At 43.1% G+C, this 57,514-nt stretch carries 61 protein-coding genes and 1 pseudogene (2 of these 62 cut by a window edge); 10 read left to right on the top strand and 52 right to left on the bottom strand.

The features are described from left to right. On the top strand, positions 1–1,457 hold the 3' portion of the coding sequence (locus tag MKX60_RS16780) for a CotH kinase family protein (RefSeq protein WP_341060475.1). The gene continues 433 nt to the left of window position 1, outside the view; only the last 1,457 of its 1,890 coding nucleotides appear in the window; its start codon lies beyond the left edge, outside the window; it ends in the stop codon at positions 1,455–1,457. Positions 1,458–1,671: 214 nt separating this feature from the next. Here MKX60_RS16780 and MKX60_RS16775 read toward each other — a convergent pair whose 3' ends face one another. From MKX60_RS16775 to MKX60_RS16730, 10 genes are all read right to left on the bottom strand, one after another. After that, positions 1,672–2,319, bottom strand: a complete 648-nt coding sequence (locus tag MKX60_RS16775; RefSeq protein ID WP_052404250.1) for a DUF1775 domain-containing protein — start codon at positions 2,317–2,319, stop codon at positions 1,672–1,674. Between the two features lie 50 nt (positions 2,320–2,369). Then, positions 2,370–3,035 carry a response regulator gene (locus tag MKX60_RS16770; protein ID WP_042187189.1) on the bottom strand — a complete coding sequence of 222 codons (666 nt, stop codon included), beginning with the start codon at positions 3,033–3,035 and terminating at the stop codon, positions 2,370–2,372. Further along, entirely contained in the window at positions 3,032–3,850 is an 819-nt protein-coding gene (locus MKX60_RS16765) for a sensor histidine kinase (RefSeq protein ID WP_042187187.1), read from the bottom strand. The genes MKX60_RS16770 and MKX60_RS16765 overlap by 4 nt, the downstream gene beginning before the upstream one ends. Positions 3,851–4,095: 245 nt before the next feature. Then, positions 4,096–5,055, bottom strand: a complete 960-nt coding sequence (locus tag MKX60_RS16760) for a hypothetical protein (RefSeq protein ID WP_341060472.1) — start codon at positions 5,053–5,055, stop codon at positions 4,096–4,098. Between the two features lie 20 nt (positions 5,056–5,075). After that, positions 5,076–5,996: a cysteine synthase A gene (gene cysK, locus MKX60_RS16755; protein ID WP_076283009.1), complete on the bottom strand. Its 921-nt coding sequence runs from the start codon at positions 5,994–5,996 to the stop codon at positions 5,076–5,078. Between the two features lie 154 nt (positions 5,997–6,150). Further along, positions 6,151–10,065, bottom strand: a complete 3,915-nt coding sequence (locus tag MKX60_RS16750; protein WP_341060470.1) for a discoidin domain-containing protein — start codon at positions 10,063–10,065, stop codon at positions 6,151–6,153. Between the two features lie 361 nt (positions 10,066–10,426). Continuing rightward, positions 10,427–12,121, bottom strand: coding sequence for a methyl-accepting chemotaxis protein (locus MKX60_RS16745; protein ID WP_341060469.1), 1,695 nt, complete (start codon positions 12,119–12,121; stop codon positions 10,427–10,429). Between the two features lie 164 nt (positions 12,122–12,285). Continuing rightward, positions 12,286–12,984, bottom strand: coding sequence for a Crp/Fnr family transcriptional regulator (locus MKX60_RS16740; RefSeq protein ID WP_341060467.1), 699 nt, complete (start codon positions 12,982–12,984; stop codon positions 12,286–12,288). A 200-nt stretch (positions 12,985–13,184) separates the two neighbouring features. Then, positions 13,185–13,709, bottom strand: a complete 525-nt coding sequence (locus tag MKX60_RS16735; RefSeq protein WP_076283012.1) for a hypothetical protein — start codon at positions 13,707–13,709, stop codon at positions 13,185–13,187. Positions 13,710–13,733: 24 nt separating this feature from the next. Further along, the gene (locus MKX60_RS16730; protein ID WP_341060465.1) at positions 13,734–15,233 is read right to left on the bottom strand and encodes a DUF4153 domain-containing protein; all 1,500 of its coding nucleotides are present in this window, start codon (positions 15,231–15,233) and stop codon (positions 13,734–13,736) included. 112 nt (positions 15,234–15,345) lie between these two features. Here MKX60_RS16730 and MKX60_RS16725 point away from each other — a divergent pair, with 112 nt between their 5' ends. Then, on the top strand, positions 15,346–17,040 hold the full coding sequence (locus MKX60_RS16725; protein WP_341060463.1) for an ABC transporter substrate-binding protein: 1,695 nt from the start codon (positions 15,346–15,348) through the stop codon (positions 17,038–17,040). A gap of 28 nt (positions 17,041–17,068) precedes the next feature. Here the strand turns inward: MKX60_RS16725 and MKX60_RS16720 are convergent, their stop codons facing one another. From MKX60_RS16720 to MKX60_RS16695, 6 genes are all read right to left on the bottom strand, one after another. Beyond that, the gene (locus MKX60_RS16720) at positions 17,069–17,539 is read right to left on the bottom strand and encodes a DinB family protein (RefSeq protein WP_341061124.1); all 471 of its coding nucleotides are present in this window, start codon (positions 17,537–17,539) and stop codon (positions 17,069–17,071) included. A 14-nt stretch (positions 17,540–17,553) separates the two neighbouring features. Then, positions 17,554–17,997 carry a GNAT family N-acetyltransferase gene (locus tag MKX60_RS16715; RefSeq protein ID WP_076298429.1) on the bottom strand — a complete coding sequence of 148 codons (444 nt, stop codon included), beginning with the start codon at positions 17,995–17,997 and terminating at the stop codon, positions 17,554–17,556. A gap of 52 nt (positions 17,998–18,049) precedes the next feature. After that, positions 18,050–18,496, bottom strand: a complete 447-nt coding sequence (locus MKX60_RS16710) for a hypothetical protein (RefSeq protein WP_341060461.1) — start codon at positions 18,494–18,496, stop codon at positions 18,050–18,052. Further along, complete coding sequence (locus tag MKX60_RS16705) at positions 18,489–19,718, bottom strand: HAMP domain-containing sensor histidine kinase (RefSeq protein ID WP_341060459.1); 1,230 nt, start codon at positions 19,716–19,718, stop codon at positions 18,489–18,491. Before MKX60_RS16705 ends, MKX60_RS16710 begins: the two co-directional genes overlap by 8 nt. A gap of 249 nt (positions 19,719–19,967) precedes the next feature. Further along, complete coding sequence (locus tag MKX60_RS16700; RefSeq protein ID WP_341060457.1) at positions 19,968–21,386, bottom strand: NAD-dependent malic enzyme; 1,419 nt, start codon at positions 21,384–21,386, stop codon at positions 19,968–19,970. A gap of 84 nt (positions 21,387–21,470) precedes the next feature. Then, positions 21,471–21,971, bottom strand: coding sequence for a GNAT family N-acetyltransferase (locus MKX60_RS16695; RefSeq protein WP_341060456.1), 501 nt, complete (start codon positions 21,969–21,971; stop codon positions 21,471–21,473). A gap of 226 nt (positions 21,972–22,197) precedes the next feature. On the opposite strand from MKX60_RS16695, the gene MKX60_RS16690 reads away from it, so the two are divergent. After that, on the top strand, positions 22,198–23,193 hold the full coding sequence (locus MKX60_RS16690; protein ID WP_341060454.1) for an acrylyl-CoA reductase family protein: 996 nt from the start codon (positions 22,198–22,200) through the stop codon (positions 23,191–23,193). 52 nt (positions 23,194–23,245) lie between these two features. On the opposite strand, the gene MKX60_RS16685 is transcribed toward MKX60_RS16690, so the two are convergent. Next, complete coding sequence (locus tag MKX60_RS16685; RefSeq protein ID WP_339802739.1) at positions 23,246–24,064, bottom strand: cupin domain-containing protein; 819 nt, start codon at positions 24,062–24,064, stop codon at positions 23,246–23,248. A 184-nt stretch (positions 24,065–24,248) separates the two neighbouring features. Between MKX60_RS16685 and MKX60_RS16680 the strand changes: the two genes are divergently transcribed. Next, a complete protein-coding gene (locus tag MKX60_RS16680; protein ID WP_052404246.1) occupies positions 24,249–25,106 on the top strand; it encodes an alpha/beta hydrolase in 858 nt (285 codons plus the stop codon). A gap of 101 nt (positions 25,107–25,207) precedes the next feature. On the opposite strand, the gene MKX60_RS16675 is transcribed toward MKX60_RS16680, so the two are convergent. After that, a complete protein-coding gene (locus MKX60_RS16675) occupies positions 25,208–25,702 on the bottom strand; it encodes a hypothetical protein (RefSeq protein ID WP_341060452.1) in 495 nt (164 codons plus the stop codon). A gap of 82 nt (positions 25,703–25,784) precedes the next feature. Here MKX60_RS16675 and MKX60_RS31710 point away from each other — a divergent pair. Continuing rightward, positions 25,785–25,832 (top strand): annotated as a pseudogene (locus MKX60_RS31710) (excalibur calcium-binding domain-containing protein); the annotation flags it as partial. Between the two features lie 7 nt (positions 25,833–25,839). Here MKX60_RS31710 and MKX60_RS16670 read toward each other — a convergent pair. The 6 genes from MKX60_RS16670 to MKX60_RS16645 form a co-directional block, all read right to left on the bottom strand. Next, on the bottom strand, positions 25,840–26,598 hold the full coding sequence (locus tag MKX60_RS16670) for an ABC transporter permease (RefSeq protein ID WP_042187159.1): 759 nt from the start codon (positions 26,596–26,598) through the stop codon (positions 25,840–25,842). Continuing rightward, positions 26,595–27,344: an ABC transporter ATP-binding protein gene (locus MKX60_RS16665; protein WP_341060450.1), complete on the bottom strand. Its 750-nt coding sequence runs from the start codon at positions 27,342–27,344 to the stop codon at positions 26,595–26,597. Before MKX60_RS16665 ends, MKX60_RS16670 begins: the two co-directional genes overlap by 4 nt. A 124-nt stretch (positions 27,345–27,468) precedes the next feature. Continuing rightward, positions 27,469–29,094: a glycoside hydrolase family 9 protein gene (locus MKX60_RS16660; protein WP_341060448.1), complete on the bottom strand. Its 1,626-nt coding sequence runs from the start codon at positions 29,092–29,094 to the stop codon at positions 27,469–27,471. Between the two features lie 155 nt (positions 29,095–29,249). Then, positions 29,250–29,999 (bottom strand): GTP pyrophosphokinase, encoded by a 750-nt coding sequence (locus tag MKX60_RS16655; protein ID WP_042187155.1) that lies wholly within the window; start codon positions 29,997–29,999, stop codon positions 29,250–29,252. Between the two features lie 86 nt (positions 30,000–30,085). Then, complete coding sequence (locus tag MKX60_RS16650; RefSeq protein WP_339802728.1) at positions 30,086–30,469, bottom strand: hypothetical protein; 384 nt, start codon at positions 30,467–30,469, stop codon at positions 30,086–30,088. Positions 30,470–30,572: 103 nt separating this feature from the next. Continuing rightward, a complete protein-coding gene (locus tag MKX60_RS16645; protein WP_339247212.1) occupies positions 30,573–31,151 on the bottom strand; it encodes an LOG family protein in 579 nt (192 codons plus the stop codon). Positions 31,152–31,248: 97 nt separating this feature from the next. On the opposite strand from MKX60_RS16645, the gene MKX60_RS16640 reads away from it, so the two are divergent. Next, entirely contained in the window at positions 31,249–31,566 is a 318-nt protein-coding gene (locus tag MKX60_RS16640; RefSeq protein WP_042187151.1) for a MazG nucleotide pyrophosphohydrolase domain-containing protein, read from the top strand. A 73-nt stretch (positions 31,567–31,639) separates the two neighbouring features. On the opposite strand, the gene MKX60_RS16635 is transcribed toward MKX60_RS16640, so the two are convergent. From MKX60_RS16635 to lepB, 3 genes are all read right to left on the bottom strand, one after another. Next, on the bottom strand, positions 31,640–32,500 hold the full coding sequence (locus tag MKX60_RS16635; protein ID WP_341060446.1) for an alpha/beta fold hydrolase: 861 nt from the start codon (positions 32,498–32,500) through the stop codon (positions 31,640–31,642). Positions 32,501–32,764: 264 nt separating this feature from the next. Beyond that, positions 32,765–33,802 carry an HD-GYP domain-containing protein gene (locus MKX60_RS16630; protein WP_042187147.1) on the bottom strand — a complete coding sequence of 346 codons (1,038 nt, stop codon included), beginning with the start codon at positions 33,800–33,802 and terminating at the stop codon, positions 32,765–32,767. A gap of 126 nt (positions 33,803–33,928) precedes the next feature. Beyond that, entirely contained in the window at positions 33,929–34,426 is a 498-nt protein-coding gene (gene lepB / locus MKX60_RS16625) for a signal peptidase I (RefSeq protein WP_341060444.1), read from the bottom strand. A gap of 208 nt (positions 34,427–34,634) precedes the next feature. Between lepB and MKX60_RS16620 the strand changes: the two genes are divergently transcribed. Then, positions 34,635–35,573 carry an alpha/beta hydrolase gene (locus MKX60_RS16620; RefSeq protein WP_341061122.1) on the top strand — a complete coding sequence of 313 codons (939 nt, stop codon included), beginning with the start codon at positions 34,635–34,637 and terminating at the stop codon, positions 35,571–35,573. Positions 35,574–35,713: 140 nt separating this feature from the next. On the opposite strand, the gene MKX60_RS16615 is transcribed toward MKX60_RS16620, so the two are convergent. Then, complete coding sequence (locus MKX60_RS16615; RefSeq protein WP_076298441.1) at positions 35,714–36,109, bottom strand: DUF4265 domain-containing protein; 396 nt, start codon at positions 36,107–36,109, stop codon at positions 35,714–35,716. 368 nt (positions 36,110–36,477) lie between these two features. Next, on the bottom strand, positions 36,478–37,335 hold the full coding sequence (locus MKX60_RS16610; protein ID WP_076298443.1) for an SDR family oxidoreductase: 858 nt from the start codon (positions 37,333–37,335) through the stop codon (positions 36,478–36,480). A 197-nt stretch (positions 37,336–37,532) separates the two neighbouring features. Here MKX60_RS16610 and MKX60_RS16605 point away from each other — a divergent pair, with 197 nt between their 5' ends. After that, on the top strand, positions 37,533–38,309 hold the full coding sequence (locus MKX60_RS16605) for a hypothetical protein (RefSeq protein WP_076298444.1): 777 nt from the start codon (positions 37,533–37,535) through the stop codon (positions 38,307–38,309). A gap of 18 nt (positions 38,310–38,327) precedes the next feature. Here the strand turns inward: MKX60_RS16605 and MKX60_RS16600 are convergent, their stop codons facing one another. From MKX60_RS16600 to MKX60_RS16540, 13 genes are all read right to left on the bottom strand, one after another. Beyond that, positions 38,328–39,119: a lipid II flippase Amj family protein gene (locus tag MKX60_RS16600; protein ID WP_042187128.1), complete on the bottom strand. Its 792-nt coding sequence runs from the start codon at positions 39,117–39,119 to the stop codon at positions 38,328–38,330. Positions 39,120–39,143: 24 nt separating this feature from the next. Then, on the bottom strand, positions 39,144–39,554 hold the full coding sequence (locus MKX60_RS16595; RefSeq protein ID WP_341060442.1) for a ribosomal maturation YjgA family protein: 411 nt from the start codon (positions 39,552–39,554) through the stop codon (positions 39,144–39,146). Between the two features lie 9 nt (positions 39,555–39,563). Continuing rightward, positions 39,564–39,800, bottom strand: coding sequence for a hypothetical protein (locus MKX60_RS16590; RefSeq protein ID WP_341060441.1), 237 nt, complete (start codon positions 39,798–39,800; stop codon positions 39,564–39,566). Continuing rightward, positions 39,775–40,392, bottom strand: coding sequence for a histidine phosphatase family protein (locus tag MKX60_RS16585; protein ID WP_076298446.1), 618 nt, complete (start codon positions 40,390–40,392; stop codon positions 39,775–39,777). The genes MKX60_RS16590 and MKX60_RS16585 overlap by 26 nt, the downstream gene beginning before the upstream one ends. An 18-nt stretch (positions 40,393–40,410) precedes the next feature. Continuing rightward, on the bottom strand, positions 40,411–40,884 hold the full coding sequence (locus tag MKX60_RS16580) for an NUDIX domain-containing protein (protein ID WP_076298606.1): 474 nt from the start codon (positions 40,882–40,884) through the stop codon (positions 40,411–40,413). A gap of 210 nt (positions 40,885–41,094) precedes the next feature. Continuing rightward, entirely contained in the window at positions 41,095–41,241 is a 147-nt protein-coding gene (locus MKX60_RS16575) for a hypothetical protein (RefSeq protein ID WP_156113097.1), read from the bottom strand. A gap of 61 nt (positions 41,242–41,302) precedes the next feature. Next, a complete protein-coding gene (locus tag MKX60_RS16570) occupies positions 41,303–41,767 on the bottom strand; it encodes a DUF523 domain-containing protein (protein WP_076298447.1) in 465 nt (154 codons plus the stop codon). A gap of 145 nt (positions 41,768–41,912) precedes the next feature. Then, positions 41,913–42,479: a putative ABC transporter permease gene (locus tag MKX60_RS16565; RefSeq protein WP_256716217.1), complete on the bottom strand. Its 567-nt coding sequence runs from the start codon at positions 42,477–42,479 to the stop codon at positions 41,913–41,915. Positions 42,480–42,642: 163 nt separating this feature from the next. Next, on the bottom strand, positions 42,643–42,831 hold the full coding sequence (locus MKX60_RS16560; protein ID WP_076283037.1) for a hypothetical protein: 189 nt from the start codon (positions 42,829–42,831) through the stop codon (positions 42,643–42,645). Positions 42,832–43,007: 176 nt separating this feature from the next. Next, on the bottom strand, positions 43,008–43,187 hold the full coding sequence (locus MKX60_RS16555) for a hypothetical protein (protein WP_042126589.1): 180 nt from the start codon (positions 43,185–43,187) through the stop codon (positions 43,008–43,010). 91 nt (positions 43,188–43,278) lie between these two features. Further along, the gene (locus tag MKX60_RS16550) at positions 43,279–43,965 is read right to left on the bottom strand and encodes an LrgB family protein (RefSeq protein WP_042187114.1); all 687 of its coding nucleotides are present in this window, start codon (positions 43,963–43,965) and stop codon (positions 43,279–43,281) included. Continuing rightward, a complete protein-coding gene (locus MKX60_RS16545) occupies positions 43,965–44,375 on the bottom strand; it encodes a CidA/LrgA family holin-like protein (protein WP_076283039.1) in 411 nt (136 codons plus the stop codon). Before MKX60_RS16545 ends, MKX60_RS16550 begins: the two co-directional genes overlap by 1 nt. A gap of 210 nt (positions 44,376–44,585) precedes the next feature. Next, positions 44,586–45,260 (bottom strand): NAD(P)H-dependent oxidoreductase, encoded by a 675-nt coding sequence (locus tag MKX60_RS16540; protein ID WP_149644076.1) that lies wholly within the window; start codon positions 45,258–45,260, stop codon positions 44,586–44,588. Between the two features lie 151 nt (positions 45,261–45,411). Between MKX60_RS16540 and MKX60_RS16535 the strand changes: the two genes are divergently transcribed. Continuing rightward, positions 45,412–45,804 (top strand): winged helix-turn-helix transcriptional regulator, encoded by a 393-nt coding sequence (locus tag MKX60_RS16535; RefSeq protein WP_060622450.1) that lies wholly within the window; start codon positions 45,412–45,414, stop codon positions 45,802–45,804. 16 nt (positions 45,805–45,820) lie between these two features. On the opposite strand, the gene MKX60_RS16530 is transcribed toward MKX60_RS16535, so the two are convergent. From MKX60_RS16530 to MKX60_RS16485, 10 genes are all read right to left on the bottom strand, one after another. Further along, positions 45,821–46,192, bottom strand: coding sequence for a YkvA family protein (locus tag MKX60_RS16530; RefSeq protein ID WP_042187107.1), 372 nt, complete (start codon positions 46,190–46,192; stop codon positions 45,821–45,823). Positions 46,193–46,303: 111 nt separating this feature from the next. Further along, the gene (locus MKX60_RS16525; RefSeq protein WP_341060440.1) at positions 46,304–46,942 is read right to left on the bottom strand and encodes a Vat family streptogramin A O-acetyltransferase; all 639 of its coding nucleotides are present in this window, start codon (positions 46,940–46,942) and stop codon (positions 46,304–46,306) included. 117 nt (positions 46,943–47,059) lie between these two features. Next, a complete protein-coding gene (gene rhaA / locus MKX60_RS16520) occupies positions 47,060–48,334 on the bottom strand; it encodes an L-rhamnose isomerase (RefSeq protein WP_341060439.1) in 1,275 nt (424 codons plus the stop codon). A gap of 415 nt (positions 48,335–48,749) precedes the next feature. Next, positions 48,750–50,237 (bottom strand): rhamnulokinase, encoded by a 1,488-nt coding sequence (rhaB, locus tag MKX60_RS16515; RefSeq protein WP_341060438.1) that lies wholly within the window; start codon positions 50,235–50,237, stop codon positions 48,750–48,752. Positions 50,238–50,264: 27 nt separating this feature from the next. Beyond that, complete coding sequence (locus MKX60_RS16510) at positions 50,265–50,993, bottom strand: LutC/YkgG family protein (protein ID WP_341060437.1); 729 nt, start codon at positions 50,991–50,993, stop codon at positions 50,265–50,267. After that, positions 50,986–52,539 carry a LutB/LldF family L-lactate oxidation iron-sulfur protein gene (locus tag MKX60_RS16505; protein ID WP_341060436.1) on the bottom strand — a complete coding sequence of 518 codons (1,554 nt, stop codon included), beginning with the start codon at positions 52,537–52,539 and terminating at the stop codon, positions 50,986–50,988. Before MKX60_RS16505 ends, MKX60_RS16510 begins: the two co-directional genes overlap by 8 nt. Beyond that, positions 52,536–53,264 carry a (Fe-S)-binding protein gene (locus MKX60_RS16500; protein WP_042187093.1) on the bottom strand — a complete coding sequence of 243 codons (729 nt, stop codon included), beginning with the start codon at positions 53,262–53,264 and terminating at the stop codon, positions 52,536–52,538. Before MKX60_RS16500 ends, MKX60_RS16505 begins: the two co-directional genes overlap by 4 nt. A gap of 26 nt (positions 53,265–53,290) precedes the next feature. Continuing rightward, on the bottom strand, positions 53,291–54,049 hold the full coding sequence (locus MKX60_RS16495; protein ID WP_339802682.1) for a DeoR/GlpR family DNA-binding transcription regulator: 759 nt from the start codon (positions 54,047–54,049) through the stop codon (positions 53,291–53,293). A gap of 40 nt (positions 54,050–54,089) precedes the next feature. After that, positions 54,090–56,159, bottom strand: a complete 2,070-nt coding sequence (locus tag MKX60_RS16490) for a bifunctional aldolase/short-chain dehydrogenase (protein ID WP_341060434.1) — start codon at positions 56,157–56,159, stop codon at positions 54,090–54,092. Positions 56,160–56,386: 227 nt separating this feature from the next. After that, a complete protein-coding gene (locus MKX60_RS16485; protein WP_341060433.1) occupies positions 56,387–56,890 on the bottom strand; it encodes a GNAT family N-acetyltransferase in 504 nt (167 codons plus the stop codon). A gap of 376 nt (positions 56,891–57,266) precedes the next feature. On the opposite strand from MKX60_RS16485, the gene MKX60_RS16480 reads away from it, so the two are divergent. Continuing rightward, on the top strand, positions 57,267–57,514 hold the 5' end (the start) of the coding sequence (locus MKX60_RS16480) for an alpha/beta fold hydrolase (protein ID WP_341060431.1). It continues 661 nt past the right edge of the window; the window shows 248 of its 909 coding nt (coding positions 1–248); it begins with the start codon at positions 57,267–57,269; its stop codon lies off the right edge, out of view.

Raw genomic sequence — 57,514 nt, 5'->3', positions numbered from 1 at the left:
ATAACAATTACAGCGATGCTTCTTATATGCGTGAATTTCTGACCTACGAGCTCGCTGAAAGTGTCGGACTTCCGACGCCGAAATATTCCTTCGTCAATGTATACGTCAACGATGAGCTAAAGGGCTTCTACCTCGCGGTAGAACAGATCGGCGACGCATATTTGGAACGCAATTTCGGGAACTCTTACGGCGCACTTTATAAAGGGGAAATGACCGGTCAGGGTAGTGACTTGACTTGGCTTGGTGACGACCCTTCCCTCTATACCGGATTAGTAATGAAGTCGGATAAATCTAACGATGATATTCTGATCGATATGCTGAATGAGCTTAATAACGGCACCGATTTTGAAAAATACATCGACGTAGAGGAATCGCTGAAGTATATCGCTCTAAATGCGGTCACGGCAAATATGGACAGTTATTTAGGTGGTAATAAACAAAATTATTACTTATATGAAGACGAAGGCGTCTTCTCGATCCTGCCGTGGGATTATAATATGGCTTTTGGCGGCATGGGCAGCGCAGACGTACTGATTGACGAGCCTACACAAGGCGCGCTGGCTGAACGTCCTCTGGTTGCGAAGCTACTTGCTAACGACGAATACAAAGCGAAATATCACGAGATCGTCAGTGAAATGCTTAATGGCTATCTAGCTGATGATACGTTCCAAACTAGAATGGATCAGCTGGACATGATGATTTCCAGCTATGTCAAAGCAGATCCTTCTGCTTTCTACACCTTCGAGCAATATGAAGAAGGGATTAAGTCTGTTAAGACCTTCATGTCGAACATGGCTAAAAATATCCAGCAGCAGCTCGACGGAACCATCCCTTCCTCCGGTGACGGATCAGGAAGCGGTATGGGTGGTGGCATGGGCGGCGGCTTTGGTGGTGGTGCTAGGAATGGCGCTGGTGCTTCTGGTGCTGGACAAGGCACGAACGGCGCGGGTAACGAGCAGACTGGCGCGGGGGCGGAACAGAGCGCGGGTGGTGCTGCACCGAACGCCGAAAGCGGGCAAGCTACCACGGATGGGCAGGCTCCTCAGGGCGGCGCAGGCGGTGAGCCCGGTGCCATGGGCGGACCGGCTATCCCTGATGCCGGCGCGGGTCCCGGCAGTAACACGCAAGCAACAGCTGGCGGGCAAGTTGCTCAAGGTGGTCAAACCAACACCGACGAGCAAGCCGCTCAGGGTGCGCAGACCAACACCGACGGGCAAGCCGCTCAAGGTGGATTCACTGGAGGGCCTGGCGGTGCACCAGGTGCTATGGGTGGCCCTACTATCCCTGAAGGCGGGAACGGACCTGGCGGTGCTGGCATGGGTGGTAACTTTGGCGGCGGCGCTGGCGCTATGCAGCAAAAAGGCAGCACGAGTGAAGCCATCACTACTGGGGTCGCGATACTTCTCTTACTGCTGACTGCAGTCTTTGTGACCTTCTATAAGCGGAAACGGCTGTAGACAAGTAAAAGTAATTCACAACATAAAAACATAAAAGAAGCTCCCGTCGTTTATCGGCTGGGGCTTCTTTCATGTCCTAAAGATCATATTGCCAAATTTCCACAAAAAAACTGTGAACAGTCTCAAACTTCACTCGAGACTGTTCACAGTTATAAATTCAAACTTTTTTCTTATCAAGTATCCAACTCAGATCAAGGAATATAATGCTCCCCTATTACTCTTTTCGCCCGCGCAATATACTTATAGCCGCTATTAAAAAGGCAAGTAAAGATATCCCGACTGCGATGTAGACCATTGGATTGACACTGTTTGATTTTTCCTCATCTTTCATAATAGCATTATGCTCTTCCATGCTCATGGAATCGCTCTTCACATTGGAACCGTGAGAATGTTCATCCCCACCGGAAGCTTGTACAATTGTAGTAATGGAATGCGGATTCTCTGTTCCAGCCTCACCGGACCATTGCACCAAGCTTCCATCTGCATAGTGCTGATAAGCATCCCATGCAATGTCGCCAGCGGCATCAGGGTTCTTGGCCGTAAAGTAGAAGCGTTGGAATTGCCCCTTCTGAATGCCCTCACCATTAGCTATCCAGCTAACCTTATTCCCCTCAATGGTAACATCCCATCCGGGTGTAGCCTCATATTGTTTAAACTCGGCACCTGCTGGAACTCGTAGATCAACTTGTACAGTTGCCACGTCTTTTTCCGAAGGAACCTTTAATGTATAAGTCTCCCATGCCCCCGTGCTAGATTGTGCTGGTGCCACGGTTACGTGCGCGCTAGCCACTGCTGCGAACAATAACAGTGTTGCTGCAGCTGGTGCGAATAACGTCATTATTTTGCGAGATAATCTGTTCATAGTTAGCCTCTTCTCATCAATAATTATATATCTTCGTCCTTAACTTCCTGCTATACATCTTTCGAAAAATCTCGTTTACGCGAAGCAAGCCCTTGCTCCAAGGCATAACGCGTCAGCTGCGTTCGGTTTTGGAGTTGCAGCTTTTGGAGGATGTTCTTCAAATGGTTTTTTACGGTATGCTCCGAAATCCCCAAGCTCACTGCAATCTCCTTGTTTTTTGATCCAGAAGATACACAGCTTAAAATTTCTTTCTCTCTAGCCGTCAACGACTCCCCTTCATCCGTAACAGAGGGGACGGTGAACTCCTTCAAGATTTGAAAAGCCAGCTCCCGACTAAGCGGTGCTTCTTCATTAACAATGGCCTGCAAATATTGAATCCAGGTGGAAGGTGCCAGATTCTTTAGCAAATACCCCTGTGCTCCTTGCTTTAGCGCTTCGAGGAGGTGGGAAATTTCGTCCGATACGGTAACGATAACGATTTTGACATAAGGATATTCCTGCTTGATCCGGCGAGTAGTCTCCAGCCCGTCCATTTCCGGCATCTGAATATCGATTAGGATGAGATCAGGCATCCACTGGGCTGTGAAAGCGATCGCTTCAGCACCACTCTCCACTACTCCAATGACCTCAAAACTATCATCCATGGACAAAATCTCGCACATCGCCTCACGTGCATGCGCATGGTCATCTACAACTAAAACCCGGTATCGGCTCATGGACTGACTTCCCCTTTCGTAATTTCAACCTGGGTGCCTGTGTCACCAGAAGTCAGCCTAAGCTTCCAGCCCATCCCCTCGACACGTTCCTTCATGATCTGAAGTCCGTAGCTGCCACTCACTTCAAATGGATCATACTGAAATCCTTCTCCATTGTCTGTAACAACTACCCTCCAGTTCTTCTCATCGCCAGCGCCAGTAATTGAAACCAGTCCAGCTCGTGTATGCTTACGAACATTAATGATCGCTTCGCGAATACAGGATAACAATTCTGATTTTTCCGAAGGGGAGAGCGCATCATCTTGCAGGCTCCATTCGAGAGAGGCTTCGATCATAATCTCGTTCGCCATCTGGGCTAGCTGATCTTTTACCGACTGTTCCAATGAAAAAGAACTCTGCTCTGAGACCGGAATCTTCAGATTGGCAATGGCCTGCCGCACATAACGGTTCACCTCATGGACCGTCTTTTTGATCTGATCCACATTTTCCTCACTGACCTCACCATTCTTGCGGCTTGCTTCTAGCCGGTCGATTTTGACAGATAAGAGAAATAAAGATTGCGCCATTCCATCATGCAGTTCTTTGGCAAGTCCTTCCCGAGCCTTCATTGCATCTTTAAGCGCACGTTCCTGCTCCAGCTCCCGCTGATTCCGCTCCATAAGAGAGAACAAAGGGACGAGCAACACAAGACTGACTAAAAACACCAGGACTGGCGTCAAATAGTTCCCCAAATCCATAGAAATATAAGGCATTAGAAACTGGTGACGCACAATTTCCCAGATCCCCACCATTAGCGTTGGCAATAACAGGATCATATACTTTATTTGTTTATACGTTGCCGTCCCCTCCTGCACATCTTATGCTTAACAATATCACCGTCTCATCTAAGCGACATGACTCGATCGGGCTATATAGACCCATTAATGTTACAAATTTAAGTATTTTAAAAGGTGATTGCTGACATTTATAATATCATAAGCAGGCTTTCTTATATTGTAGCAAAAAAAAGATACATCTCACGATGCACCCAATCATTTCTACTTTTACTGCGAAATCCTACCTAAAGTGGTGAAGTATAACGTCCATATTGGATATCCATTTCTTTAAACGAATCTCCCTCTTTTTTCAGAAAAAACGTATTTACTCCCTCTGAGCCCCACCAATTCAGGCCGAGTAATGGGCCCTCTGAGGTTTCAGCAGCAAAAAGGATGGAGAACATTTCAGGCATAACCTCTCCGCCATCATCCACCCGCCAGACCGAATATTCATCTCCTTGAATCACCGCTGGATAGTCCATGAAGGTAAATTCATCTTTTTCTTTCCAAACGAGACTAAATAACATATCCTGATCCAGCCTTACGAATTGAACGAGATACAGCTGTCGATCTGTAGATAAGTCTGCCAGCTTCCATATTTTCTGAATTTCACGTTTTTTCGTATCTACAATACGCTGTCGAACACTTTCCTCCACAGTAGATAAAGCTTCTTGACCCTCTAAGGATTCAATAGGCAAAAGCGCATCAACCTTAAAGTCTGTTTGATCCGTCAAATAGTAGGTTTCATCTGGGGTCGCACTTGCTTCTTCCACCGTAAAAAGATAACCCGCCAGATTTACAAAATTATGTGCCATCTCCCGGCCATTGCTGTTCTCTGTTCCATCCTGCCATTTATTAAATTTAACCTTTAACACATTCCCCTGATCACCAATAGCCTCATTTAATTGTGCCATCTCCTGATCCAGCCCTTTTTCATGCCCGGCAACTAGAATACTCCGCCCCTCTGCATCCGCAAAGCCAAAATTCGTCTTCAGCTTCTCAGTATCTAGATAAGCTTCAGTCTTCTGCTTGCTTGGAGTTGGTAATGGCTCTGCGCTTGGAGGAAGCGTTGGTGAAGGCAGTACAGTTTCAGCACTTTGTTCCGGTGTAGACTCAACATGATCGCCATCACTGGTCATAGAGTTGTTGCTGGAACAACCCACCAACATAAGAGCAATAAAGAAACTTACCATAAGCTTATTCATTCTTTTTCCTCCAAACGAAGTTAGAATATTCCCATGCTCAGGTAACGTTCCCCCGCATCAGGTGCAATACATAGCACTCGCTTGCCGGCCCCGAGGCGCCGTGCTTCCTGCAATGCTGTCCATACTGCGGCTCCACCTGATGGGCCAAGCAGAATTCCTTCCTGTGCTGCCAGCATTCTCACGGTATTCAGTGCATCTTCATCCGAAACTTGAACAATTTCATCGTAGACCTTTGTATTCAGAATGGCGGGTATAAAGCCCGGACTGGTTCCAACCAGCTTATGCGGTCCAGGCTTTCCACCGGATAATACTGGTGAGCCCTGCGGCTCAACAACTAGAATACGAATATCTGGAAGCTGCTCACGCAACACTTCCCCAGTTCCAGTTATCGTACCACCTGTTCCCGAAGAAGCAACGAACACGTCCAGCTTCCCTTCCATTTGCTCCATAATTTCAAGAGCTGTCGTAGTGCGGTGAATGTCAGGGTTCGCTTTGTTCTCAAATTGCTGTGGAATAAAGCTGTTTGCCACTTCTTTCCCCAGCTCGATTGCTTTTGCTATAGCTCCCGGCATCCGCTCCGCTGCAGGAGTCAGAACAACTTCAGCGCCATAAGCCTTTAGAATATTGATTCGTTCCTTCGTCATATTGTCAGGCATGACAAGAATCGCTTTATAGCCTTTTGCAGCGGCATTCATAGCCAATCCAATGCCTGTATTTCCGCTTGTCGGCTCTATAATGGTCCCTCCGGGCTTCAGCAGCCCGGCTAGTTCTGCTTGCAGGATCAGATTATAAGCTGCTCTATCCTTTACACTGCCACTGGGATTGAAGCGTTCCAGCTTTACATATAGTTCTGCATCTTGGGGGGTGGTCAACCGATTTAGTCGCACAACCGGTGTATTCCCAATCAGCTCAGTTATATTGTTAACAACTAGTGGTGTCATATATAGCGCCTCCTTCATTACTTTACATACCCTTCATTGTAACTTGAGTGGCACCTCCTGTCGATTCTGGAGCTTGCAAGGTCCCTAAGTTAAAAAGCCGCCTCCCAAATTTATGGGTAGGCGGCTTCATTATAACTGACTACTGATCTACAATTTACGGATTCACGTTAATGGTAAAAGTAGATGTATTATTCTTAATATTTGTTACCGTGTTCGTAATCTTTAGATTGTTGAAGGTTGCTGAGCCTCTGGCTGGACCTTGACCAGCCTCAGCAGCTTCATTCACCCAGATACCCACTCCGGATTTACTATCAAAAGCATCGCCGCTCTTCTGCGCACCGGTAATTGTAACATTATTAAAGATGGTATCTGTTACAGGGAATTGTGGAGTGGAACCTACATAGTTGGTCTGGAACATGATTCCATGATAGGTCGGATCAATGATATCCACATCATTGACTCGGATACCTTGGAAGACCTTGGAGGCCGAGAATACCCAGATCGCCGGGAAGGTCTGTGCCCCCCAGAAATGCCCACCTGCACGAACAATAGAAATATTCTCAAAATTCGTAGTCGGTGAAGCTCCGAAGCCATTCATCGGATATCCAAAGTCTAAAGAGCTGATTGTAATCCCGGAGTAGCAAAGTGTATCCGCAATATAAATGTTACGGAAGGTATTTGCGTATCCACCATAGACAGCTACACCAGCAGCACGCCAAGTCAAGATTGAAGTGAGGTTCTCATAGATGTTATCCTTCATATCTGCACCACCGGAATCAATCGCCGAGAACAATGCAAAGCTATCATCACCTGTTGCCCGTGCTTCAATATTAGACACGAGGTTATTCGTGCTTCCATTTGTCATATTGATGCCGTCAGCGAAGGTGTTACGGATACGAGAGTTTTTAATCACCATGTTATCGGTATTGGCTCCCCAGTACATACATACCTGATGTTCAGTCCAGATGTTGTCGATCGTAATGTTCGCCACATTGGAGAAATCAAATACTTTACCAGGACCGTCGATACGAGAAGTATAGTTTCCGAAATAAGCGAAATTCGCAAAGGTAGATCCATTCGCAGTATCACTTGCTCGGAATCCGACATCGGTATTCTCTTGGTTAGTTGGAGCAATGAACCTTGTATACCAAGGACCCGCACCGATAACCTTCACTGCCTTGCCGTAGACCTGAAACTTGTTAGAGGTCTGATAGTTTCCTGGTGGCAAATATACACCTACGAGATTTCCTGTGGTGTCCATCCGCACTCTATCAAGCGCATTTTGAACATCCTGATGCGTAAAGCCTGCAGGAACAGTGTATTTAGCCGGATCTGGATTAGCAATCGGTGAAACCTGCTCCAGACTGATGAAGTCGATGGCGTATTGAGAAGTGTTAGCGGTATCCTTTTGTAAACGGATCGTACTTCCTGCCGGAATGGTACTATCAAACATAATGTTAGCTTCATCATAAATATGCCGTGGAGAACCTGCGCTTGGCGAATTTCCAGGACTTGTCTCAGAACCGTACAACCATGCATATTTAGAGGTTAAGTTAATAGCTTTGCTAAAGACACCATTAACATAGATGTTAAGCGTAGCATTTGTGCCGTCACCACTCGCTGAATCTGGAATCGAGAAACGAGTAACCAGAGTGTTCGTGCTGGCTTTTGTCGTGAATTCAACATAGCTACCTGTGGTGTTCAGAGTGACTGCTCTTCTGCCTGAAGCCTCACCTGCAGGATCGCCGATGGTCCGGTTGGCTGAAAGCTTCACGGCCCCACCGCCAATAACTCCATCCTCAGCCTCATACATGTCGTAAGGCATGTTCGCACCTCGACCGATGAACAGTGACTGCGTCTGAATATTATTAGCCCGTTTTACAGGCAGCTCATTAGCATCTACTGCAATTTCACTCTTCACAGTATATTTGCCATTTCCTGCAGTCCAATTACCAAGAGCTACAGGCGCTGTGGTCACCCCACTTGCGATCACGCCGTTATAGGAGCCTGTTAGAGTCTTAACCACCGCATTCGTAGTAGCATCTAAAACCGTCAGAGTTATGTTATGCGCACCACTCGCGGAAGCTGCTGTACCTTGATTCTTAATGGCAACTGAGAAGCTTACAGTGTTGCCGCCTGCTGGATTGCCAGGTGTCCAACTGACGGAGGAAGCAACCAGATCAGAACTGGACACTGGAGCAATAATAAGGGAAGCCGGACTAGTAAAACTATTATTCCCCTCATTTGATTCAATCACTGTATTATTCTCATCGACCTTTGCACTTAATGAGTAGGTTGCTGCATCTTTTGCGCCCAAGTTAAGAGATACGCTAGTTGATGCGCCAGCAGCTAGAGCACCTACTGGACTAGTACCTACAAGGGTAGTGCCCAAATAAAAATTCACATTAGTTGCAGAAGATGCTAGAGATCCTATATTCTTAACTGTTGCAATAAGTGTAATGGCATCCGTCTCAATTGGAGAGGTTGGAGTCCATGTAAGAGCAGTCACCGTCAAATCTGGATTCGCAGATGGTGTACCAATTACCTGAAATTCAGCAATTTGTCCAGCACTTGAACCAGAGTTGGTAGTGATCTTTAGCTGCAATTCACTAGCCGTAGCCGTGACCGGAATCGTCACTGTATTGCCGGTTGCCGGATTAAAGGTATACACGGTCGCAGGTACAAGACTCGTAAAAGCCGTTGTATTCTGATTATGCCCAAGCACTTGAATGGTCTGAGTACGTGTCGACCACGCCGATGCAGGATTCAGTTTGAGAACAACCGATGTAACATCAGCATTGCTGCCCAAATTAACAGTTAATGTGTTCGGATAACTTCCCCCTGCCCCCTCCCAATAAGTAGTTACATCACCGTCATTCGCATTCGTCTGCACAAAGGTAAAGACCGAGGACGACGCAGTTATACTTTTGTTCAAAGCCAAATTTGAACCCGTCCCAGGTGTTGGAGTTACCGTTGGTGTCGGTGTTACTGTCGGTGTTGGTGTTGGTGTCGGTGTTGGTGTCGGTGTTACCGTTGGTGTTGGTGTTACTGTCGGTGTTGGGGTTGGTGTTGGTGTCGGCGTTGCCGTTGGTGTTGGGGTTACTGTCGGTGTTGGCGTTGGTGATGGTGTTGCTGTCGGTGCTGAAGATGGAGTAAGGATCAGGTTGTCCAGATTCACGTTTCCAGTATCACCTGCATCATATTTATAAGTAATCGTATTAGCACCAGCACTCAAGGCTAACGTTTCAACCTTTGTGGACCATGTATTCCAGTTGGCCAGATTTAAAAGAGAAGATTGCTTTATTTTCGTCCCATTTACATAAATGCTTATTGTTTTTGTGCTGCCTGAAGCATTTGCATATTTTAATGCGGCATCATAGTTTCCAGCAGAGGCAACATTAACACTAAAGGCAGTCGTTGCTCCTTGTGTCAAATAGCCATCTACAAATCCGGTTCCGGTATAACCGGTATGATCTGTATTGACTTTTGCTCCACCGGATAAAGCAGCATTCTCCGCTTCATATCCTGTTGTTGGAAGTGTCGTTGTGCTGCCATAAATCTCAAATTCCGATAACTGTGCTGCTGGCCATCCTGTATTTGCCGTGAAGTTCAATTTAACATATCTAGCACTCGCAGCTGTAAAATTAATGGTCACAGTATTAGATCCGCTTGCTGGATTAAAGGTGTAATTGGCAGAGGCTGCTAAATTAGTGTAAGTAGAATCATCAGAGCTTCCCTCCACCGACAACGTTTGGGTTCTTGTTTCCCAGTTCGTCGGCAGTTTTAGAACAACCTGATTGACACTGCTTACGTCGCCTAAGTCCACTTTAATCCATTGCGGGAATGCGTTACTTACACTCTCCCAATACGTTCCTTGATTGCTGTCATTGGCATTAGTTGCTACATAAACATCGCCAAATGAGCTTGAAGTAATGCTTTTACCTTGGGCTAAATTCCCCGCAGCTAAACTCACCGAGGGGTACAACGCTAATTGACCTACAAACAATATTACAATCAAAAAATACATTACTGCCGACTTACCCGTAATTTTTTTAGAAGCTGCTATCATTAGAGAACCACCTCCCAAAGTTTTGTGAAGCTATGCAGCCAATAAGAATACGCTTTCAAAATAGTATTGTTATAGACATTCGCCTCCTAAAATGGACCTGATAGTTTTCAACGAGACTTAACAATCGCTTTATTATTAGCTGCCTGTCCTCCCGTATCCTTGACTCTGACTTCAATAAGTCACTGATCTATACCCAGAGGTTGACCACAAACTAACTAATAATGGTAATAATATAAGTTATAGGCAGGTGGACGTCGATGGCAATTTCTATGCTTAGTATGTGGGATATTACGTTCAACCAAATAAAAAAAGAAAGCTCCAGAGAGCACTGGGATTCCCCCTCAACTCTCCGAAGCTCGCCTTATATATTAAATCTAGCTACCAGCCCCTGTAGTCCATGAGCCATTAAGTTTAGTTCACTTGCAGAGGAAGCAATTTGTTCCACCGAAGCCCTTTGCTCTTGTGAGGCTGCCGACACATGTTGTGTACTCGCTGCAGTCGTTTCTGCAATTGTCGTAACACTTCGAAGCGATTCCACAATCTCTTCCGTAGCCGCTGTTATCTCTTCCACAGCTCCGGATACTTCCTGAACCTGCTCGGCTAGTGAATCTATAGATAACCGAATCTCACCAAAGGAACGTCCAGCCTGCTGAATAATCTCCGTGCCTCCCCTTACTTCACTCATACTACTCATCATGACTTTCATCGCATTATCTGCTTCACTTTGAATCCCGCTCGCCATTTCCGCAATTTGATTAGCGGATTCTGCGGATTGCTCTGCCAGCTTACGAACCTGGTCGGCAACTACAGCGAAGCCTCTCCCTTGCTTACCCGCGCGGGCTGCCTCAATTGTCGCATTTAACGCCAGCATATTTGTCTGCGAAGCAATCCCTTTTATAACTCCTACAACACTGCCAATTTCCTGTGATCGATTCACAAAGCCTTGGACTTGCTGTGACAAAGAATGTATAGATCGATTAATGGATTCCACCTGCTGCCCTGCTGCCTGAAGTGATTCATCTCCGGCAATAGCAAATGACGCAGAGCGATGCGAGGCTTCAGAAATATCCTGAACACTAGAGGCAATTTGACCGATTCCAATCGATATTTCTGAAATTGTTATTGTATTGGTCTGTAGATCATTCATCTGTTTAGCAGTTCCCGAAGCTACTTCACCCATAATATCCGATATTCGTTCTGTCGCACCTGCTGTCACTCCACTATCCGAGGTAAGATTTGTAGAGGAATTCGCGAGACTATTCGCCGATAGCTTCACTTGTTCAATCATCAAGCCCAAATTTTCTGTCATTTTATTAAAATTAAACGCCAGTTCACCAATCTCATCTTTTGACCGGACGTTTAGCTTGCGAGTAAGATCGGCATCTCCATCTGCAATCTCCTTCAGCTGTGTGTTCACATCACGAAGTGGTTTAATAATTCGTCCAGATATTAATAGTGCAAGAATTAGGGCAAGAACAACCGATAATCCGGTCACACCAAAGCTAGTAATCATAGCGTTATTACGATGGGCTTCTGCTTGACTCTGCCCGTTCTGTATTTCCTCCATGAGCATGCTCTGGAATACAATCTGAGATTCAATCATTGAATCTAAAGATAAATTGGTAAACTTCTTCTGCGCTTCCGGGAAGTTTCCGTCCTTGGCTATGGCGAAGGCTTCCTTCAAAACGATCAAATAATCATTCCATTTCCCCTTCAGCTCCGTTACACCCTTTAGTTCTTCTTCACTTAATCTAACACTCTCCAGCTCCTTGATGGCATTCTCAATCAATGGGAGCGTCTCTTCGTACTTAGAAAGATATGATTTCCGCTCAGCCTCTGTGTTGCTCATCACATAACGAGCCCCTAGCTCATCTGCCGTACGAATTTTATCCGTTAATCCCTGTACAAGCGACAGTTTGTTCCAATTGCGATTGACCTGATCCGTCAGCATCGTAGCCTTTCCTTGAAACCATGTGTTTCCTGCTATTGCCACTAGAAAGACCACAATCACAGCAGTAAATCCCAATATCATTTTTCCGCGGATATTTCTGAACATCGTTGTTCCTCATCTCTATATGTATAGTAGGTTTCTAATTGGTACTTTTACCCTACTATTGTTCCCTTAAGCTTCTCTGAAATTGAACTGAATGTTCGCTTAAAAAAACAAAAAGACCTCTACGTCCGGCCCAAGGCTGGAACTAATGGTCTTTAGAGATCTTTTTATTCGTATAAATTTCCGTTTGCCAGCTCCGCCAGCTTCCCTTCATCCAGTACGCTTAAGCGTCCACGATTTCTTGCAATAATTCCTTCATCAATAAAACGACGCACGATCCGGTTAAGATGCCGATAACTTGTACCTAACAACTCTGCTGTCTCTATAAGGCTAGAGGTCCGAATCTCCTCCACACGTCGGTCACCGTTTTTATCGGCGAATAAAGACATCAAATAGCTGGCAAATCGATTCTCGACCGGATACAACAGGTTAAGTGCGGAGGCTTGACCGAGCGTATGCAATTTGTGACTAAGTTCCCCTACGAGAAAACGTAACAAAGCTGTATTTTCCTCAAGCTCTCTCAGCAGTAATCTTCTCCCGGCAAAAAGAATTAAGCTCTCACCCACAGACTCCACTTGATTCTTGACAGGAAAGCGATGAAGCAGCTCCACATCCCCAATCACTGATATCGGATTTGTAAACCGCACCAGCATAGATTTGCCGTTCGGCAGCAGTGTCTGAATTTTGAGCTTGCCCTCAACCAATATGAACATCCCATCCAACTGATCGCCAACCAAACACAGCTTCTCTTCATCCGTATAACGTCTCAATTCCATTTTATATGTGACTAGCGGGCTAAAAATTCCGTCCAGACCGTTCTTCACTGCCAAGGCACGGACAGCTTCACGGTCATTTATCGTTTGCATGTGGTGCCCCCCTCTATTGTTTGCTCAAATAAGTGTAATTTAGAATACCCCACAAAAAAAGGACATATGTCCTTTTTAATAATATAAGAAAGTATAAGTTTCACACAATACTATATTTCTTATATTTCTCGCTTAACCGCTTACCGACCTTGTAAAGGAAGCCGAAGGCGTTTATGCTTGTAAGGAAATCCCAAAACATCTTACATCACAACAGAGTCCACACTATATCGGATCATATTCACTTTCTGATCTTGTAACCAAAATTCTAAATTCCGATGATTGATTTTATCCACATACCCGATAATATCAGCCCCTTGTTCCCCTCTTTTATAATAAGAAGAGCCATAAGCTTCAATCACATCATCTGTAGAAGACCCCACGTGAATACCTCTGGCAGTACTCATCTTCAGATCGGAATAGACGCTAATTAGAATGATTTTATCGTCACCACGCGCTGTGGCTACTGTTGTTTCGTTGTCCAAATGATAATATTGATACCGTTCAATATCGTCACGTGGTTTAGGTGCCTGGATGAGCGATTCGAGACTCTGAAGCAGCTGGATGTCTCCAAGACGTTCCTGCTCTAAATTGCTGCTGGATACATGAGAGTAATGACTTTGTCTTGGGGCATTGTATAAATAAATATGATAGATCCCATAACTTAAACCTACCGTAATAAAAATGATGATAAATAACCAGCCGTTACTAAATGGCTTTTTTCTCACTTTCCTCACACCTTCTTCTAACCTTTACTGTGCAAAATACTTCTCCAGCTCACGCTGCGCCTGATATTCCGGGAAATTAAAGGACTGCCACTTCCGCTCTCGCTGAGCACCGTCCCACCATTTGTTTTTCAAAAATTGATCTAGCATCCCGTCTTCCTTACGACTGAACTTAATCAGAGAAGGGATGACTTCCGGTGACAGACCAACCAAATAATCTGCATCCAGCTTACCACTCACCTCATAACGCTCCATATTCTTATTAGCTATAATGACATCCATACCTATATAGTTCATAACAACATAAGAGGTCAGACCTAGCACAATATAACATTTAGCCAACGGCAAACGGGGCACTACAATCCGTACAGCTGCAAGAATCAACAGCAAACCCATAAATATCATAAATGCATGAACTAGGAAACGAATCGTAGTATATCCATACGCCTCTTCATATAGGGTTAGTCTAGTATAGGCAGAATACAACATGACAGTTGAACAGCCGACCAAGATATACAGCATAATATTAATGACTTTTTGGAGCAGTCCGCCCCTCTTTCCTTCTGATCCCAACCCCAGCATTAGAATCACGAAATTAATCGTGGTCACCATAATTAACTCGAAGAATCCACTACGAGCGTAATCAGCATAGGAACTACCCTCTGGTAACATCCCTTCCCAAGCTCCAAACAAGTAAGAAAATTGGACGATTACGAACAGAACATATACCGTGTTAATAGCTATAAGAATTGTCGTCATAATTACTGGATCAACCTTAAAGGTCATAGGCGCCTGCACAGGTCCATACTCTCTTGGTTGCACATTCCAGTCATAGATCTTCGAATCTACAAAGCCCCATACTAAGCCGAACAATCCCATGCCCATCAGGAATATCCACAACGTCCGCACAATAATTTCACCAAATGAAATTCGATCCAGCATATTTGGCAGCCATATTAACACATGATGAAACACACCATCGGCCGAGGCCAGCAGGGTAATTACAACAAGTAGTATCGGGAAAGAGATCGCAAGTCCTGTAAACACTTTCCCCAGCACTTGCTTGCGTTCATCCTTCACCTTACTATCACTGCTACTTTTGAAGTCCTTGAACACAGTACCCCAGTGGCGAAAGTTCTGTGGAAGCAAATGCTCTAGTGTATCCCAAAGTATTCTGAATTGACTCCAAGAGGGGCGTTTATCACTTAGCAAATAAGTCATATGTAATAGAATCAGCACAGGGATTACTAATAGGTTCAACCCAAAGTAGAAAAGATTATGAAACAACACATAGGTCATCGAGAGTAGAAAAATCGCTCCAAACCAAAAATAACTGAGTTTGGTCAGTTTGCGCATTTTAGCCTTAGCGTAATAAAGCATATACACATAAAACAGACAAACGAAGATAGGATAAGAAACCCCTGACAACTTTCCGTAGAACAACAACTGGTGAACAATCGCCAGTAAGAAGGCAACAATTAAAGCGGCAAGTGATCGATTAAGCTTAAGCTCCGTTTCATCGGTCATGGTAAACACCCCCATATTCTTACTTTCTTATCCTTATTCTAAGTGATAAAATAAGAAAAAAAAGAGAAAGAATTTTTTAATAATTTCCTATTTTCTGAAAGGGACTTAAACCATGAAGCTGCATAGCCAATATTTAAAGATGCACTCTCAGTTTGGGGGAGTCACAGAAATCTCAGTTACGATGGATGAGCTAGCCTTGACCTTCGGATGTACACACCGCAATGCCATGCATATTGTGAATAAAATGATGCAGCTAGAATGGGTCCAATGGACGCCTAAGCGCGGACGTGGAAGTCGTTCCTTATTACAGTTCCTTGTCCCTTCTGAAGAAATTGCGCTTCAATCCATGATGCAGGCTATCAGCCGTAAAGATGTTCACAAAGCTATTGATGGCATCAAAACCCATGCCAGCTCTTCCTCGCTGCAAGATACCTTACAAGGCTGGCTTCTGACCTATTTTGGTCATCATTCTGAAATCCGGAGTGACAAACAGATTGATACCCTGCGGCTTCCCATCACCCAGCAGCTACATACCTTCGACCCGCTTCATATGAATCTATTGGCAGAGTCTTTTGTTTCCAGTCATGTCTTCGACGGATTAGTGAGACGCAGCGGGGAACGGGATAAGATTGTGCCTAGTCTTGCTCATGCCTGGGAAGTGGATGAGGGCCGTACGATTTGGACTTTTTTTCTACGCAAAGAAGTGTTGTTCCATCATGGAAAAGTACTGACGGCAAAAGATGTAGTCTATTCCTTGGGACGGCTGATGCAAACCTCAAAGCGGACACTCTATAGCTATATTTTCAAAGAAATCCAGCAAGTTACCGCACTAAACCCATCCACCGTTCAAATTACACTTAAACAGCCCAATGAGCTATTCCTCCCTTTCTTATGTACGAGTAGAGCGGCAATTGTTCCGCGTGATTTAGAAGGAATGGACGAACCTAGCTTTGGCCGCAGACCTGTGGGGACAGGACCATTTAAGGTTGTGGACATGAATGAGGACACTTGTGTGCTGGAGGTTTTTCCTTATTATTTTCTAGGAAGAGCTCATTTAGATCGAGTCGAAATAATGTATGTTCCGTGGGATACTGCGTCCGATTCCTCAGATACTGGGTCGGCTTTTCATGTGATTCAGAATCCTTCATCCAACAATTCTTCTTCTTGGAGTCGGATTCATTCAGAGTCCTACATCCGTAAATTTGTTACCTGCAACACACAAAAAAAAGGACCGCTTAGCGACCCCCTTCTTCGGGCAAAGATCGTATCCTGTTTAAAAGATGATTCAGAGTCTGTAACGCTTAAGTCGATGGAAGACCTTGAGGTCACCTTGCAAATAACCACCATTCCGCAATATGCTAACGATGCTGAATGTATTGCTGCTAAACTAGAGCGTCAAGGTTATCCGTGTACGGTTGTTTCCGTGTCTCCAGAGGAGTTCAAGGGCCCGATCCGACTGGAGTCCGACCTGATTGTTTTTTCATTATTTCGTGACGAGGATGAACAGCTTCGTTTATTTGATCTATATCTCACGCTTTCCCAGCATATAGAACCGCATACTCGTGCGGATATTGAAGGCTGGCTCTATACCATTGCACGAGAACCTAACCCTGAGGCTAGATCTGAGAGCTTTAGTATGATCGAAAACCGTCTTCTTGAGGAACATCATCTGCACATCTTGTATGAAAAACCCACCCAAACTGCTTATCTCCCCTCGGTCCGAGGTGTAAGCTTCAATAGTCAGGGCTGGGTTGATCTTCGTCATTTGTGGTTCCCGCCGCTGATCTCCAGCGACAGTACTTCATGATATACGCAATGCCCAGTCGATTGCAGAATCATTGGAGCCCTTTTCCAATCAAATTGGCAGAAACCGGCTCCTTCCCGATTTCCCTTGCCCAAACGGACAACTGTCCGACATGATGAATTTCATGAGCGATCACATGGCGCATCACTTCACCCCAAGTATCTGTCACGATCCGGCCATCCGCCAGGTGATCCTCAAACATATTCTGCTCCAAACCCGCATGCCAAGAAAGTACAAAGGGCTCTACATCGGGCCGGAATTTCGCATCCAGTTCTCTTACCTGCTGCAAAGACTTGTAATGTTCGAAATCCTCCTGAAAATCCGGTTTACCTTGCAACACTTGAATCCAGCTCCACTCCACATCAACAATATGAAAGAGAGTCTTCAATATGCTGCCTACACCACCAGTACGTGCCCCAAGCAACTCTTCTTCAGAAATACTCTCACACCATTCGTACCATTGTTCACGAACCATCCAGTTATATTGAAAGAATGTTTGCAGATCAAGGCCTCCTTTTAATGGGAACTTAGATATTTTCGGTATCCTTCTACCTTCTCATCTCTATACCCTAACGATTCATAAAAAATATGCGCTTCCTTACGTTTCTCTCCAGAGACTAAAATGATATAAAAGCAGTCTTTCTCCTGAGCTATTTCTTCAATGGCGAGCATCAGTTTTTTGCCCACACCTTGACGACGGGCACGCGATGAAACTACCACATTCTCAATCACCATAAACGGTTTGCAATCTCCTATTAGATCATGACAAATGATACCCATCAAAGACCCCATCAACTCCCCGTCCACAAAAGCGCCCAACAATATGTACCGACGATCTGTCTTAATTACTTTAAATACTTGTTCCATTTTATTAAGATCAGAAGGTTGATTCATCAGCTCCTGATATAAATCACCAAGTTCATGGAGAGACTCCAATTCTATTTCTTTAATAACGACCATAAATGTTCAACCTGCTTTCTTTAATTTAAGAATCTTTCTCATACATGCTCCACTATTTACGAACCTTCAGTTCAAATTCATCCTTCTGCCCATCCCACTCTACAACAACCTTAATAATCGAGTCCTCGTGTTCAAACGCCCCGCTTCCAGCTCTTTCGGACTTCAGCTCACTTTTTCTTACTCCCTCGACATCTTCTAAGGTTTTACTTCCTCCACCTGATGTTCCCTTGAAGCTATATTTAAAAGAATTAATCTTATCAAGATCCGTTTGTTCACCTTTATATTTAAGCTCAAATGTAGATTGCTGCGAGGTTTCATAATCTGGTCTCTCACCCTTTTTATCGATGAACTTCTCCGTTGCCTTTTGAACATATTCAGCCGACCATACTTTTCCTTCACCTGTAAATGTGTAATTGTGTTTATAGGTAGTTGTATTGCAGGCAGCAAGAAGAACTATGATTATTCCAGACAGCATCAGTGCGGATAGCCTCTTAATCATTATAGATCCCTCCCGATTCTGATAAAAAGCGAATAGTAACTGTTGTCCCCTTACCTTTAGAGCTATTATAATAAATTTCCCCACCATATTTTTCTACAATATTAAAGCAAATCATTAACCCTAAACCGGTTCCATTACTTTTTAATGAATAAAAGGGCGTGCCCAGCGACTTAACCTCAGCCTCGGACATCCCACTTCCTTCATCGGTGATCATGATCTCGATAAAATTATTATTTCTATTTGCTATGACTGAGACGGATTTCCCTACATCCGAGGCTTCTAGCGCATTTTTTATAATATTAATGAGTAACTGTTTAAACTCAATTTTATTAATGGAAATAAAACAATCTTCCTCTACCTTTATATCGATTTGGTTATCAGATAGCATGGCATAGGAATGAAGCAGACCCGTAACACTTTGAAGGACATCCTTCACATCCACTTTCTCTAGTCTTTGATCTCCATTTGGTTTGGATAGGGTTAGAAATTGAGAGATAATCTGTTCTACTGTGTTTAATTCATCAATCATTAAGTTGAACTTACTTTTTTTAGAATCATCAAATGAATCGTCCTCTTTGAACAATTGCAAAAAACCTCTAACCACGGTTATAGGATTTCGAATTTCATGTGCAACAGCAGCTGTTAATTGTCCAACCATCTTTAACCGCTCGGATTGCTGTAATTGTTCATAATACAGTTGCTGCTTTTTCATCCGTTTAAATGATAGATGGAAAATGAAAAATAATAATGCTTGAACAGCTATTATATTTATAATGTTGCCTATAATGTCATGATGTAAGTAACTATATAATGCACCTTTATCAATGAAGATGACATAACTAAAAGTAATTACCATCAATATTCCATTTATAATAAAGGAAAAGTAGAACAATTTTAAATCGAAAAATAGTATAGAAAGTGCAGGAATTAGGCAAATCAAAATATAGGTGGTCCAAGTTTGAGGATATAAAAAGAAAAGCGTATAGAAGTAAGCAAATCCAAAAAGAATGATGATCTTTCTAAAGGTATATGTCTCATACTTAGGATAGATCCATAAACTAATGGATAGAATCATCACGCACAAAAATTGTACAATGTATCCAAAATTAATCCCTTTCAACTCTGTTGTAGACAGTATTAATCCAGATATCATAAGGGTAATGTTTAATAACATTACAATGTAATAGATTTTTCGATTCACCTGACTGTAAAACTCTTTCATGAATTCACCACTTCTATATTAATTTAACCCTTTTTTGGATACTACCCTCTCTAGAGGCAAAATTTAAGGGCACCCACTTGGATGCCCTTTCTACATCTCATACATTATTGTAATTATATCAGCCACTTTACTAAAATGGGAATAAATACTTTTAGCCCTAATTATGATACGCCTCTCAGTTATGTGTCAATGTATAAAAAAATAGACTGCTCTCTCACTAAGCAAAGCAGTCCATTTATAGTATCGCTTTTATTCCATATCCTTATCAATATCCTTAGGGATCCGGCGGGCTACGTCCGTTGCAATAGCTGCATGGATCACTGCCAGACGCACTAACTCTACCACTTTTTCGTTAAAAATACTTGGGATTACGTATTGCTCATTAACCTCATCCGGATGAACGACTGAAGCAATCGCTTTTGCCGCGGCCAGCTTCATTTCAAGGTTCACTGTTTTTGCTCTGCAATCCAGTGCGCCACGGAAGATACCCGGAAAACACAGCACATTGTTGATCTGATTCGGATAGTCACTTCTACCTGTCGCTAATACGCGAACAAAAGGCTCGGCCAAATCTGGTTCAATCTCCGGTGTCGGATTAGCCATTGCAAACACAATGTTATCGCTGGCCATACTCTTGAGATGATCGACGGATAGAATCCCACCACGTGACACCCCAATAAAGACATCTGCTCCCTGCATAACCTCCGTCAGTCCACCTTCAATACCTTCCGGGTTAGTTGAATCAGCAAGCTTCCGCCATTCCTGATTATCATACTGAAGATCTTTTCTAAGAACACCTTCACGATCTACCGCGTAGATTTTGCGAGCTCCTGCCGCCAGAAGCATATTACAGATGGACACACCAGCTGCACCTATACCCACAACGACAATTCGAACATCTTCGATAGATTTATTTACTACTTTAAGCGCATTCAAAAGACCTGCCAAAACTACAACAGATGTACCGTGCTGATCATCATGAAATACCGGAATATCCAGCTCTTCGGCAAGCCGACGTTCAATCTCGAAACAGCGCGGAGAACTGATATCTTCTAAGTTGATTCCCCCAAATCCAGGAGATACTGCTTTAACGATATTAATGATTTCATCTGAATCTTTAGTATTTAAGCATAGTGGAAAAGCATCGATGTTCGCTAATTGCTTAAACAGCATAGCCTTACCTTCCATAACAGGCATAGCCGCTTCCGGTCCAATATCCCCTAGTCCAAGCACAGCCGTTCCGTCTGTAACGACGGCTACTGTATTCCGCTTCATCGTCAAAGAATAGGCTTTGTTCGGATCTTCGGCAATCGCCGTACACACTCGGGCAACTCCCGGTGTATACACCAGCGATAAATCCTCCCGATTTTTGATAGGCATTTTAGGTGTGATTTCAATTTTTCCGCCAAGATGAGCTAGAAAAGTTCGATCTGATACATTAATTACTTTGACTCCTGGCATCTTCGATAGTATAGACATCATTTCTCCATTCGAGGCATCTTGCACGTTTATTGTTATATCTCGAGTTGTTACATCCTTACCTGCACGAATCACGTCAATAGCAACGATATCTCCACCTGCAGTGGCAATTCCTGAAGCAACATCACCAAAAGAAGCAACCGATTTCCGAATTTCGAGCCTGACAATCATCGTTGTTGCAATAGCCATGAATTAGCCTCTCTTTCTTCAACCCTAAGATTTCAAATACACTATACTATACCATTTAAACAAACTTTCTTCCTATTGAATAGATCACCTTAGTATTTTTCTTAAGATAGTATTCCCTTCGGCACCCGGACCAAATACATCAGGGATTGTAGCGACGGGCACAAAGCCGTTTTTACCGTAAAAAGCAATCACATCATAATCTTCTGCATAGGTCAGCATAAGTAAACAGTAAGCTCCCCTACTCTTAACAACTTCTTCTACATGCTGTAGTAAAATACCTCCTATTCCTTTTCTGCGATGATCTTTACATACTCCAATATCTAGGACTTCGGCTCTTGCTCCAAGCGCGGGAATGCCAATCGGTGCCTCCTCATGCAGAACGGCAACAATACCAAAAGCATCGTCTTGTTCCTTCTCATGATAGGCATAAAACAACGCCCCCCGCTGAAAATGTGATTGTATGCGGCGTCTCAGCCACTGCTCATGGTTAGGATTGTTTCTATCCAGATGGATATGTTCAACCTCAGCTAAGAGTTCCAAATACGGTTCGATCTCATGTTCACGAATTAACTTTATAATAGACATTTCAACAATTCTCCCTTAAAAACAAGTTGTATACCAGCAGTCTGAACTTAACACGTCCACTGTACAAATAACATGGATAGTTCGATTATAATGTTACAATACACAACCAAAGAGTCCTACACTACGTCTAACTTGCGTTATATCATAGACAATGACGAGTTGACTGATCAGAATAAATATTATATACATGTCTTACCTATAACGTAGTTGAAGGAGCTTACACTTAATGACAGAATCATTTCAAGCATTAGTTGTCGACAAAACAGAATCATCGTTCTCCGTCGCTGTTAAGCCGGTTACCTTAGAAGAACTACCCGCAGGAGAAGTTGTAATTAAGGTTGCATACTCCAGTGTGAATTATAAAGACGGATTAGCCAGTATCCCTAACGGAAAAATTGTAAGATCATACCCTTTTATTCCAGGCATCGACTTATCCGGTACTGTGATGTCTTCTACAGACGAGCGGTTTCATGAAGGACAGCAAGTTATCGCTACAGGGTATGGTATGGGTGTATCTCACTTTGGAGGATATAGCGAATATACACGAATTCCTGCCGCTTGGATCACCCCACTTCCGGTAGGACTTACACTAAGAGAAGCCATGATCTATGGTACAGCTGGATTAACTGCAGCCTTGTCCATTCAAGCTCTGGAAAACAATGACTTAGCACCAGATAAAGGCAAAGTACTCGTAACGGGAGCGACCGGTGGTGTGGGTGGATCGGCTATCGCTATGCTTAGCACAAAAGGCTATAGCGTAGTGGCCAGCACTGGTAATACAGAAGCTAACGAATATTTGAAAACTCTTGGCGCGGAAGAAGTCATTTCACGCGAAGAGGTTACCGGCGGATCTAGCAAACCATTAGAGAAGCAACTATGGCAAGGTGCTGTAGATTCCGTTGGCGGAAACTCACTTGCGTCGATTTTGAGTAAAATCTCCTACAGAGGTTCTGTTGCTGCAAGCGGCCTGACCGGTGGTACTTCTGTTCCAACTACCGTCCTTCCCTTTATTCTTCGGGGGGTTAACCTGCTCGGTATTGATTCCGTAGAGTGTCCTCCTGAGCTACGCGAAAAGGTGTGGACACGGATGGCGACAGATTTGAAGCCTGCACAGCTTGAGAACCTTGTAGATCGTGAAGTAACCTTGAATGAACTGCCACAAGCATTGGAAGATATTCTGCAAGGAAACACACGAGGCAGAGTGCTTGTCCGTTTATCTTAAGCCCTAACAAGAAAACCTCCCGGGAGATTTAATCTCAGGAGGTTTTTTGTTGTTACTCTTGATTATTTGAATATTGATAATTCGGCTGTTGTTGTACATAAGGCTGTTGGCGATAGTGCTGTTCATAGCCTTGAGTGTAGTATCCTTGCATTGGGTAAGGCTGATAATTAAAAGCTTGCGTCGCTGGAGGCATTTGAGAAGCTATAGGAATGGGCTGAGCTTGCATATGAGCATATGGCTGCATGTTTGGATGCATGTTAGGTTGCATATTTGGTTTCATATTTGCATGCATATTCATATTAGGAGACATATTTGGTGCCATATTATTGACTCCCTTTACTTTATCTTCCTCACAGCAGTCGGCAGGTGGGCCGATAAAGGTGCCAGGTTTAATAGGAGCTAACGCTTCCTTTACCAATGCTTCATTCAAACAGTAAGTATGGGCCAATACATTTGCCGGAGTTTTGCTCAAAATATCCGAGCCTAAGATAACCTCAGGAATAGGTGCGTCAAAAATGGCAAGCAGATGTGTATTATCGACAGTAGCTACTTCATAATGCCACCAGCCTTGCGGCACATTCGCCACTTGACCTGGACATATTGGGAAATGAAGAAGTTCATTTGTAAACGGATTGAGTATAGACACTACTGCTGAACCGCAGATACAATAGACAAGCTCTGCCGCATTTTGATGATAATGAGGCTCCACCACATTCGATTTGCTAAGAAAAATATCAAGGAGTGAGGTATTCTCCAGTGTGTTCAACTGCTTAACCGACAGTAAATTAATGTAGTTGTTGGCATCCTTTTTAAAGAGAGTATTAGTGTTCACATCAAAAGTAAATTGTGTATTAGGGGACGTATAATCCATGTATGAAGTCACTGTTTATTCCTACCCTTCTGTTCCCGTAAATTTTTGATTTCCTAGAACAACATATGCGTTTGCCTATGCCTAGGTGCCGGAGATTCACTGACTCCAATAAAAATTCATCTTTCTCTGTCAATCGGGGCATCCTCTATAATGTTAAATTCTCACACTATACAGGAGGCAAAGTATGAAATCGATTCACATTAAAATAGTATTTGCGTTATGCATCTCTATCTTCACCATTATGGGGTTGCAGCCTTTGAATCAACACCCCGCGGTTGCAGCCGCTAACCACAAATCCTCTACCAAACAGACTCCATTAACCTTTGTTCTGATCCATGGGTCTTGGGCTACAGCAGGTTTTTGGGATGAAACAGCCGCAGAGCTTCGTAAGTTAGGGCACACCGTCTACACACCGGAATATGCAGGACATGGCGCGGATAAGAATAATAATGTAACACATGAGCAAATCACAAAGTCCGTTGTCGACTATATCAAACAAAAAGACTTGAAGGATTTTATTCTGCTCGGACATAGCTTTGGCGGATCAGTCATTCAAACAGTTTCCCAGCAAGTACCTGATCGGATCAAACGGATCGTGTTCTTTGATGCCTTCGCTCCGCTTGACGGACAAAGTGTGGCAGATCAATTTCCTGCTGAGTCACTTAAATCCTTTGAACAGCTAAGAGACGCTTCCGGTAATAACACCATCACGCTCCCTTTCCCGCTCTTCCGGGATACCTTCGTCAACACTGCCAGTCTTGCGCAAGCACAAGCCTTTTATAAACAAGCTCCGCCTGAACCAGCTACCCCACTGTTTGAAAAGCTGGATCTCAAGAAATTCTACAGTCTCCAAATCCCTAAAAGTTATCTTTATTTGACGGAAGACACGGCTATCCCACAAGGTCCATATGGGTTTCACCCGACTCAATCCAGTCATTTGGGCGTTTTCCGCTTCATCGAGGGCAAAGGTGATCATATGACCACTGTCCGAACCGAGCCAAAAATGATGGCGGAATTGATGGTCAAGGCGGGTAGAGATTAGTCGCGTAATAGCGGAATAATGCATTCAGTCAGTAAAAAAGAGCAAGCGTACGGGAATGTTCCCTACTACGCTTGCTCTTTTTACAATTCTCCGCATGTCATTTAAGGATTCGGCTTCACTCCGGTAATCACCCAGCTATTATGATCTTTAACAAGTGAGATCGTCAGTAGCATGGATGGTTCCGGACCATTTGAAGTCGCGGAATCTATGCGCATTTCTATGACCTCTGAATTCGGGTTAATTACTGTTTCTTTAGTAACCTCGTACTTTGTGATCCATGGGCTGGATACACCAGTTACCCAGTTCAGTTCAACAAACTGTGGATACATAACCTTTTTGAGTTCTTTGGAAAAGATCGAATATTGAATCGACGCATTCCTGTGCTGTAAACCGAACCCGTATAACTCAGCCGCTTGAAATGCTGTTGGTAATATGATTCGTTTAGACTCCGGGGCTGGCAAAGGCATGGCTGAGAGCAGCTTTCCATTAGACTGAATCACCGTTCCGTTATCAGGTGCACCTATTGCGATTCCTGGCAGAAGCAATACGCCTGCGATCAGGGTAACCGCCAATTTCTTTTTACTAATCAGAATCACCTCATAGAAAGCTTTTTCACCTCATGTGAATTGAATTCTAATTATTCCCCGTTATCGCTAACTTTTATGTAACCAAAATGCCAACAAAAAAAGCGACCGTGACAATAACGGAATCGCTTGTGAGAAATAGAAATCTATTATCGTTCTACCGATTGTTTAAGCCGTTGATCAGGCGTGAAAAAGAGTCGGTAGCTCAGTACACTGAGCAGTATACTTGTTATGGCCGCAGAAGCGGTGAATGAGAACACAATCAGAATCTGGTAGCGAACAGCGATTACCGGATCAGCGCCTGCTATAATCATCCCCGTCATCATACCTGGAAGCTGGACAAGTCCTACTGTCTTCATTCCGTCGATGGTAGGGATCATGCTGAATTTCACAGATCTTTTTCTAACTTCATGGATCGCTTGTGGAACCGTTGCACCGAGTGACAGCAGGGTCTCGATTTCCCCTTTGCTCTGCTGTATTTCGTGCTTGATATGGTTAATGAACAAACCCGAGACAACCATAGCGCTACCAATGGTCATGCCACTAATGGGAATGATATATTGTGGGGTCGCCTCAATAATATGTAAGCCGAGCAGAATCCCCATCATAAGGAGCTCCATAGTAGCGATCGCAAGTCCAATTCTCCAGACTAATCCACGAAGACCTTTTCCTCTTTTCGCTGCATTCCATGCGGCTACACTTATCATGAAGATTATTATCAAAATAACATAGATCATCTGATCGGTTTTAAAAATAAATTGCAGTACATATCCGACCGCAAGCAATTGAATCGCCGACCTTATAGTGCCTACAATAATATCTTTTTCAAGTCCGAGCTTTTGCCATACCGAAACCAACATCGTCCCTAACACAAACAGAAGCGTAAAACTCAGTGCAGTATAACTCATAAGAATGACGCTCCTTCTAACGGTCGAATAAATCTTTTTGCCAAGTCTTCCTCAGATTCAGCAAAAAAAGATTCACTCAAGTGTTGTTCCAGCTTACCATTCCCCATAAACCATGTAGTAGTGCTTATTCGGCTAGCCTGCTTAAGGTCATGGGTCACCCAAATCATTGAAGTCCCTTCTTCTTTATGCCACTGTTCAAGTAGATCCTCTACCCTTTGAGTGCTGTCAATGTCTAGTGATGCAGTGATTTCATCGAGCAGTAGAACATTAGGTCGTAGCAGCAATGACCGAATCAGGGATATCCGCTGCTTTTCACCGCCAGAGCAATCTGCTGCTTTTTTACTTAAATCCAATTGTTCCAACCCTAGTTGTTCCAATAACCGCTGAACTAATTTATGGTCATATGGTCTGTCATGCAGCTTGCTGACGGTTCTTAGGTTATCCTCCACACTGCCAGGCAACATAACCGCTTGTTGAGCCACAAACCCGATTTTCATTCTCCACAGCCTTGAATCCATATTTTTGAATGAAGTGCCCTTGACAAGCATATCCCCTTCATCTGGAGCATCCAGCAGAGCCATTATTCTAAGTAGTGTGCTTTTACCTTGACCCGAGGCACCGATCAGAGCGATTCGGTCCGATTCAGATATTTCAGCGGAGATGTCCGAGAATAGATATTTCGAAGCTTGTTCGCTGCTTTTCCAGTTCAATTTTGCAAGTCTTTGAATTTCAAAAATACTGCTCAATGCTTTACCTCCTATTGCCAAACGAAAAAATATCATACCATTTCGTATTATAGCATTTAACTACATAAAAAAAGAGAAGGGCATCTCCCCCCATGAGACACGCCTTTCCCTTATATTAATTAATTTATTGATTAAACCGAGCTGTAACGAACACCGCAGGTGAATTCCAGTAGATCGTTACCTCATTCGTAGAATAACTAAGTTCATGATCAGCAAAACACTGAGCGGCTGGTTTTCCGTGTAAATGTTCTACTACATATTCATCATGAAGCCCACGATCTGGCCCCCCAGATACAAGACCCGGCACAGGATCAACCACATGGTCACCAACAGATGGACGATGATGCGGATGCATCACGGGATGATCGCCAAATCCGGTAACATAACTGATATCCAGTACGTTGCGACCCATCAGATAGTGTAAATGATCTAACGCACAGTCCGCAAAGCTCGTATCGCCACTAAAATATTCAGCCACAACTAGCAACATAGCATTGTTCATTACTAGCATATTGCTCCCCCAAATATAGTCGTCCTCTTTTAAGGAGATCCTATAACCATCCTCACGACTCTGTTCCACTAACCGTTCCGCTTCAGATAGAAGTCCTTCTCTTAAGGAAGCATACAAAGCACGGTCTGCTAGATCTTCACCATTTAATAGATACGCAAGCGTGCCGTAGCCCCCCATATCTGCCCAGCCTAGACTGTATTTTGAAAAAGACAACTGCACCAGTTGCAGAACAGCTTGATGGTATTCTTCTTTCCCCGTCGTACGATAGAGCTCCGCAGCTGCCCAATACCGCTCATCCTTGTCGTTCCCATCTCCATATTCACCGGTGCTAATTTCTGGCGGATTTATAAACCCTGGCGCATCTGGATGTTGAACAAGCCATTCCCAAGCTAGTGTTGCGGCATCCAGACATTTCTTCGCATAGGCTGAGTCAAAGGGCTCATATATCCGCGCTGCCATGGCCATGACTCCAGCAAAATCTCCAGTGGCGGTTGCTGACACCGGTGAGAAATATAGATCTGCTGTATCAGCCTCTGGCATCACATCTAAATCTGGAAAGCTCAGCGTAGTCAGTTTATGATACACTCCACCTGTTCTATAGTCTTGCATTTTGAATAACCAATCCAGCTCCACTTTGCATTCCAGCAATATATCTGGAGTTATCCCCCCACTTTCAGGAATCGGGATAGCGCTTACAAAAGCAGATGGATATAACTCATAGGCTAGTAACAGATCGGCGATGGCCTTGGCTCCGGGTCCACTATATTTACCATAATCACCTGCATCATGCCAGCCTCCAGAACAATCTAGCCGACGCTCCGTTTCACCATATACAATTCCCTCTGCTGTATGACATGCCTTATGCTTCCAATCTCCAGCATACTCTTCAGTCAACTCAACCCCGCAACGATAATAATAAAAGGCCTTCAGCAAGCCCTGTTGAAGCTCCTGATAAGGTTTATCTGAGATTATAAATGATGCCGAAGCTATCCCCTCACCTTGCTCAATCCGGTATCTGCCCACTGCATGAACCTCAGAAAAGTCACCTGTATGTACAGTTACTCCACTTGCCTCATCAAATCTGGGAGCACCTGTCTGCCCTTCGAATACAACATTTCCATGATCAACATCAACAACCTGAAAGTCATGTCCAGCACCAGTAAACACTGCAATCTTTTCTCCACCCACCGGATATCCGATTTGATTTACAGTAATGGTTCGGAGTCTACGCTCACTCATCTTCATTCTCCTTCATATCAATTTGATGAAGCCAATGATTACAAGTCTCTCTTTCAAGTTGAGAATACTCTATTCTAGTTGTACGTGGCAATGATAACTACAATAAAAAAACCTAGAGTTAACCAGAAACGGTAACTCTAGGTGATATGATCAGCTTATTTGTCTCCAAGCAGCTTAATAAAGTTAGCTGGAAGTGTGAATTGCTGATTGTGAATCACTATACGGCGAAGCTCCTCAAAGGAACTAAGATCGTCATCTTCATCGTCGTCTTTGATTTCCTTAATGTCCCGATGCAGTCGCTCCATTTGCAGATCAAGTGCATGAGCGGCATCCGCTGCATTTTTCAATTCACGCGTCATACTCTCTGGTACTGACTTATTATATTTATAGAAAATTTTATGTTCGAGACTTGCCCAGAAATCCATAGCAATGGTACGAATTTGTACCTCAACGCACACTAACTCCTGACGATCTGACATAAATACAGGTACCTGAATCAGCAAATGCAAACTTTGATAACCGTTAGGCTTGGGATTCTTAATATAATCCTTCACTTCAAGAACCGTTAAGTCGTCCTGCTTCTGAAGCATTTCACTTACATGATAAATATCTGAGATAAAAGAACAGGTAATTCGTAGACCTGCAATGTCTTTAATACAATTTCTCACAGAATCTAGAGATAATTCTCCATTTTTTCGGAGCATTTTGTTCATAATACTCTCGGGAGACTTGATTCTCGATTTGGTATGTTCAATAGGACTGTAATCGTGAAGAGACTGAAACTCCTGTTTGAGGATCTCAATCTTCGTCTCCATCTCATCTAGTGCAAATTTATAAATCAACATAAACCGGGTGATCTCGTGCTTAAGCTTCTTAAATTGTTCGATTTGATTCTCGGGGGTCATTATCCATTTCTCCTCTTGTAGCTTTTCTCTATATTTATCATAGCCAATCCACTAGTGAAATTCAAATTCAGCGAGCGAATGTGAGGTTATTCAAAGTTAATTTGATTCAAATCCCATATTTCAAATGGGGTATTAGACAAGGGTTTAGTATAACAAGCCATTCGTACTTTAAAAGGCTTATCATTAATTTCAACCATTACATCGCGAAAATAATCAGGTCTTGGTGCTACTTCAGGAGTTGTAGAAAGGACCTTTATGTTCAAAGGATGCTTCATTAGGCTTATTTCTTTCACTGCATCAGCATCGGAATTATAATTTACTTGATTTATGGTTTGGAGTCCCTGTAGTTCCGCATTTAACTGACGTTCAAAATTCCATTTGGAATGCCCAACTTCTATAGTGATCCATCCAATAATAGCTACAATTACAACTAAACATAAAATGAATAGTACATTCTTTTTTACGTTCATTCGCACACCTCCTTGAAGCATACCCATATTCTACCACAACCAATGATTAGCAGAAAAAGAGCTCCCTCTCGGCAGCCCTTTCATCTGTTACAGTAACTGTTCTTTAGTTAAGCTGTTTCCACTTTTGCTCCAACGTTTGAGGGACATAGCTTTCTAATTTTTTTAATAGTTCCAAGGGTTCTTGATCTATATTTAACAAGCTAAGATGCGAAGCGTTAGAAAATCCCTCGTTAATGCTATGTTGAATTAGATTCATCAGAGGATCAAAATAATTCCTGATATTTAAAACCCCTACCGGTTTCTTATGTATACCGATTTGTGACCAGCACAAAACCTCAAACAGCTCTTCATACGTTCCAAAACCGCCGGGTAAAGCAATAAACCCATCCGCCAATTCTCCCATTTTTGCTTTACGTCCATGCATATCGTCCACTTCTATCAGCTGCGTTAATTCTCTATGTACCATCTCTCCATTAAACAATCCCCTAGGCATAACTCCGATCACCTCACCTCCACCGTTCAAAACAGCATTGGCGACTTCACCCATTAATCCAATTTTTGACCCCCCGTAAATTAAGCGATAATCGTTCATAGCCATGTAGTTTCCAAGTTCAACAGCTTTGACTTTATATTCCTCATGCACCCCTAAATTCGATCCTGCAAAAACACAAATTGATTTCAAATCCTCATCTCCAAACTATATATTGATAATATCCGACATCTAATATACTATATGTTGGAGAATAAATCATATAAAAGATTAAGGAGAGCTACATAATATGGAGATCAATGAAGTGCAGAAATGGATTAAAAGTTATTATGGACAAAGAGGCTGGACCGATTATGGTCCTTTTATACGGGTTGGATTTCTTATGGAAGAGACAGGTGAGGTTGCACGGGCAGTACGATCCTATGAAATCGGAAGAGATCGCCCAGATGAATCTACCCCTCCACCAGAGCAACTGAAACAAGACTTGATTGAGGAAATTGGTGATGTGCTAGGCAATATAGCCTTGTTAGCCGATTTGTATGGTATCACTTTAGAAGAGGCATTTACTGCACATAAGGAAAAATTAGTTAAACGCTTTAATTCCTAAGGAGAAGTAGAAAAAGGGCTACAATCGGCATCACCGTATTGTAACCCTTCTTTATCTAACTATTTAAGCCTCGTTAACTATTACTGCCTAATGTATGATTCGAAATAGCATTAATTATTGTTTCCCAATCATCTGGGTGAACTTCGTGACCCGTTCCTTCTAGGGTTAGTAGCGACGCATTAGGAATTTCATCGGCAAGCGCCAGACCATGCTCCAAGGGAAGTACGCTATCTTCTGTACCGTGGATAACTAAGGTAGAAACTATGATATTTTTCGCCTTCCCCTCGTAGTCATCCACTCCTGTAAGAAGCGAATGATTAAACATGCTGAGCAAGTTGTTTGCACGTTTTATTTCCATCCTAACTTGTTTATACGCTCTTTTCTCATCGAATTTATGTTTTGATCCACAGAGTATGCTGGAACCGGAAACCAAGTAATCTGCGACCGCTTTTTCATCTGACCAATCCAGACTAGCTCCATTTGCATGAAAAGCGAGGATCCTCTCATCCATTGGAGGTAAGTTCCGGTCATTATCATCAGATTCAAAAATGCTAGATGCGACCAATGTTAAGGTTAGAACCTTTTGGGGATGACGTATAGCAAGGACTTGTGCAATCATTCCACCTAAGGACATCCCAACGATATTTGCCTGTTCTATATTATAAGCGTCAAGTAACCCAGCAGCATCATCGGCCATATCAATTACCGTATAATTAGAACTCCCAGGCTCATATACAACAGAACGTCCCACATCCCGGTTATCATACCTTATAACATATCGTCCTGTATCTGCTAATCGTTGACAAAACTCCTCATCCCAATAAACCATTGAACAAGTGGCACCCATAATTAGTAATATTGCAGGATTGCTAGGGTCTCCAAAACTATCCGAACATATATCAATTCCGTTTACTTTAAATATCTTTTCGCTCATTGTTTATTCCTCATTTCATTCGAATTTGGTAATCAAAGAATGCACACTTAAATAAGACCCGTCACATTTTGAAATAAATGGATGTTGGTGTCATTGAATTGCACCTCGAATTAACGCAAACGAATGAACTTGATAATCACGATAAGCACTCTCCTACTTCATATTAAAGGGTTGTTAACCCAATTTCGATTATAACATAAAAAGACTATCCTCTGATTTTGAATCAGGAGATAGCCTTTCCATTTATCCAGATAAAACTATTCGTTAAATAAATACTTCCTCAACGGTCAAATTTCGCTCCTTGGATAAATCCCTAAACGTAGTTTCATCTACTTTCACTAACGGTTTAAAAATATCCAAAGGGTTGTTCATAATAATCGTACCTTGCTCTCCGTTGCTAAGCTGAACACTTTTACCTACGAAGTTCGGCAGTAAATGTCCAATCAAAGCTTGTACCGCATTTCCATTCAGCTTGCCAAAGCCCAGCTCATGCACCTTGCGCAGAACGGTAATCAGCCCTTGTTTGGGTTGATTCACTCTTGCAGAGGTCATCCCAACATAGGCATTAGCAACAGCCACAATCAGTGTATACGGGTGCAGGTCCGCCTTACGAAGCATATTAGGATAACCAGTCCCATCCTCGAATTCATGATGCTGAAGCGCCACCAGAGCGGTCTTCTCGTCATTCATAGATTTAAGAATAATATCGTATCCATACGAAGTGTGACGCTTTAGTTCTTCAGTTTCCTCAGGGGTTAAGATCCCCGTCTTATTTAAGATAGATGGGTCGATCTGACTTTTTCCTATGTCGTGTAAATACCCTGCCCGGCTAATCTCGTAGCGTTCTTCTTTGGTATAACCTAACCAAGTCGCTATGTAAAATGATAGCAGTCCCACCTGTAATGAATGATTGTATGTACCAACGTCTTCTCGTTCAAGCAACAGCAATAAGGAAACTACATCCTTATGTTCATCCATTTTTTCCAGCAAGGGCTGCAACGTAAGATCAACATCTGACTGCGTGAAACTGCCCTTGCTGAGTGCTTCTAGAAAAATAGATTCATAGTTTTGGATTGCTAGATCAAAGTTTCCATTTAAGCTTTGCTCCAGATTCGTTCCCTCATTATCCATCGCAATGCTGCGAGGTTCAATATCGACATAATCGATACGATGTCTCATCAGGAGGGTGATTTCTTCTTGGTAAACAATTGTCCCTTTTGGGAGCACGTGTAAACCAACACTATTAAAAGTGTCCAACATAAGACAATCGCCATGTTTGAGATCCGTGACATGAGCTTTCAAAATTCTGCACCCTTCCTATCAATAGGTATATTTTACCTTAAGGATAGCTAAATTATTCCAAAGTCACAATATGGTTAAAGTCTCATTAACACTCTCAATTAGTTCAAAAGACCCCCGCAACATCACCTAAAAAGGAATACTAAAGTCCGCTATCACTTTTCCAATCAACTGATCCTTCGCTACAAAAGGAGTAGCCCAGAGATGAGCATCGTAGCTTATATTCCGGTTATCTCCGAGAAAAAAGTAATGGTCCGACGGAACCGTAACGGGTCCAAAAGTATAGTCCATCCGCTCATTAAGATAGGGTTCATTGATCTCCGTTCCATTTCTGTAAAGGGCTCCGTCTTTAATTTCAATGGTATCACCTGGCAACCCTATCAACCGCTTTACATATCTTTTATTCTCATCACCTGCTACCGGAGGCGTAAACACGACGATATCTCCATGATCGAGTGTCGTCATCCATAACATTTTTTCAACGATTAGACGGTCATTAATTTCAATTGTAGGAATCATAGAGCCAGTAGGAACCCTCATGGCTTCAGCAACATAAGTTCTTACAAACAAAGATAGGACCACTGCGATAGCAACACTAGGCAAATATTGTTTGATAAATTTCAACATAATTGCTCACCTCATATTCATTTTATAAACTCTTTGATCGGTGCAGAAGCTTTTTTCGCTCGTTCATATTCAGTTCATATTGTCGTCATGTATAGTTCATCTTCATCGGGTAAGCTTCCTTTAGCAATTCGTTAAGGTAACTAAAATAAAGCGATTAGAACAGGAGAAGATACGAGTGAAACCAGAAGAAGAGGTTATAAAAAAAAGGATGAATAAACCGCTTAAAATTATACTTATTTCCATAGGGGCTTTAGCAACTGCAATAGTACTTTTTCTAGTGACTGTTTTTGTCGCTAATATTTTCCTCAATAAATCGGACCAAGCTAAAATAAAACCCTATGGTCAGTCTGTAAGCGTCGATGGTAAAAATATGAACGTTTTGATTCAAGGAAAGGGTGAAGAGACAGTCGTGCTCTTACCTGGTTATGGGACGGTGGCACCGGGACTTGATTTTAAGCTGTTAATAGATGAACTATCTCCATTTTACAAAGTTGTCGTGATTGAGCCTTTCGGTTATGGATTAAGTGATAGAACTGAAAAAGAGCGAACCACGGAAAATATTGTGAGTGAAATTCATGAAGCTGTAAAGCAGCTTAATATTGACCGTTATATTCTAATGGCTCACTCTATTTCCGGTATGTACAGTTTGAATTATGTGAACAAATATCCAAACGAAGTGAGTGCATTTGTCGGGATTGATAATAGTATTGCAACGGAAGACAGAATAGGTGTTAAAATACCAACAGGAAAATTAAAACTACTTAGAAAATCAGGCTTGGGCAGATTGTTATTTAAATCAAGTGGAAATCCCTATGCTGAATTGCCGTTTGATGATGAAACTAAAGAACAATTGAGATTGCTTACGCTTAGAAACACTTATAATTACACTAACTTAAATGAAGTGGAACATATGTCTTCTAATTATAAAGGGGCTCTAAATTCAACTTTTCCAAAGGATCTCCCCCTTTTGCTCTTTGTTCAAGGGGATGATACTCTCTTAAAAGATTGGATATCATTGCATGAAGAGCAAGTCAAAAATTCCGTACAAGGAAAATTGGTAAAACTTGATGCAGGACATTATCTGCACCATACCAAATCAAAAGAAATCGCCGAAAATTTTAAGACATTTATGAAAGAAATAAAATAAGTATAGATTGTATCGCTCAGATTGTCTAAACCGTTTCACCTATTCTCCATGCTGCTGCATCATGTGCAAGCTTCCTTGCATTTCATGCCGCAGCATTTTTTTTCTTATTCATACTCGTTAATATTTACGTACCCACACTTCTAAAACCGCTCAATAATGCGATTCATTTCCCCATCTACGTCCATCATAGTATTCTTAGGAATATGAATAACCAACAAACCGCCAAAGATCTGTTCACATTTCCCATCATTCTCTGTGATCCGTTGTTTAAAAGCAGAAATGGCTGCTGAATCAACAGCCTCTTTACTGAGGAGCCAAGCGTACCTTTTGAAATGAGATTTCTGTACAGTTTCCTGATAGTAATAGATCCCTAGCTCTTCTTTCACCCGTATAATATCACCCATTGTAACACTTGGATTAAAGATCGGCGTCTCTTCGATGCGGTATTTATCTTTACCGACTGGAGTAACATCAAGGATTTCAATTTCACGGCCTGCTGGATCGAAGCAAATATGTAGTCCTGACGAATCTAGCATCAGCACACCTCAATTCTATTCAAAATCTGATCTTGATGATTCTAAATAACACAAAACACAATAAATACATTAAGCTTGTAATCCCGAACAACCTGAAGATTCCCGGCGTTAATAACATATATAAACTGTATGGAAAACTCCAAATAAAGGCGAGAAGCATGAGAAGGCTTCTGTTTAAAGAGACACCTATCGCAAGTAATCCGGCAGGCAACACCAACATTACCATACTTATTATAATACTGGATTGATTCGTAACCTCAGAATACGGATTAATGAATATAAATATAAACCATAAAAAAACGGTCATCAAACTGGATACATATCCAATGAGTTTAATGATTGTTAAGTTTATGGATTGCTCCATTCCATCACCTCAATTCTTTCGCAATAATTCTCTCCAGCCATTTCCACGGGAGCAGCGTTTTGCCTAAAATCAAGATCTGGGTGCCTTTGCCGATAGGATACCGAAGCCTCGGTGACTTCATTTCAGTAATACGACCGATGAGATCTGCCACTTGCTTTGGATCAGGTGCAGTTTCAGCGGTATGCTTGGAATATCGTAGCACAGCGTCCAGACGGTCTCTATAAGGAGAATCCTCGACTTGACGAATTTGTGCCATTCCTTTTCCCCAAATCGAAGTACGGAAGGAGCCAGGTTCAATTAATACTACACGTATTCCATAAGGAGACATTTCATGACGCAGACTTTCACTGAATCCTTCTACTGCAAATTTGGAAGCTGCATATGGAGCGTACCCTGGAAACCCGGACAACCCGCTTATACTCCCCACGTTAATAATCGTACCACTTTTCTGTTCTCGCATAACTGGCAGCACAGCTTTTGTCACCGCGACTAATCCGAAAAAATTCGTCTCCATTTGCTGACGCCATTCTTCCATGGATATCTCTTCTATGAAGCCGCCTATAGCAAAGCCTGCATTATTTACCAAAACATCAATTCTTCCGAATGTTTCGTGTACTGAGGTTATAGTCGCCTGTATAGAATCACTATCGGTAACATCCATGGTCATAAAATGAAGCTGCTTCAAGAGTCCTGCATGCTCTGCCTGCTGTTCAAGCTCGCCTTTACGACTCAAATCGCGCATGGTTGCTACAACTTTGAATCCCTGTCCTGCTAGTTTAAGGGCTGTGAGCAGTCCAAATCCACTAGAGGTTCCGGTTATTAAGGCCACTCGATCATGCATTCGATCTAGATGTGAATTCATCTTTGACTCTCCTTATGTTTCATTATTTCAAAAAAGCAAACAAATGTTCTTTTTCGGATTGACTATCCATTAATTTCAAGTTATAGTAAGTGTATCATTTATATTTCTGCGGGAGAAGCACCTCGCAAGATAGGCATTCATGCCTATCTTGGAGGTGCTTTTTTTGCGCACATAGACTAATTAAGGAGCTGAAATGAATGTTTATTCACAATTTTAGTTATTTAAAGAGGTTTGTCCAATTAATCCTAGTAGTAGCTCTCCTCAACATCAACCTTACATTAGCTTCTGCAGGTACAGACTGGGATTCAGCCTTAGATGACATTAACGGTCTCCATGGTAATTATACCTCGCTTCAAGTAGCCCTCAAGTCCGATAGCTCAAAAATTCAAATGCTACGTAAGCAGAACAATGAAACACTGAAATCTATTCACTCTGTCATAGAGTCAACAGATAAGGTTCTGCTGAGTCGTTTATCATCTGAAGCAATGTCGGCTCAGAAGAAACATGCTCCTCTACTGGACCAATACAGCACACTCAGTAAGCAGTCTACCGCAGCCAAGAAAGCTAAGGACTTTAAGACAGCCACTCTCCTGGATCTAAGACGCAATAAGCTAAAAGCTGCGGTAACACTCGCTCGAACTGAAATTAAGGCCAAGACAGACGCTTTGGCAACTGCCCGCAAGCAAACAGCTGCCAAGATCAAGCCTATCAAAGATGCTCTGGCACCAATCACAGCACTGAAGAAGCAAATCACCGCCGAGAACAAGAATATCGCTGTAGCACAGAAAGTTCGTTCAGAAGCAGATAAACAATATAAATCGGCTGTAAAACAAGGGGATGCAATTAAGGCAGTATCAGAAATGAGAATATCCTATGAGCAAATGAAACGAATTCATGACATGCATCAGAATATTTACAGCTGGGAGCAGAAGATCTCCCTAGCTCTACGATCTGCAGAGTCTAAGCTTCCATAATGATTCGCTCCCACCAGCTCATATCAGCTTCACTAACATACTAATTAGTTGGGCTGCGGGCACAATTAGGAGCTGAGCAAATATAGTACCTATAAATCGTGAACCCATCAATACCACATATATTTTTCCTAGCTGATCACGGTATTCTACATTTTCAGTGGCTTTATGGGTAATAAGACCAAGCTGTGGGTCGATAAATATGGTCAACAGTATAGTCGCCATTCCGTTAATCAATCCTGAGGCTTGTGAAGCAGTCGTGCTATATTGAGGCATCAGATGAGCAGCATACAAAGATGATATGACCCCTACGGTGTAAAAGGCTGTAACAAAAACATTCATAACAATAAAACGTTTAGGAATCCCCAGGTATCTGAAGTTATATAGATTCACTTTTGGTTTTCTTATGTATTTTCTAGTATTTTTTAACTGCCCGATCGTTACGCTCGTAAGCAGCTTGGGAATAGAACCTTCGATTTCAAGCTTTGAGATGATTCTCCCAAACAAGCCTACAAAAGTAGGGAAAATAGCAATGGCAATTAATGTCCCTAATGAAGAAGCTAACAATATAATTCTCAAGTAATTAAGAAGCGGGAAATCAGAATGTATTTTGGCATAATCTACGAATTTAGCCGTCAGTGGAGCTTGAATCATGTTTGCAGTTCTTGACACGAGAACAATAATGCCTGTCAGAGACAAAGCAATAGCTATCTTGTTCAGCTTCACCCCGGCGTATCTTACCGAATAAGATAAGGTTTCTGCTGTATGAATAATCATTGTAAGCAAGCATACTACAATCAAGCTATTTACCATTTTTAGGTTCATCTCCATTAAAAGCTATTTATCTATTCGGTGCAGTTTTGGGCGAAAGTATTGATCCAGTCCGTAAGAAAGCGTAATTCCAACGGTATATCGAACAAGGTCAATCCATAGGAATCCCTTTCCGAGAATCAACCCACCGAGTACGGTAGCACGGATGCTGTTGATCCACTCTGCTTGATACAGTTGGCTAAATTCTATGCCGAAGCTAAACATCAGGCTCCACATAAAAGCGATCCACAGCTTCCGGTTCACTAGCAGTACACGAAATATAAAGTAAACCATGCTGCCCCAAAGCGCGTCTCCAAAATGTCTCGTTACAAACAAAGGTAGCTGTTCCGAGAATGCTCTAGAGCATAACCCCAGTACAATAACAATTAAGCAGATGCATCCATAAATAACTCTTTCTTTTAAAGCATTGACTCTCATTTCCATCCTCTATCCTGCGTCTGACTTGAAATTTATGCTTGATATAATATTAATCATCACGATATAAAACGGATAAATAATCATGGCCCCTATTATGATTAACCCCGTTACCGGGACTGGTCTATCCGCAGCTTCTGTAATTGGGAACCATGCTGCGAATAAATTAATAAACAGAACCAAATAGGGAAACCACAGGATCGTAGTGAAATACATGGATTTTTTACCGATCAAATATTTTTTTGTCATCCAAACAAACCCTAAGTACTTCGGGGTTCCACATTCGTTCCACACTAGTGAGCTCTAATTCGTCAAATTCCAGCCTATAAATATCTGGTTTCGAAGTCTGTTCAAAGAACTCATAACCATACTTTTTATTGAAGTAATTCAGGATAATGGTCATGATATTCCCGTGGGTACCTAGTGCAATTTTGCTGCCTTTATTTTGCTGGATCAATTGCTTCATGATGGGGATCGCACGCTCTTGCGCTTCCTGAGTACTCTCACCATTTGGCATTTTATATTGTAAGTCTGTGAATGATGCCCGGATACCTTGAAGAAATTCTTGTTCACTGATCTCAATTTCCACACTTGCGATGGCTCTTTCTCTAAGTTCCTCATACAGCTTAATTTCTTGATCTGAAGCTTCAGCCAAATACTTAATTGTATCGATGGCTCGTCTATAAGGACTGGAGACAAAATGTGTGATCTCTTCCTCTGCCAATATTTCTTTAATTCTATAAGCGTCCTCATGCCCTTTATCAGATAATCCTCGTTCCCTCTCATCTCCAAGCACAAAAGGTGATACCGCGTGCCTAATCATATAAATAAAAGTCTTCATGAGTTACTCCTCTCCAGCTCATTCAAATATCGTTTTTGCCACTTCGCGCTCTTTCTTGAAAATCTCCACTGGATAGGGAATGGCCATCTCGGGCAGCTCACTCTCTTTAAAGAACTTAAATTCTTCGACTTCTCCATCCATTGCTCTCAGCGTTCCACGGATGATAGAACACTCAAATACGATGACTGTATATTCCACCTGGTCTCCATTGTTATATTCGTATCTATATTTCCCTCCACCAAAAACCCCAAGAATGGAAGTAGGATGCACCATTAATCCAGTCTCTTCATATACTTCTCTGCGCAAAGTTCTTCCCGGCCGTTCCCCTGGCTCGATGGCGCCTGCTGGCAATCCCCACAAGGACTCTTCAGGTTTTCGAATAAATAGAATTTCATCTTCTTTATTTCTTATTACTGCAGCTACGGAAGGCATCATTAATAACTCTGAACCGACTTTTCCTCGGATCTCCTGATAATACTCAGACATCGGCACGCTATTCATCCATCCTCTCACACCGTTTTGTAGAACATCATCCTATTTTCCTCCGGCTTCCCAAAAACCCACATTATGTATATATTAGACATCTCTGTGATGGAATCCTTTAGATTCGGTAATATGCTTAGCGTGGAACAAAAAAAGCTTCCGAACGGCTCAATACTTTCTGAGGTCCGGAAGCAGTTACAATGAGGTGAGACTTTGAGCTTAATGTTTCCCTTTGTAGCCGGCAAGCTGTACGATCATGATGACAAGAACAAGCAATGAAATGAGCTGATCAATACTCATTTGCGTCCGCCTCCAATCCCAAATGAAGGATGGCTCTTCGGACGGCATTTCCTCTCCCAAGGACACTGCTTCGTTCCCCTTATACACACTATGTAACATGAGTTCCAATTATTACTTTAAGATTGACTTACCCCTCCATACGAGCAATTTCTTTCTCCACTTCATCTAGTTGATCTTCGCCGAACACTTTAAAGCCATTCTGCCGTAATAACTCCGTAGTCGTACCTTCTCCTGACATCTTCGTATCCATAAAAGTACCATCATAAATATAAAGACTACCACAAGAAGGACTATCCTGTTTTAATATCGCTAATATAACTTGATGTTCTGTAGCCAGCTTCAGCGTTGCTTGAGCACCTTTCATAAAAGGTTCCGTAACATCCACACCTGCACCTGTTACCACCCGCTCACCTTGCCGCTGGGCATCAGGACGAGGCGTTGATAACCCTCCGACTACCTCAGGACAAATGTGGACAAAACGCCCTTCCTCATACCACTTCAAGAAACGAGCATCGAGACACGGTACATCACCATTATCATAACGCACTTTATGTCCTAACAGACATGCGCTTACTAGAATCTTCCCTGTCATCGTTATCTCCACCAGTCCGTCTAGTATTTAATATATGGCTATATTATTTACGACACAAAACTGATATGCAAGATCGAAATGCTTGTCACTGAAATCTTTGTGCTTCATATACAAAAGAATGCTTATTATGTTCATATAGGCATCATTAATCTTGATATTGGGGGGTCTTCTCACTTCTATACCGACTCCAGCAAGTCCACAATAAATCAGCCATAAGATAGAGTCCCACGAAAGGAAAAATAATTCCCCAAACATTATAGACTAGTGAATACAAACGCTCCATAAACGGCTGAATCCCATATACACAAGCTACCGATAGCGCCCACCAATATAGGGAGAATCGAAGGCAAATATGCCCTTGCAGTTGATAAGACATCCCTGAATAATCCCACCATTGCTTTTGAAACACAGTTTTCAGCACCCAACCACTTACGTATTCAACAGCTGAAGGAACGACTAACGCAAGCAGGAGGAAAATTGGGAAAGGCAGGGTTAAGTCTCTGGCAATCAATAGAAGCAGTGGTGCAAATCCATACATTGGTTTAAAAGGGCCTTTTAGAAAGCCTTCTTTGCGAAAGCTTCCATTACTATATAAGTTATATGTACCTTCCAATATCCAGCCTAAAAAAGAGTAGATCATAAAATAAAAGAAATATTGGCCAGCCACTGCCATCGCAGAATCTCCGCTTGAAGAAAATATAGAAGTCATCATGTTTATACACCGCTCCTAGTTGTCATTATTTTCTTAAATATCCATCCGGCCCTATTATGCCTTAATCCTTCAGGAGATATGCGCAACAAAAAAGACATAACCCAAAGGTTATGTCTTCATTACAAATTATAAAAAGTGAAGCGGATTCTCTATCCATCCACGCTTATGGTTTAAGCCGTTCTTCGTGATTCTGAGCCGATATTAGCGACTGATCGTCGTCTTGTTTCTTTAACGTATCCGTTGTAAGTTCACTACGTACGCCAAAGTTTGAACCATACTTTTTCTCAAAGTTGCCTACAAGAGCCTCACCACGTTTTTGCCGATATCGGCTGTTCTCATTCCGACTACGCATTTCATTTCCTCCCTGCTACAAGAATGGCTGAGATCTGTGAAATATGCGAAAAGCTACTAAGAATTTGGAGAAAACTCTCTGATGAGGTTGTACCTGAATTCATTATACAATAATTTCTAAAATCATCTCAAGAAAAACAGACTGCCCAATGAAGGACAGCCTGTCTTCCGAATCATTTAGTCCAAATCGTTAGGAAGCGGATCAGGATGCGAGGACTCTGCAGGCTTGGCTACCCAATCGTCTGCTTCTGGCTCGATGTCCACACCATTCTCCATCTTCTTAATTTCAGCTAATGAATCGCCGTCTTTATTTTCCTTGTTGCGGATTTCCGCTTCATCTTGAGAATAATCTGACATGTGAAATCCTCCTCAGGTGCTTTGCTTTATTTGTTCCTTAGTTATAGTTACCCGATGGAGTGTTTTGCAAACATAGTTACGATGAATGAATTTAAGGGTACATGATCCAAGCTACCACCGGACCGATACATGAACCGACAATAGCACAAACGGTCATCGCTACGGAGCTCATTGAAACTGACTGTTCACCGTATTCCAGTGCCTTTGCAGTTCCAAGTGCATGAGAACCCGTTCCTAACCCGATCCCAATCCCAACTTCGCTTCGAATCTTAAACAGTTTAATAATGAGAGGACCGCCAATCGCACCTGTAAATCCGGCAATCATTACAAATACGGAGGTTAGCGAGGAGTCCCCACCTAAACCATTTGAGATTTGTATCGCCACAGGTGTTGTGATCGATTTTGGCAAAATGGACAGAACATACAATTTAGAGAATCCTAGACCAGCCGCCAAAAGCAGACCACTAAACATCCCTAATAACAGACCTGCAATCGCTCCCCCCAGGATGGCCGGAAGATTCTCAACTAACACATTACGTTGTTTATACAATGGGTAGGCTAGCGCCACTACAGCAGGACCGAGTAACTGATTGATCCACTGACCGCCTATCATATATGTATCATACGGAATATGAAAATATAGAAGTATTGCTACAACAAGGACTGTTGCTGTTAACGCGGGAATCAGTACAGGAAACCGAAAACGTCTATAAATTACGGACATCATCAAATAAATAGCAACATTAAGCAGGACAATTCCTGTCGCGATAAAAAACATTATAATTCCTTCCCCTTTTCGCTTAAGCTCTTGCTGCTCCAGCCCGCCTTGCTCTTTCCTTTCAAGGTTGAAAGCCATTGACTCGTATGTGCTGCTGCTGCAATTGTGAGGACGCTGCTAACGATAAGAATCAAGATTAAGAGCAAACCTCTTCCACTAAAAATATCCATATGCTTCACGATCCCAGCCGTCGCTGGAATAAAAAATAACGGAAGGTAAGCTAATATTGTTGTTGCACCATCTTCAATCCACTTCACTGGTACAACCTTGAATAGCAATAAAACAAAGAGCAAAAGTAATCCGACGATACTCCCAGAAACGGGAAGATGCAGCTGCTTTTGCAGGAAGTCTCCAGCCAAGTAGAACAAATAAAGCAGGAACACTTGGATAATTATGCGAATGATTTTCATGATGCAGGATCCCTTCATTATTAAATTAACTCGATAAAGCTTAAAATGGGTCACCTCAATAAGAGTATCAGAGTTTTCATGAAAATTTCAATTACTTTTCGAATCTTGTAAGAATTAAACAAAAATAACCTGCATGATCTCCAAGACACTGGAGACTTTGCAGGTTTCATTATTTTCGTTATGCAGCTCAAAAATGAGATTCCAGCTTAGTTAAACCCACTGAACGACTTGCTCTGCGCTTTGTCTTGTTTTTCCACGTGGTTCATTCAAACGATACCCAAAGGCTACCATGCAGGAGATTCCAAAATGTTCGGCATCCATAATCCCCTCTTCGGTAAGAACTTGCTCTATCTTCGCCTTATCGAAACCTTCCATTGGGCAAGAATCGATTCCGATTAAAGCGGCTGATGTCATCATATTACCAAGAGCTATATAAGTCTGCCGGCAGCTCCATTCGAACATTGCACGCTCATTCTCCATCAATCCGAAATCAACCTTCAAGAACTTATCGAACATATTACCTTTACCTTCCATCACTTCTGGAGGTAGCTCCTGCACATGCTCCATGATCCCTTTAATATAATCTGAATCAGCAGCCATATCTTTAGGAAGACGTGAGAGAATCAATACAAAATGACTTGCGGTTGGCAATTGCTTTTGTGCTCCCCAGGCATGAGCACGTAATTTCTCACGTATTTCCGGACTTTGTACTACGACAAAACGCCAAGGCTCGAATCCGAATGAACTTGGTGACAGACGTCCTGTTTCCAGAATAAACTGAAAGTCTGACTCACTAATTTTTTTATGACTATCAAATTCTTTAGTTGCATGTCTGAACTGGTAAGCAGACAAGATTTCATTCTTGTTTAATGATAAAGTATCCATATTTAACACTCCTTTTATTTGCTTAGAATCAACGACCCATTTGACTGTTTGCCGTTCTCATGCTTAATATTAGAATATATATCACTTCTTTAAAAGTACGCACATTAATGTTATGTAGTATACAAAATGATACTATGGGAGTTGAACGGCTATGCGTGATCGAAAAGGTGGATTCGGAGATTTCCCAGGAGGCAATAAGGAAGCTTGCCCTGTGGAATTTACGCTCGATGTTATAGGAGGAAAATGGAAGGGAATTCTCATCTATCACTTGATGGATGGAACGAAACGCTTTAACGAATTTCGCCGGATATGCCCAGGAATCACTCAACGCATGTTAACCTTGCAGCTTAGAGAGCTGGAAGAAGATGGAGTTGTTCACCGCGAGGTCTACCATCAGGTTCCCCCGAAAGTCGAATACTCGTTAACTGAATTTGGCAAGACACTGACCCCTATTATTAAACTCATGAAAGACTGGGGCGAGGTTTACAAAACAAAACAGCTTTCCGCAGAAAGCTGTCCAGAAGGTACAAATATTACGGTGTAGCTCAAAGCTGCACCTTTTATTTTTCAAAAAATGCTTCGGCCTTTTCCTTATGTTCGTTGGTTACCTGACCAGATATCGCTTTAATGCCTGCTGCAATGATCGCTGCATCATCTGTAAATCCAAGGCCGAGAATCGCATCGGGTATCGCATCAATCGGGGAGATGAAATAAGCCAACGCTCCGAAGGCAATTCCTTTTGCCCATAAAGGGGTCTTTGCGTCGACTGCGCAATAATACATCGCAATAGCATCTTTAGTAAATGGGATCTTGCCTGCGAACTTTTTAGTTTTAGTCCAAAAATTCCGCGTCACCATCTCCTCGTTCTCTTTACTGTATGGAAACTTCTCTGCTGTGAGTTCCGCAGTGATCTTATCATCATCTTTCTTCATTAGATTTTCCCTCCGCAAGGTTCATATGAAGTACATACAGTCAGTATACCCTCAGCTATTATTTATATCTTTAAGATAAACTATAGCTCCTTCTATGAAACTTACACAATATCATTTAATTTCTTTGATTTTATTCAAATCACTGCTGCATAACGCTTCAAGATTCTTAAAGATTCGCTCAGCATCCCAATCCCACCACTTAAGCGCTTCTAGATGTTCGATCAATTCATCATCAAAACGTTGTCTGATTACTTTACATGGATTTCCTCCAGCGACACTATAAGCCGGGATATCTTTGACAACTGTTGAATTGGCCGCGATGACGGCTCCATTACCAATATGTACACCCGGCATAACCGTAACATTCTGCCCAATCCACACATCGTTGCCAATCACCGTATCTCCTTTTAAGGGTAAATCTGATAGTTCTGGAACCGCATGCTCCCAGCCATTAGACATGATATTAAAAGGGTAGGTCGTAACAGAATTCATTCGATGGTTCGCACCATTCATGACAAATTCAATACCTTTGGCAATCGCGCAGAATTTCCCAATAATAAGCTTGTCAGCAATAAAATCATAATGATGAGTCACATGCTCCTCAAACTTTTCGGCACCGTCTATATCATCATAATACGTATAATCGCCAATCGTAATATTTTTTCTTGTAATCACATTTTTGATATAACAGATGCTTTTGATCTGTTCATTCGGATAGAGCACATTCGGATTCGGTCCATATTTCTCCATAATAACGCCTCTCTCTCTTTTTGATAAAACATATCAGAGATCACATATCTTTTCAAATAAGTACGAATCATGAACATAAAAAGCGGCTACCGTGTGGTAACCGCCATTACAAGTACTTTATCGCTTTGATAAAACATCTACTTCGTATTGCTTCACTTCGCTCAGCCAACTTTCTCGGACAGGCACACCATTCGTCGCACAATAATAATCCCAAATAGCTCCGAACGGATAAGATTTCAATTCCTCTACCAGTGCAAGTCTAGTAGTATAATCCCCATCCAGTTCAATTCGCTTCAATAGCACTATCGGTTCCAGCATCGCACGTAGCAGGGCTTTGATTGTGTTACGTGTTCCGATCACCCAAGCGGCAATGTGATTAATACTTCCGTCAAAGAAATCGAGTCCAATATGAGTTCTTTCTAGGAATTGACCTCTAACTAGTTCACGAGCAATCTCCAGCAGTTCATCATCCATAATCACCACATGATCACTATCCCAGCGTACTGGACGGCTAACATGCAGCAACAATTGATCACCAAACAGCAGCCAAGAGGATAGTTTATTCGAGATGGTCTCGGTCGGATGGAAATGCCCAGCATCGAAGCAAACCGCTTTGCCCCGACTTAGTGCATAACCCATATAAAATTCATGCGAACCTACCACATAACTTTCTGAACCAATTCCGAACAGCTTGCTTTCTACAGCATCAATGTTATATTGCTGATCGATCTCCTCACTGAAGATCTCGTCCAGTGATTGCTGAAGTCGCACTCTCGGTGACAGACGGTCGATCGGTGTATCTTTATATCCATCTGGAACCCAGAAGTTGGTTACACAAGGCTGACCTAGTGCCTGACCGAAAGATTCGGAGATTCGGCGTGAAGCCTTGCAATGAGCAATCCAGAAGTTGCGGATTTCAGGATCCGAGTGGCTTAGTGTGAAGCCATCATTAGCTTTTTTATGAGAGAAGCAAGTGGGATTGAAATCCAATCCAAGCCCCTGCTCCTTAGCCCAGTGCACCCATCTTTCAAAATGCTTAGGCTCTAGCGCATCAAGATCTACAGTTTCTTCCGTATCGGCATAAATAGCATGTAAATTAACTTTATGACGTCCGGGGATAAGTGCTAGTGCTTGCTCCAAATCACGGCGCAGCTCCTCCGGATTTCTAGCTCGCCCCGGGTAACTGCCCGTGACCGCGATTCCGCCACTTAGTTCCTTTTCCTTATTCAGGAAGCCCTTTACATCGTCTCCTTGCCAGCAGTGCAATGAAATTTTGATTGCTGCAAGCTGCTCTAATACTTTATCTACGTCAATGCCATGCTGTGCGTAGAGCTTTTTCGCCTCATTATAGCTCGTCTGAATGTTCTTTAAGCTTTCTGTATTCTGCACCATGCTTGAGCCTCCTGATATTTTCTTAGTGATTTCATTTAGGGGTATTTATACCCTTCTTTTACTCGTATTTCACTTTTTGCGCTCTATGAGGGGGATTTATAACTTTCTTTTACTCGTTTTCTGCTTTTTCCGCTCAAAGAGGGGGATTTATACCCTTCTTTTGCTCGTTTTCCGCTATTTACACTCAATGAGAGGGATTTATACCCTTCTTTTGCTCGTTTTCCGCTTTTTGCGCTCTATGAGGGGTATTTATACCCCTCTTTTGCTCGTTTTCCACTTTTTACGCTCTATGTGGGGGATTTATACCCTTCTTTTGCTCGTTTTCCGCTATTTACGCTCAATGTAGGGGATTTTTGTACCTCTTTTGCTCACCCTTAGCTATCTAATAGTCATCCCATAACTTTATTAGTTACTCTTAAACGATCTGCAGTCGAGCAAACTCAGCTAATGCCGCGGTTTTTAGGGAAGAGTCCATCTCTTGTGGAATATAGATTGTTACATCAAATGAACGAAATATAATTTCTCTTGCTTCTTTAATATCTGTGACTGTACCCACGCTGATCATTTGCATAACTACGTTACCTAATGCGGTGGATTCCGTTGGACCAGCGTAAATCTCCATCTCTAGCAAATCCGCCGCAATTTGGCATAGCAATCCATTGTTCGCCCCTCCGCCTACGATGTGCAGCCGCTCCCACTTCTCGCCGGTCAATAGCTGAAGATCCTGAACATAGAAATAGTAAGAAAGAGCAAGACTGTCAAACACACATCTGGCGATCTCCCCTGGTGTCTTTGGTACCAACTGTCCGACTTCCGCACAATAGCTCTGTATCTCGCTGATCATGTTGGATGGATTCATGAATCGTTCATCATTGCAGTAGATGATGGATCTGAAAGGAATCTCTTGCTCTGCCAGCTCCACCAGTTCGCCGAAGCTGTATTGCCCGCCATATTCCTCACGAACCTTTTGGATCAGCCACATCCCCATAATGTTCTTAAGAAAACGGAACGAACCGAAGGCGCCCCATTCGTTCGTATAGTTACGTTCCATCGCCTCGGGACTTGTAATGGCTGAAGCTCGTTCCACCCCGATGAGTGACCAAGTACCACTACTGAGAAATCCCCATTTGTCGCTACTTGCAGGAACGCCTAGTACAGCTGATGCTGTATCATGTGTGGCAACTGTTATGAACTCACAATCTGGAAGATCACCGCGTGCCACCAAGTCATCAGTCAATCCGTCAATTCGTTCCCCAGGTTCCGTTAAGGGAGGAAACTGCTCTTTTGAAAGACCAAGCAGTGCCAGTAAATCAGTATCATAATCCCGAGTTTGCAGATTAAGCAGACCCGTGGTTGAAGCATTCGTGACTTCACTAATTCTTCGTCCCGTAAGCCGATAGTAGAGATAATCAGGGACCAACAGGATTGAATGTGCTGCTTCAAGATCTGCCTGATCATGCACAAACAGCTGGTACAACGTATTAATCGGGAGAACTTGTATCCCCGTCTTTCTGTAAACGCTTTCGATTGATATATTGCGATGTACGCTTTGTACCGCTCCATCTGTTCGGGAATCACGATAAGAAAAAACTTCATGAATTCGTGTACCCTTCTGATCTAGAAGTACGTAATCCACGGCCCAAGTATCAATTCCGACGGTACAATGCTCAATTCCTTTTGACTTCGCCTTCTGCAAACCTTTTACAATTTCAGCAAATAAATAATCGACGTCCCAATAAAGATTACCATTCTTCTCAGAGAACCCATTACTAAAACGGTGAATTTCTGTTAATGATAAGGTTCCTTCCGGTTCTTGCAAGGTTCCGCAAACGACTCTCCCACTAGAGGCTCCAATATCAATAGCAATATGATTCTGACCCTGTTTATGTGCCCCAGCATTCATTCTTAAACAACACTCCTTATCTCCTCATCAGCCTACCAGCAAGGCGAATACGATTCCAGGGCCATGCACACCTATCGTCAGATCATTCTCAATATCCGCTGAACGGCTAGGTCCAGAGATAAAGTGAATACCTGCGGGTAGACCCGATTGTCCCGCTTCATCAAAATCAATAAGCACCTCACCCAGACGAGTCTTCAGCCGCTCCAGCGGAACGATGGCAATTAATGCGGTTGGCAACAGGCTGACAGAGCGCCCTTTATCCGCAGAAGATAACACTGTAATAGAGCCTGTATAAGCAACTGCATAATCCGCGATCACAATCCCAATATCGGCTTCCGCCGCCCTAGCTTTCCATGCTTCTTGCATATCCGTATTCCAGACAGATACCCGCGAATCTACAAGTTCTTCTTCTAGCCGAAGTGCCGCAAGCTCAGCTACATTTTGCCGAAGAATATAACGGGCGAGCATATCACTCGCTTTATTGACGATAAAAGCTTTAGCTTCATCCATCGTTGCCATGCGAAACACATGTCCACCTGCACTTTGAAAATTCGCAGTAAATTGATCGATGCGTTCTTCTGGACTCCACTGGAATTCTTGCCAATAATCTGGAGCACCGCGAAAAGGATGTACCGGAGCCGCAGTCGTTCTTGGCCGCTTCAGACGACGAGCGATATCGTTCATGAATGCCTGCTGTTTCTCACGAGAATCATGGTCCATACGCTCCAGCCATTCTCTGTGCGTTTCCTCAGTCATATCCGGGCTCTCCTTTCAGTTCTTCCGCCTTCCGCTTCGCTAATAAATCTTCCATCCGTTTCTGTATCGACGGGTCCATCTCGCGACTATTTTTGTCTAACTCCTCCTGCAGCTCTTTCCAGCTCTCGCGGAAGGATTCATCCGCCAGCTTCGGAGCGATCCGGTAGTTATTCCAGCCTTTCAGCGGCCCAAGCTTTGACGGAATTCCGCCGTCTCTCACAAGTAGCTTTTGTCCGATTCTGCCTACTTTCATCACACTACTGAATCGCTGGGACTTCGCCATAATCGCACCAAAACCTTTCATGCCAAGACCTTCCGCTTTGTCTCCATAACCTCTCTCTACCTTACGTCGCCGTAAATAGATAAGCATATCATGCAGAGGGATTTTGACTGGACAAGCTTCATAACACGCACCGCATAGACTCGATGCACCTGCGATATCATCCCATTGATCTACATTTTTGTTCAGTGCTGGGGTCAACACTGCTCCGATTGGTCCGCTATAAGTTCCACCATAGGCATGACCGCCAATATGACGATAGACAGGGCAGGCATTCAGACAAGCTCCACAGCGGATGCAGTTCAGTAGCTCCTGAAACTCTGGATCGCCGAGCTGCTCAGATCGACCATTATCAAGGATAATAATATGCTGCTCTTCCGGTCCGTCCCCATCATCCTTTCTACGGGGTCCTGAAATACCGGACATATACACTGTTAGCTTCTGGCCAGTTGCTGAACGAGGTAATAACGTAGCCATCACCTCAAGGTCGCTCCAAGAAGGAATAATCCGCTCCATCCCCATCAAAGTGATTTGCGTCTTTGGCAAGGTGGTGACCATGCGAGCATTGCCCTCATTCTCGAATAGCACCATGGAACCTGTCTCTGAAATTGCAAAATTGCATCCCGTCATCCCAATATCCGCTTCTAGGAATTTCTCCCGTAGCTTGCGCCGTACAAATCCTGCAAGGATTGTAGTCTCAGGCAAAAGCTCCTCCCCTGCCTCCTTGGACAACAGCTCAGCAATCTGATAGCGGTTCTTATGGATGGCTGGGATAATGATATGAGACGGAGTTTCTCCGGCAAGCTGGATAATATATTCACCAAGATCTGTCTCAATCGTCTCCACGTCAATGGATTCAAGAGCCGTATTCAAATGCAGCTCCTCAGTCACCATCGATTTTGATTTGACCACGGAAGTCGCTTGTTTTCGCTGTGCAATCTCTAAAGCAATCTTCACTGCCTCTTCACCCGTTGCCGCAAAATGAATATGCGTGCCGTTCGCTCTTGCATTGTCCGCAAATAGATTTAAGTAATAATCCAGATGAGCGATCGTATGCAGGCGAATTTGCCGCCCACGTTCGCGCCATTCTTCCCAGTGTCCATGATCGTTCGCCGCTTTCTGTTTCCCGTCACGCAGCCTTTCCGTAGTAAAGCGAACCGCCTTGCGCAAAAAGTCATTATTCAGCGCCAAGTCGGCACGCTCTTTTACCGTAGCTGGCTTCACATTAATCGATTCCGATTTAGTCTGAGCGGCATTCTGACTCATTGTCCACTCACCCCCTCATACAGTAGCTCTGCTAAATGCATGACTCGGACCGGTTTGTGGCGATAACGCAAATTCCCAGCAATATTCATGAGACAGCCCATATCCAGACCCGTTAAGACTTCTGCTTCCGACTCCAGCACATGATCTGACTTCTCGGTGACCATCGCCCCGGAGATATCAGACATCTTCACGGCAAAGGTTCCACCAAACCCACAACAGTCCTCAGCAAAAGGTAATGGCACTAGCTCCATCGCCTTCACATTCTGCATAAGTAACATAGGCTCATCACGAATCCCCAGAATCCGAGTGCCATGACAGGAAGGATGATAGGTAACTTTATGCGGAAATACTGCCCCTAGATCCGTTACGCCAAGCACCTGTACCATGAACTGGCTGAACTCATAGGATTTACGCTGCAAATTCTGCGCCTTGACCAAATTAATCGGATCATCCTGAAACAGTTTCGGGTAATGATGAAGCATCCCGGTGCAAGACCCGGAAGGAGCAATGACAAAGTCACTGTCTTCGAAAGCCTGCAAAATCGTAAGTGCAGCTTGACGTGCCTCATTCCAATAGCCACTATTGTACGCAGGCTGTCCGCAGCAGGTCTGCACTTCGGGAAAATCCAACTGTACGCCATATCTGGCAAGCAGACGTGCCATCGCTTCTCCGACCTTCGGGTACACAGCATCACTGATGCAAGTAATAAACATCGATACCTTCATGTCTTCACCTCCTGCAACACTATTTTCTACACGGTTGTTATTGCGATGTTCAGCTCCTGTAGCTGCTTTAGCTGTTCTGTGGCAGGGCTGTAATCCGTTATCACAACATCCAGTTCACTAGTCATGGCAACATGTGTGAACGCTTGGATTCCGAATTTGCTGGAGTCACAAAGTAGGATCACCTGCTCCGCGATAGAAATCATCTTTCGCTTCACCATCGCTTGCAGCTCATTCGATTCGCTGGCACCGCGTTCGAGATGAAATCCTTTGCAGGAAAAAAACATCTTATCCACGTGATACAACTCAAGCGAACGCTCGGCTAAATGACCAACAAAGGACATCGATCTGCGGCTCAGTTGACCGCCAGTTGAGATCACATCTATTCGTTCCTTCCCACTTAACTCCGCAGCTACCCTAATAGAATTAGTCAGTACAGTTAGTGGCATATCCGGCAAATGTGAGGCCATATACCATGCAGTTGTGCTAGCATCCAGCAAAATCCGATCTCCCGGCTTTATCATCATCACTGCTTCACGAGCAATCTGCTGCTTCTCCGCTGCGTTCATAATTTCACGTTCAGCATATGGCGTCTCTGGCTGACGATCACGTAGACTGACTGCACCGCCGTGCGAGCGTAGCAGCCTCCCCGCCTTTTCCAAGCGATCAAGATCCCGGCGGATGGTCTCCTCCGTCACTTGGCATAATGTACTCAGTTCCGAGACACGAATGCTGCCACGTTCATTCACTAGTTCTACGATTCTTTCATATCTGTCTGCAATCAGCATGGCTTCCCTCCGTTATATCTATCTATATTCCATCTTCCACTTATCTAGTAAAAGCTGCCGGCACTCCACCGTCAATCGTCAGCATGCAGCCCGTAGTCTTCTCTGACTTGGATGAAGCGAAAAAAGCCACCCCTTCAGCAATATCACGTGGATAAATATTTACAAGCAGTGTTGTGCGTTTACGATAATGTTCCTCCAGTTGATCCGGCTCAATCCCGTAAGCAGCAGCCCGTTCATTCCGCCAGTTCGAATTCCAAATCGCTGAGCCTTGTAGAATGGCATCCGGCAAAATTGTATTGGCGCGAATACCGAACTCTCCACCCTCAGCTGCAATACAGCGAGCCAAATGTGCTTCGAGTGCTTTGGCAGAACTGTAAGCCGATACGCTTTTTCCAGCAAATACAGAGTTCTTAGAGCCAATAAATACCATGCTACCGCCGATCTTTTGCTCCTTCATCATCTTGAAGGCTTCACGTGCAACGAGGAAATATCCAGTTCCTAGCACGGAAATGTTCAAGTTCCACTCTTTTAATGAAGTCTCATCAAAAGGACTGGAAGTCGCAAGCCCAGCATTGTTCACAATAATATCTACTCCGCCATAAAAAAGTGCTGTATCTGCATAAGCTGCGGTAACTTGCTCCTCCTGCGTTACATCCATTTTAACAGCGAACGCACGATTCTCACCGTATTTATCGTTAATCTCCTCGGCAATTTTCTGTGCGCCCTCCAGATTGAGATCTGCCAGCACAACATGCGCCCCTTCGGACACTAGTCGACGAGCGGTTTCGCTCCCGATTCCTCCTGCGCCACCAGTAATGAACGCAACCTTACGCGAGAATTCTGCTTCTGCTGGTGCCAGCGACAATTTATATAATTCCAAAGGCCAATATTCCACATTGTACGATTCGTTCTCACTTAGAGAGACGAAATCTCCCAATGCGGTAGCTCCGCGCATAACAGCAATCGCCCGGTGATACAAGGCACCGCTAATTTTAGAGTTGCTCCAGCTTTTGCCGGTGTTGATCATTCCCACTCCGGGAATTAGAATCACACGCGGTGCGGCTTCGAACATTACATCTCCCTCATGCTTATTGCGATCGAAGTACGCTTTGTACTGCTCTTTGTATGCGGTAATCGCTTCGTTCAGCTTCGTTTTCAAACCATCAATATCACTGGCATTTGGTTCCCAATTCACAAATAGTGGCAGCATTTTGGTATGTACCAAATGATCCGGACAAGCTGCACCTACACTGGATAATTTCTCCGAGTTAACTCCACCTACAAAACGCAGCACATCCTCTGCATCATCGAAGGTCAGTATCATTTTGCGCTCATCACTAACTGCGCCTCTAATCAATGGCATCACTGCAGCTGCTACAGCCCGCCGCTCTTCTTCCGGAAGCGCTTCCGATTTGCGACCTCCGAACAGGTTCCCATCTTCAATTCTATCTTGGATGTAACGCTCTGCTTCATTAATGATAGAGATCGTCTTCGCGTAACAAGCTTCCGGCGTATCCCCCCAAGTCACGAGGCCATGCTTCTCCATCAACACCAATTCTGCTTGAGGATTAGCAAGTACGCCTTCAGCGATCATTTTGGATAAAGTGAACCCAGGACGAATGTAAGGCACCCATACGAAACGATCCCCATAGATTTCCCGCACAATATCTTTACCGTTATGAGCACAGCATAAGCTGATAATCGCATCTGGATGCGTATGATCTACATGTTTGAATGGTAAAAAAGCATGCAGCAGCGTCTCAATTGAAGCACGCGGATGCTTAGGATCAATCATACAATTCGCGAGGTAAGCCACCATTTCCTCATCAGGCATTTCCTCCCGATCAAACAATGGCGCAATATCCTCAAGCCGCAATCCGGTAAAATTGCCTGCTTTCATCGTAGCTAGGTCAGAGCCGCTACCCTTCACCCACATGACTTCAACCTCACGACCACGGAAATCTAATTCTATAGTTTTACTAGAGGTATTCCCTCCTCCAAAATTACAGACTCTACGATCTTCACCCAACAGATTGGAGCGATAGACCAGTGCATCCAGACCTCCGTTGATGACTTTTTCCCGTGCAGAATCCCATAAACTTTGTACCATTTGTGAATACCTCCGTTTTTGAATGTTTATTTTTTTGTTTATTTTTGTTTGTTTTGATTTTAATCTATTTGTTTGTGTTTGAATAGAGCGTTTTCAACAAAATTTAAAATTTATTTCACAAGTTAGACGAATCCACCTTGGATGAACTGAAATTCCGTTACGAAAAAACATAAAAAGAGTTGCCAATTAGCAACTCCTTCACCCCCACTATTCAGCACCGACTCGACTCATAAACTAATCCAGTAATTACATTTCCCATCCTCGATACCGCTAAGTATTCCTCTGTTCGCTTCAATAACCTTTCTCGAAGCTACATTGTTCGGCTCACAAGTCAGCATGACCTTATCAATCCCCAGATCCGCAGCTTTTTTTAACAACTCTGCTAAAAAAATCTTGCCAAAGCCCTTTCCTCGTTCACTAGGCCTGATGCTATATCCGATGTGTCCACCTGATTTTCTTAATTGATCATTTAAGGAATGTCTTAGCTTTCCAACACCAACAGGATAAGAGTCAATCAGTAACCAATAGTTGGTTTGCGGGACATAGTTTGGTAGGAGATTATCGCCTCTTGAGAGTGCTATCCGATCTCTGATGAAATCAGGAAATTCACTGTAAGCCAAATCAAACCCATTGTTAACGAATCCATTCTCCCCAGGGCCGATCTCCATAATCATTTCAAAAATATCGCGTCCATCTGATAAACTCGCTTCCTTTAGCTCAATTAACATCATAATCCCCCCTAGAACACAAAAATGCTTACCATATCAAAAAATTTTACTGCAAAAAAGAGCCCTGTGCATTATTTAATCGCACTTTCTACAACTAAAATTAACTTCAGCACGCCTGTCTATCGTTAAGTGTACTTTGTGCAACTAAATTCCCCCAATTAAGCTGTATCCGCTGATTTCCAGAGATATAGTTGTACAAAGTACATCTATATCACAATAACCGGAGTAAAGTAGCTGTTTAGTTGTATTAAATACACTTATCTGCTCTCACCCTCTTTTTCACAGTAATATTTCTATTTCTATCTCCTCCTTGCGAACTCTCGTAGTATACTAATTGGAATAAGATACAGATGTTTTATTTTGGATAAGGAGGTTTGAGATGGTAAATAGCTTTAAGAATGCCAAGGCGCAAGAACGAGTGTGGCACTCCTATGAGCAGATGGTTGAGCAGTGGCCCATTCCACTTGAGGAGATCGATGTTCCAACCACATATGGACTGACGCATTGTATCCTTGCTGGTCAAAAGAGTAATCCACCTTTACTACTGTTTCATGGTGTTGGTGATAACTCGGCGGTCATGTGGATCTTAAATATCGAGGAGTTCTCGAAGCATTTTTATTGTATCGC

It is taken from the genome of Paenibacillus sp. FSL R5-0914 (genome assembly GCF_038004525.1).
Classification (GTDB): Bacteria; Bacillota; Bacilli; order Paenibacillales; family Paenibacillaceae; genus Paenibacillus_AQ.
The sequence above is the reverse complement of the archived record's forward strand: the minus strand, read 5'-3'. Positions and strand labels throughout refer to the sequence as shown.

What these genes read in the sequence shown, in the direction of transcription:
- MKX60_RS16775 (WP_052404250.1), bottom strand. Translation starts at nt 2,319, where the DNA reads ATGAACAGATTATCTCGCAAAATAATGACGTTATTCGCACCAGCTGCA.
- MKX60_RS16770 (WP_042187189.1), bottom strand. Translation starts at nt 3,035, where the DNA reads ATGAGCCGATACCGGGTTTTAGTTGTAGATGACCATGCGCATGCACGT.
- MKX60_RS16765 (WP_042187187.1), bottom strand. Translation starts at nt 3,850, where the DNA reads ATGATCCTGTTATTGCCAACGCTAATGGTGGGGATCTGGGAAATTGTG.
- MKX60_RS16760 (WP_341060472.1), bottom strand. Translation starts at nt 5,055, where the DNA reads ATGAATAAGCTTATGGTAAGTTTCTTTATTGCTCTTATGTTGGTGGGT.
- cysK (WP_076283009.1), bottom strand. Translation starts at nt 5,996, where the DNA reads ATGACACCACTAGTTGTTAACAATATAACTGAGCTGATTGGGAATACA.
- MKX60_RS16750 (WP_341060470.1), bottom strand. Translation starts at nt 10,065, where the DNA reads ATGATAGCAGCTTCTAAAAAAATTACGGGTAAGTCGGCAGTAATGTAT.
- MKX60_RS16745 (WP_341060469.1), bottom strand. Translation starts at nt 12,121, where the DNA reads ATGTTCAGAAATATCCGCGGAAAAATGATATTGGGATTTACTGCTGTG.
- MKX60_RS16740 (WP_341060467.1), bottom strand. Translation starts at nt 12,984, where the DNA reads ATGCAAACGATAAATGACCGTGAAGCTGTCCGTGCCTTGGCAGTGAAG.
- MKX60_RS16730 (WP_341060465.1), bottom strand. Translation starts at nt 15,233, where the DNA reads ATGACCGATGAAACGGAGCTTAAGCTTAATCGATCACTTGCCGCTTTA.
- MKX60_RS16725 (WP_341060463.1), top strand. Translation starts at nt 15,346, where the DNA reads ATGAAGCTGCATAGCCAATATTTAAAGATGCACTCTCAGTTTGGGGGA.
- MKX60_RS16715 (WP_076298429.1), bottom strand. Translation starts at nt 17,997, where the DNA reads ATGGTCGTTATTAAAGAAATAGAATTGGAGTCTCTCCATGAACTTGGT.
- MKX60_RS16710 (WP_341060461.1), bottom strand. Translation starts at nt 18,496, where the DNA reads ATGATTAAGAGGCTATCCGCACTGATGCTGTCTGGAATAATCATAGTT.
- MKX60_RS16705 (WP_341060459.1), bottom strand. Translation starts at nt 19,718, where the DNA reads ATGAAAGAGTTTTACAGTCAGGTGAATCGAAAAATCTATTACATTGTA.
- MKX60_RS16700 (WP_341060457.1), bottom strand. Translation starts at nt 21,386, where the DNA reads ATGGCTATTGCAACAACGATGATTGTCAGGCTCGAAATTCGGAAATCG.
- MKX60_RS16695 (WP_341060456.1), bottom strand. Translation starts at nt 21,971, where the DNA reads ATGTCTATTATAAAGTTAATTCGTGAACATGAGATCGAACCGTATTTG.
- MKX60_RS16690 (WP_341060454.1), top strand. Translation starts at nt 22,198, where the DNA reads ATGACAGAATCATTTCAAGCATTAGTTGTCGACAAAACAGAATCATCG.
- MKX60_RS16685 (WP_339802739.1), bottom strand. Translation starts at nt 24,064, where the DNA reads ATGGATTATACGTCCCCTAATACACAATTTACTTTTGATGTGAACACT.
- MKX60_RS16680 (WP_052404246.1), top strand. Translation starts at nt 24,249, where the DNA reads ATGAAATCGATTCACATTAAAATAGTATTTGCGTTATGCATCTCTATC.
- MKX60_RS16670 (WP_042187159.1), bottom strand. Translation starts at nt 26,598, where the DNA reads ATGAGTTATACTGCACTGAGTTTTACGCTTCTGTTTGTGTTAGGGACG.
- MKX60_RS16660 (WP_341060448.1), bottom strand. Translation starts at nt 29,094, where the DNA reads ATGAGTGAGCGTAGACTCCGAACCATTACTGTAAATCAAATCGGATAT.
- MKX60_RS16655 (WP_042187155.1), bottom strand. Translation starts at nt 29,999, where the DNA reads ATGACCCCCGAGAATCAAATCGAACAATTTAAGAAGCTTAAGCACGAG.
- MKX60_RS16650 (WP_339802728.1), bottom strand. Translation starts at nt 30,469, where the DNA reads ATGAACGTAAAAAAGAATGTACTATTCATTTTATGTTTAGTTGTAATT.
- MKX60_RS16640 (WP_042187151.1), top strand. Translation starts at nt 31,249, where the DNA reads ATGGAGATCAATGAAGTGCAGAAATGGATTAAAAGTTATTATGGACAA.
- MKX60_RS16635 (WP_341060446.1), bottom strand. Translation starts at nt 32,500, where the DNA reads ATGAGCGAAAAGATATTTAAAGTAAACGGAATTGATATATGTTCGGAT.
- lepB (WP_341060444.1), bottom strand. Translation starts at nt 34,426, where the DNA reads ATGTTGAAATTTATCAAACAATATTTGCCTAGTGTTGCTATCGCAGTG.
- MKX60_RS16620 (WP_341061122.1), top strand. Translation starts at nt 34,635, where the DNA reads ATGAATAAACCGCTTAAAATTATACTTATTTCCATAGGGGCTTTAGCA.
- MKX60_RS16615 (WP_076298441.1), bottom strand. Translation starts at nt 36,109, where the DNA reads ATGCTAGATTCGTCAGGACTACATATTTGCTTCGATCCAGCAGGCCGT.
- MKX60_RS16610 (WP_076298443.1), bottom strand. Translation starts at nt 37,335, where the DNA reads ATGAATTCACATCTAGATCGAATGCATGATCGAGTGGCCTTAATAACC.
- MKX60_RS16605 (WP_076298444.1), top strand. Translation starts at nt 37,533, where the DNA reads ATGTTTATTCACAATTTTAGTTATTTAAAGAGGTTTGTCCAATTAATC.
- MKX60_RS16600 (WP_042187128.1), bottom strand. Translation starts at nt 39,119, where the DNA reads ATGGTAAATAGCTTGATTGTAGTATGCTTGCTTACAATGATTATTCAT.
- MKX60_RS16595 (WP_341060442.1), bottom strand. Translation starts at nt 39,554, where the DNA reads ATGAGAGTCAATGCTTTAAAAGAAAGAGTTATTTATGGATGCATCTGC.
- MKX60_RS16590 (WP_341060441.1), bottom strand. Translation starts at nt 39,800, where the DNA reads ATGACAAAAAAATATTTGATCGGTAAAAAATCCATGTATTTCACTACG.
- MKX60_RS16585 (WP_076298446.1), bottom strand. Translation starts at nt 40,392, where the DNA reads ATGAAGACTTTTATTTATATGATTAGGCACGCGGTATCACCTTTTGTG.
- MKX60_RS16570 (WP_076298447.1), bottom strand. Translation starts at nt 41,767, where the DNA reads ATGACAGGGAAGATTCTAGTAAGCGCATGTCTGTTAGGACATAAAGTG.
- MKX60_RS16565 (WP_256716217.1), bottom strand. Translation starts at nt 42,479, where the DNA reads ATGATGACTTCTATATTTTCTTCAAGCGGAGATTCTGCGATGGCAGTG.
- MKX60_RS16560 (WP_076283037.1), bottom strand. Translation starts at nt 42,831, where the DNA reads ATGCGTAGTCGGAATGAGAACAGCCGATATCGGCAAAAACGTGGTGAG.
- MKX60_RS16555 (WP_042126589.1), bottom strand. Translation starts at nt 43,187, where the DNA reads ATGTCAGATTATTCTCAAGATGAAGCGGAAATCCGCAACAAGGAAAAT.
- MKX60_RS16550 (WP_042187114.1), bottom strand. Translation starts at nt 43,965, where the DNA reads ATGTTTTTTATCGCGACAGGAATTGTCCTGCTTAATGTTGCTATTTAT.
- MKX60_RS16545 (WP_076283039.1), bottom strand. Translation starts at nt 44,375, where the DNA reads ATGAAAATCATTCGCATAATTATCCAAGTGTTCCTGCTTTATTTGTTC.
- MKX60_RS16540 (WP_149644076.1), bottom strand. Translation starts at nt 45,260, where the DNA reads ATGGATACTTTATCATTAAACAAGAATGAAATCTTGTCTGCTTACCAG.
- MKX60_RS16535 (WP_060622450.1), top strand. Translation starts at nt 45,412, where the DNA reads ATGCGTGATCGAAAAGGTGGATTCGGAGATTTCCCAGGAGGCAATAAG.
- MKX60_RS16530 (WP_042187107.1), bottom strand. Translation starts at nt 46,192, where the DNA reads ATGAAGAAAGATGATGATAAGATCACTGCGGAACTCACAGCAGAGAAG.
- MKX60_RS16525 (WP_341060440.1), bottom strand. Translation starts at nt 46,942, where the DNA reads ATGGAGAAATATGGACCGAATCCGAATGTGCTCTATCCGAATGAACAG.
- rhaA (WP_341060439.1), bottom strand. Translation starts at nt 48,334, where the DNA reads ATGGTGCAGAATACAGAAAGCTTAAAGAACATTCAGACGAGCTATAAT.
- rhaB (WP_341060438.1), bottom strand. Translation starts at nt 50,237, where the DNA reads ATGAATGCTGGGGCACATAAACAGGGTCAGAATCATATTGCTATTGAT.
- MKX60_RS16510 (WP_341060437.1), bottom strand. Translation starts at nt 50,993, where the DNA reads ATGACTGAGGAAACGCACAGAGAATGGCTGGAGCGTATGGACCATGAT.
- MKX60_RS16505 (WP_341060436.1), bottom strand. Translation starts at nt 52,539, where the DNA reads ATGAGTCAGAATGCCGCTCAGACTAAATCGGAATCGATTAATGTGAAG.
- MKX60_RS16500 (WP_042187093.1), bottom strand. Translation starts at nt 53,264, where the DNA reads ATGAAGGTATCGATGTTTATTACTTGCATCAGTGATGCTGTGTACCCG.
- MKX60_RS16495 (WP_339802682.1), bottom strand. Translation starts at nt 54,049, where the DNA reads ATGCTGATTGCAGACAGATATGAAAGAATCGTAGAACTAGTGAATGAA.
- MKX60_RS16490 (WP_341060434.1), bottom strand. Translation starts at nt 56,159, where the DNA reads ATGGTACAAAGTTTATGGGATTCTGCACGGGAAAAAGTCATCAACGGA.
- MKX60_RS16485 (WP_341060433.1), bottom strand. Translation starts at nt 56,890, where the DNA reads ATGATGTTAATTGAGCTAAAGGAAGCGAGTTTATCAGATGGACGCGAT.